Consider the following 55822-nt stretch of genomic DNA (forward strand, 5'->3'; position numbering starts at 1 on the left):
AAGCGGCAGACCTCCGTTTTATCTCCCAGTCCTGGGTCGGCTGAGATGCGTTCCCGACGCTCTCAGCCTCCGGCCGTTCCCGACGTCCGGACCCTGGCCAGTCGGAGAGAAAACGGAGGCGATTTAAGCCGGAACCGAGCCTGGCTTTAAACCCGCAGCTACTCGAAACGTTAACGTTGCTGTAAGCCCTACAGCGACGCCCTTGTTCCCGGCTCTCATCGCCCCCGGTGATGACCCAACTCAGGCGGGGTTGAGCTGCCGGGAGCAGCGAAAGAGAGCGATCGTCGGGAACGAATCGCGAACGACCCCGACTGTTTGGGTGATAGCCGGTGGGTTTACCGCTTCAGCGGCGATGAGCTCGCCGGGCGCCAGGGTTGCCAGGGAGATGGCGCTTTCTCCCTGGCACGTTCACCGTGCTCTGAACGTGCAGGGAAAACAGATCTTCTGGTGAACGGAAAAATGACGGACTGACAAAGTTCTCTCAAAAAATTCAACGAAAACGCTGTATAGCAAATTGTCATGGAGCTTTTTTGTCCATACTGTCGAACAGTTTTTACAGGGAATGCTGGTAATGGCCACCAAATCGATAAATGCAAAATCTCAGACTCTTGCGGCTCGGGTGCCTCACGAAGTGGTTGAAAGCATGGAAGAGTGGAAACAAGAAGGTGAAAGCACCGGGCAGTTTATTACCGCAGCCATCAAAACGGAGGTACAGCGCCGCCAGCAAGAGAAAAAGACTGAAGATAAGTAATAGCGACTACGCCGTATCGACATATCAAGGTGACGTGTACACTTTTTGCTTTTTTTAAACATATCATCGAAACATGTCGATAGCATCGACACGTTTCTGCAATGTGTACACATTTCCCCTTTTTTTAAACATATCGAAAGTCCCCCATTCAAATAAGCTTCTGGCTGTGACCGCTGCACCATTCCTGTCAATAAAACAACACGCGAAGGCGAACATCGTCAGAAAAGTAACACTCTTATTTGTCTGTTTATTAATGAGTTTTATACGGTTTTTCATTTCGTTCGCCAAAAGTACCAGCCGCTAAAAGCAAATCTGTGCCGCCCCTCACTTGTGGCTTTTTTCACCGCTACCCAGAATATATTTGGCCGCATACCGCGGACACTGCATTGATTCTCTGAGGGAAAAGCGATGAAAAAAATCTTCTTATGCTGTGCTGCGGGAATGTCGACCAGCATGTTAGTGGAAAGAATGAAGCAGTCCGCGCACAGCCGTGATGTGGCGGTGGAAATTACCGCCGTGCCGGTGTCTGATTTCGACCAGATAATCGATGAGGCCGACGTCATCCTGCTCGGGCCGCAGGTGAAATTCCAGCTGCAAAACCTGAGCGCGGCGGCGGCGCCACACGGCGTACCGGTAGCGGCCATCGACATGATGCATTACGGCTCAATGCAGGGTGATAAGGTGCTGGATCACGCGCTGTCGCTGCTGAAAACTGCTGACCAGGGGTCCGTATGAAATACCGTTTTCCCGACAAATTCTGGTGGGGCACGGCGACCAGCGCCACGCAGTCTGAGGGACAAGTTGAGGGCGATGGCAAGGGCGAGAATATCTGGGATTACGCCTCGCACGAGTTTAATAGCCGTTTTTACAACGGCGTTACCGCTGATGATACCTCTACGTTTTACCAGCGCTGGCGGGAAGACATTCAGCTGGCGAAAAACATTGGCCTGAATTCATTCCGCACGTCGATTTCCTGGTCCCGGCTGATCCCTGACGGCGACGGGGAAGTTAATCCTCAGGCCGTGCAGTTTTACAGCGACATTATTGATGAGCTGATTCGCCAGGGGATCGAGCCTTTTATCAATCTCTACCATTTTGATATGCCGATGGCGCTGCAGGCAAAGGGCGGATTTGAGAACCGTGAGGTGGTGGACGCTTTCGCCCGCTATGCGGGGATTTGCTACCGGCTGTTTGGCGACCGCGTGCGCTACTGGTTTACCTTCAACGAGCCGCTTATCCCCGCCGAGGCGGGTTATTTACATCCACGCCATTATCCTTACGTGACGGATTTTCGCCGTGCGGCCCAGGTGCTGCACCACATTGTTATTGCCCACTGTAAAGCGGTGGCCGCCTGGCGAGAGATGAATCTTGAGGGGCAGATTGGCATCATCATGGACGTCATCCCCGTTTATCCGCGCAGCGACAGCCCGGAAGATCTGCGGGCTGCGGAAATGGCTGACCTGTTCTACACGCGCAGCATTAACGAGCCGATGCTGCTTGGGCGCTATCCCGACGAGCTGGTGGCGCTGCTGAAAGAATACGATGTGCTGCCGAAGGTACTGCCGGGTGACTGCGAGCTGATTGCCGCGACCCGCGTTGATTTGCTGGGCATCAATTACTATCGCCCGCGTCGGGTTAAGGCGCGTGAAACGCTGCTTGAAGAGCCACACGGGTTTGTACCGGAGCGTTTTTTTGAAGAGTACGTGATGCCGGGACGGCGCATGAATACCTCGCGCGGCATTGAGATTTACCCGCCTGCGCTGTACGACATCGCCATGCTGGTGAAAGAGCGATACGGCAACCTGCCGTGGTTTGTCTCCGAGAACGGCATTGGCATCATGGACGAAGAGCAGTTCATGGTGGACGGCGAGGTGCAGGACGATTACCGCATCGAGTTTCTTCGGGAGCATTTAACCTGGCTGCATAAAGCGATGGCGGAAGGCAGCCAGTGCCTGGGCTACCAGATGTGGACCTTTATCGACTGCTGGTCGTGGCAGAACGCCTATAAAAACCGCTACGGCTTCTACCGGCTCGATTTAGCGACGCAGCAGCGTTCGCTGAAAAAGTCCGGACGCTGGTTCCGTGGCGTGATCGAGAGCAACGGGTTTGAGGAGGCTGACCATGTCGACCTTTGATAAGTTAGCCGACAAGCTGATGCCGGTGGCGAACGCTATCGGCAACCAGCGCCATATGCAGGCGATACGCAACGGGCTTATCTCTATTTTACCGCTGACCATCGTCGGCTCTTTCTTCGTGATCCTGCTGAATATCCCGATTAAGGGCTACATGGACTTTATTGCGCCCTGGCGCGATATGCTGGACGTGCCGTTCCGCTTTACCGTCGGGCTGATGTCGCTGTACGCCGCGTTTACCATCGGCTCGTTCCTGGGCAAAAGCTACAAGCTCAACGACATTACCAGCGGCCTGCTGGCGATGCTGGCGACGTTGCTGATGATTGTGCCGGTAAATATCAAGCAGGGCGTGACCGTGGCGGGTGAAGCGGTGGCGGGGCGCTATATTCCTATCACCTCGCTCAGTTCTCAGGGGCTATTTGGCGCGATTATCTCCTCGCTGATTGCCATTGAGATTTATCGCTTTATTAAAGTCCGCAACATCGAAATCAAAATGCCTGCGGGCGTGCCGCCGGTGGTCGCCAGCTCATTTTCAGCGCTGTTCCCGACGCTTGCTGTGGTGCTGATTTTCTGGATCCCACGCCACTTCCTGAACATCGATATTAACGCCATCATCAGCTACATCATTATGCCGCTGAAGGGCTTTATGACCGGCACCAACCTGTTTGGTGGGATCGTTACTCAGCTGTTTATTGATGTGTTCTGGGTACTCGGGATCCACGGCCACGCGGTGATGGGGCCGCTGATCCGCCCGCTGTGGGATCAGGCGATCGTGCAGAATATGGAGCTGTTCCAGTCCGGCGTGAGCGCCTATGAGCTGCCGAATATTTTCACAGAGCAGTTCTTCCAGTGGTACGCCCAGATGGGCGGCACCGGCTCAACGCTTGCGCTGGTGGTGCTGTTTATTCGCTCTCGCGTTATCTACCTGAAGCAGCTGGGCAAGCTGTCGCTTATTCCTGGGCTGTTCAACATCAATGAGCCAATGATTTTCGGCGCGCCGATCGTGATGAATCCGATCCTCGCGATCCCGTTTATTCTGGCGCCGATGGTGAATACCGTGGTGGTGTATCTGTTCACAATTAGCGGGCTGATCCCGCGGATGATGGTGAAGCCGCCGTTTACCCTTCCGGCCCCGCTGGGGGCGCTGATCACCACTAACTGGAACCTGATTGCCTGCGGGCTGGTGTTTATCTGCTTCTTTATCTCGCTGGCTATCTATTACCCGTTCTTTAAGGTGTACGAGAAGAAGATGCTGGAAACCGAGCTTCAGCAGAAGGAAGAAGAGGAGCAGGCTAAGGCGCTGGCTGAGGCGAAGTAACCTGGGTTATGAATTCCCAGACATACAGAGGGGCATGTTCCGTTCACTTCAAGTCCCTCTTTACATGTAGCTACTGAACCGGTGAACGTGTCAGGTGGCATTACGCCATGCCCCCTGACGACCCCCGGCGCCCGGCAAGCTCATCGCCGCTGAAGCGGTAAACCCACCGGCTATCACCCAAACATTCGGGGTCGTTCGCGATTCGTTCCCGACGATCGCTCTCTTTCGCTGTTCCCGACAGCTCAACCCCGCCTGAGTTGGGTCATAACCGGGGGCGATGAGAGCCGGGGACAAGGGCGTGGCTGTAAGTCTTGAAGCGACAGTGATGTTCAGCGTGGCTGGGAACAAAAAGCGAGGCACGGTTCCGGCTTAAATCGCCTCCGTTTTCTCTCCGACTGGCCAGGGTCCGGACGTCGGGAACGCATCTCAGCCGACCCAGGACTGGGAGATAAAACGGAGGTCTGCCGCTTTAGCGGTCGATTTATTTGGCCGGGAGTCCGGGGTCTCGGGGAAGTGACGGTGACTTCCCCGAGTCGTTCACCGGTTCGGTGATGACACATGAAACAGGGCTGAAAGTGAACGGAACCTTAGCCGAGCCTGCAGAGACCGCTGGCACGAATGCCAAGGTTAGGGACAATACTCCAGTAGCGTCAACACCTCGTAGTGCGAAGTATGCGGGAACATATCAAACAGCTGGGTACGCACCACGCGGTAACCCGGCAGCATCTTAATATCCTTCGCCATGGTCTGCACGTTGCAGCTCGAATAGACGATATACCCCGGTGCCATCTGCGTCAGATAATCACAAAGCGCTTTGCCAATGCCTCGACGCGGCGGGTTCACCAGCACCAGCTGCGGGATATCCTGCTGGGCGACGGCAAACTGCGTGGAATCCAGCGCCTGAAAATGAATATTATGCAGACCCAGCTTTTCAGCCGACTGCTTCGCGCTGGCAATCGCTTCCGGGGCGATTTCTATCCCGGTTAGCTTCATCTCCGGCGTGGCGCAATGCAGCCCAAAACCGCCGACACCGCAGAACAAATCCCACATATGGTTGACCGGCAGCTCTCGCACCCAGTCACGGGAGGTGGCATATAGTTGAGAAGCGACCTGCGGATTGGTCTGGAAGAAGCTTTGCGGGCGAATAAACAGCGGCACACCGTTGAAGACTTCCTCTAACGCTCGCTGTTCGGTCAGCGGGATTTCCTGCTCGCCTTCCATAATGGCCATATGCACCGGCTGAATATTGGCCGAAATCACCTTGAGCTGCGGAAGCTGCTGCTGGAGCCACGGCAGCGCCGCTTTCAGCTGCTCCAGCTTACTTTCGGAGCGCAGAACAAAGCGCAGCATCATGCCGCCATCGGCCTGGCTTTCAGTCAGCAGCAGATACTTCAGCTCACCACGCCTGCGCACCACGTTATAAGGCGTTAATCCCGCACGGGCAATAAACGGCTTCAGCGCCGCAAAAACAGGCGCAAACGAGGCGGGATAAAGCGGGCAGTCGGTTAAATCTTCGGGCGTGCCGTCGCGGTGCAGCATCCCCAGCAGCGGTTTTTCCACGCTGCCGCTGACCACCATTTTGGCTTTGTTACGAAACGCCTGCTCAGGGCCGCTGACCGGCTTGCACCACTCGCCCACCTCAATCCCGTCCAGCAGTTGCCGGAGATCGGTCATTTTAGCGGAAAGCTGGTCTTCAACCGGTTGTTCAATCCACTGACAGGAACGACAGCGGCCAGCATCATAGAGCGCGCATTGCATAGGAAAACCCTGAGAAAAAACGAGGGCGCAGATTGTAGCACTCTGCGCTTACTGAAGTCTGAAAAAAAGCTGGCTGCGGGCGGGAACAAACAGCAGAAGCAGCACCAGAATATCGGGCAGCTTCTGGGTGAACAGCGAACGGAAGATCTCACGTTTTGTGCCACCGGCGATACTGAATAATTCAGGATACCCCCAGCCAAGCGAGGCCAGAGACAAATAAGCAACGGAAATAATCTGGGTAAGCAGAAACACCCAGCGCCCCCAGTTGCGCCCTTTGATTATCACGAACGCGCAGCGCAGTTCGACAAAAAGCATCACCAGGCTGCCGAGAAAGACCAGCGTCAAGGGCCAGGTTTGTACGCTGCGGTGCACAAAATCCATCACCCCGCTAATCCCAAGCATATTCAGCAGCAGCAGCAAATCCAGGCATCGAGTAGTGACGATGCCGATAGCCGCCACCATGACCAGCGTGGGGACGTTTAATTTTGCATGAGATGACCGCTGTTTCCTGATAATTTCTACAACCTCGCGTTCCTTACGTCACGGTGCCGCGACAAGCGCGGCACCGGAGGCACATCATTGCAGATTTTAGGCGTTTTAACTACGTCTTGCACTCTGGATATCACGCAGGCGCTGCTTTTCTGCTCGCGCCATAAACCACCATGCAATCAAGCCGATAACCCCTACTACGCCGAGAATAATCGACGCCAGGGCGTTAATTTCCGGGTTAACGCCCATACGCACGCTGGAGAACACCAGCATCGGTAGCGTGGTCGCACCCGGCCCGGACACAAAGCTGGCAATAACCAGGTCATCCAGAGAAAGCGTGAACGCCAGCAGCCAGCCGGAGATAATCGCAGGCGAAATCATCGGCACGGTGATCACGAAGAACACTTTCAGCGGCGTCGCCCCGAGATCCATCGCCGCCTCTTCAATAGAACGATCCAGCTCACGAAGGCGAGAGCTAATCACCACCGAAACATAAGCGGTACAGAACGTCACGTGCGCCAGCCAGATGGTGAGCATGCCCCTGTCGCCCGGCCAGCCGATCGCATGCGCCAGCGCCACAAACAGCAGCAAAAGTGAAAGCCCGGTGATCACATCCGGCATAACCAGCGGCGCGGTCAGCATAAAGGCAAACCCGTTCGAGCCACGGAAACGCCCAAAACGCACCATGACCACGGCGGCAATCGTCCCGAGGATCACGGCCATGGTGGCGGCAGCGGCGGCAATCGTCAGGCTTAGCCCAACGGCGTTCATCATCGCCGAATCCCGGAACAACTCGCCGTACCAGCGTGTTGACCAGCCGGCCCATACCGTGACCAGCTTCGAGCTGTTAAACGAGTAGATGACCAACATCAGCATCGGCGCGTACAGGAAGGTAAAGCCGATGACCAGGATCAAAATACGCCATGGAGAGCGCACGACAGGTAAGTTGTTCATGCGTGGTCCTCCGCCGCTTTATTCTGGTACTTGTGGAACCACATGATCGGCACAATCAGCAGCAGGAGCATGATAATCGCCACGGCAGAGGCCACCGGCCAGTCGCGGTTATTAAAGAATTCCTGCCACAGGACGCGGCCAATCATAATGCTGTCCGGCCCGCCAAGCAGTTCCGGAATAACGAACTCCCCTACCGCCGGGATAAATACCAGCATCGAACCGGCGATAATCCCGCCTTTGGTCAGCGGCACAATCACGCTAAAGAAGGTTTTCAGCGGACGTGCGCCGAGATCCAAAGAGGCTTCAACCAGCGAGTAATCAATGCGCGTCAGCGCGGTATAAATTGGCAGCACCATAAACGGCAGATAGGCATAAACAATGCCGATGTACACCGCAAGGTTGGTGTGCAGAATGGTCAGAGGCTGGTCGATAACCCCAAGCCACATCAGCACGTTATTCAGTATGCCGTTGTTTTTCAGGATCCCCATCCACGCGTACACGCGGATCAGGAATGAGGTCCACGAAGGCAGAATAACCAGCAGCAGCAAAATATTGCGCGTTGAGGGCTTATTGTGTGCCACCGCCCAGGCGAGCGGATAGCCCAACCCCAGGCAACACAGGGTTGAAATCGCCGCCACCTGAAGGGATTGCAAATAGGCTTCAAAATAGAGCGGATCGTCCGTCAGCTGGAAGTAGTTTGCCAGGTTCAGGGTGATCGACAGTTGCCCGTCAGCCCAGCTAACCAAATCGCTGTACGGGGGGATAGCGCGGGCAATTTCCGAAAAGCTAATCTTAAAGACGATCAGAAACGGCAGCATAAACAGCAGGATCAGCCACAGATACGGCAGCGCGATGACCAGCTTGCGGCCATGAGCCATCTGTATCCGTGCCAGCCAGCGCTTTATGCCTCCGGGTTGCGGTGCGGCGGGCTCTGCCGGGCCATCAGAAAGTGTTGTCATCTTGCCCTCCTTAAACCGTCAAAACCACGCAGCTATCGGCATCCCAACACAGGCGAACTTCATCCCCCCACGTGGGTGCCCCTTTACGGTAGCGATGTTCGTTCTGCAGCTGAGCGCTGATCATCTGCCCGCTTTTCAGGCGAACGTGATAGATAGAGAGATCGCCGAGATAAGCGATGTGCACGACTTCTCCCACGGCAAAGTTATAGCCATCGGCCGGCGGCTCGTCGCAGAGCATCACCTTTTCCGGTCGCAGTGCGACGAAGACCGGTACACCGTCAACTACCGAAGCATCAGGATCCACCTTCAGTGGATGCACCAGTCCTGGACTGTCAATCACCAGCCCGTCTTCTTGACGCTCTTTAAGCAGCCCCTCAAAGACATTCACCGAGCCGATAAATTCCGCGCTGTAACGGGTGGTGGGGTGCTCATAGATCTCTTCCGGCTCGCCAATCTGCACGAACTTACCGCGGTTCATGATGGCAATGCGCCCGGCCATCGTCATCACCTCTTCCTGATCGTGGGTCACCATCACGCAGGTCACGCCCACGCGCTCCAGGATATCCACCACTTCAAGCTGCATACGGTCACGCAGCTTTTTATCCAGCGCCCCCATGGGCTCGTCGAGCAGCAGCAGTTTTGGGCGCTTCGCCAGGCTGCGGGCGAGCGCCACGCGCTGACGCTGGCCGCCGGACAGCTGGTGAGGTTTACGCTTTGCAAACTCCTGCATATGCACCAGGGTGAGCATTTCGGCTACCCGGCTGGCAATCTCGGCCTTTGGCAGCTTGTCCTGTTTCAGGCCGAACGCAATGTTCTGCTCTACGGTCATATGGGGAAATAGCGCGTAGGACTGGAACATCATATTGATCGGGCGCTGGTACGGCGGCACGTGCGACAAATCGACGCCATCCAGCATGATTTGCCCGGCGCTTGGCTGCTCAAACCCTGCCAACATTCGCAGCAGTGTGGACTTGCCGCAGCCGGAGGGGCCCAATAAAGCAAAAATTTCACCCTTATAGATGGTCAGACTGACGTCATCCACGGCGTGTTGGCCATCAAAAGATTTGGTGATGTTACGAATTTCCAGCAGCGGAGTGAGCGCTTTCGGAGTTCTGGACTGTGGGCGAGGGATTGCGTCGTTCAATTCTGTTGCTCTCCGGCAAAAGCAAAAAGAAGGTACGGCCCGGTTGCCGTACTTTTAGCCTGTCCAGAAACAAGGGCTTCCGGTAAGGCTGGGGCGATTGCACAACTCTGGTGCAACCGCCCGGTATTGAGACGTTCCAGGACTTACTTGCCTGTTTTAACCTTAGTCCACGCGCGGGTGATAACCCGGTCAATCTTCGCCGGCATGACCGTTTGTGTGAACAACTTGGCACGAATATCCGCCGGCGGGTAAATTCCCGGATTGCTGCGGACTTCTTCGCTCAGCAGCGGCGTGGCCTCTTTGTTGGCGTTCGCGTAATAAATATGGTTACTGATGTTCGCCACCACGTCCGGCTTCATCAGGTAGTTAAGGAACTGATACGCTTCGTCTTTGTTCTTCGCGTCTGCCGGCAGGGCAAACATATCGAAGTAGACCATCGCGCCTTCCTTAGGAATAGAATAAGCAATATTCACGCCATTTTTGGCTTCTTTGGCGCGGTTTGCCGCCTGCAGGATATCGCCGGACCAGCCAATAGCCACGCAGATGTCGCCGTTAGCCAGGTCATTGATGTACTGCGAGGAGTGGAAGTAGCGAATATTCGGCCGCAGCTTCATCAGCAGATCGTTAGCCGCGCCGGTATAGTCAGCCGCATTGGTGCTGTTAGGATCTTTGCCCAGGTAATGCAGTACGGTGGCGTAGATTTCACTCGGCGCATCGAGGAATGACACTCCGCAGCTTTTCAGTTTTTCGAGGTTTTCCGGCTTGAGGATCAGATCCCAGCTGTCGACCGGCGCATCTTTACCGAGCGCGGCTTTCACCTTGTCGACGTTATAGCCGATGCCGGTGGTTACCATCATGTACGGAATGCCGTATTTATTGTCGTGGTCGTTTTGCGCCACCAGCTTGAGCATTTCCGGATCGAGGTTTTTATAGTTCGACAGTTTGCTTTTATCCAGCGGCTCGAAGATACCGGCCTGCGCCTGGCGCTCCAGGAACTGCGAAGATGGCACCACAAGATCGTAACCGGTACTGCCCGCCATCAGCTTGCCTTCCAGAACCTCATTGGAATCAAACACGTCATAGACCACTTTGATGCCGGTCTCTTTTGTGAAGTTTGCCAGGGTATCCGGAGCAATATAGTCAGACCAGTTATAGACGTGCAGCGTCTTTTGTTCGGCGGCAAAGCTGGTAGCAGAAGCCACCATCAGCGCACCGGCAACCATCCCCGACAGCCATTTTTTACGTTGGTCGAACATAATTTCATTCCTTCTGAATAAAGGCCAAACCAGGCTCGGATGAGCCGAATTTACGCAATGTGGCATATCCGCATTCGCCGCATGCTGTTTTCAGCATGCAAAATTCATGCATCTCTATTCATTCTGCAGAAAAAGAATTTGGGTTACCTTCACGCAGACGTTGCTCGTTTTTACGGCCACGCAAGAATAACTGTAGCCAGGGTTTGCGACTATAGCCCGGATGAAAAAACGCCTTTTATCAACTTTTTAGACATCTTTTGTCTATACAGTCGGCGAAAACTCGCCTTATGGCAGGGATTTGTTTTGGTGTGACGGCAATATGACAGAATAAAAATATGCGGAACGCAGCGGCGATGGTGACCACTGCGTTAAAATATGAAAGGATCAGTGCAGGGAGTGAGTTTGAATAATTGTGCTGTCGCGCTCTTCTTCTTCAGTAATAAACAGTAGCTGATTGGCGCAGGCCTCGAGAATCACCATCGAAACCTGCTCTTCGCTCTGCTGAACGAAAGCGGCAAACTGCTCGCGGGTGATACCGACCGCGGCAGATAAAGACTGGCAAACCACCAGCTTCGGCAGATTATCATCCTGTATATCCAGGAACGCTTTCACGGTCAGTGAGCTGGCGTTAATCGACGACAAATCGGACGCCAGCGGCAGCAATGCCGACGGCTTAACCTCTGCCAGCGCGGAAAACAGAACGATATTGTCCACAAGATCGATTTTCGCGTCGTATACGCCATCGAAGTTCTGCATATGGGGCAAATGCAATGCCTGGCAGGTATCGCACTCGAAGAAGGTTACGCCGATTTCGTCTAACCAGCGGCGTAAAGTGTCCAGAGTCGGGACGACGAGTGAATCCATAAACGCAAAAACCTCATTACCGGTTCAAAAATTAACGTGCCATCTTACGCAAAAATGACACTTCATACTATGCATAAGCGCCGATTTGGCGATTATCCCCCGGTTTTAAGACAGTACCCAGGACGCGCCTGCTGCTCTATCCATTTGATCATCAGACCGGCGATATCGACACCGCTTGTATTTTCAATGCCTTCCAGCCCAGGCGAGGCATTCACCTCCATCACTAACGGACCTCGATCGGCGCGTAAAATATCGACCCCGGCAATGTCCAGCCCCAGCGTGCTGGCCGCCTTCAGCGCCACTTCGCGCTCGAGATCGGTAATCGCCACCTGATGCGCCACGCCGCCACGATGCAGATTAGAACGAAAATCTCCAGGCTTCGCCTGCCGTTCAATAGCCGCGACCACCTCATCACCCACCACCAGGCAGCGAATATCTCGCCCTTTGGCCTCTTTGATGTATTCCTGCACCAGGATGTGGGCATTCAGGCCGCGAAACGCGTCAATCACGCTCTCTGCCGCCTGCCGAGTTTCGGCCAGCACCACGCCAATGCCCTGCGTGCCCTCAACAAGCTTCACGACCAGCGGCGCACCGCCCACCATATCAATAAGGTCGCTGGTGTCGTCCGGGGAATGGGCAAACCCCGTCACCGGCAGGTCGATACCCTGCTTCGCCAGCAGCTGCAGCGAACGCAGTTTGTCCCGCGCACGCGTAATCGCCACCGACTCATTCAGCGGGTAGCTTCCCAGCATTTCGAACTGGCGCAGCACCGCCGTGCCGTAAAAGGTGATGGCCGAGCCGATGCGTGGGATCACCGCATCATAATGCGGCAGCTGTCGCCCCTTGTAGTGCACGGAAGGCGCGGCCGGATTGATGTTCATATAGCAAGAAAGGGGATCGATGATTTCCACCTGGTGACCGCGACGCATCGCCGCCTCACGCAGGCGTTTACATGAATAGAGCGTTCCATCCCGGGATAAAATAGCGATTTTCACCCTGCACCTCTGAGCAACCAGACCAAAATTAACCGCCCGACCATCATACCACTGCCCTCACCGTTCAACGATGGGGTAATCGGCCGGAGACAGCTTAAGTGCCTCAATGAATTGCTTTGTGGTCGAGGTGAGGTGCACCGGATCAAATACAGCATAAAGATCGGCGGGTATTGGCCGGGTTGGCGGGCGAAACACGACGCCGGGCCAGCGCATTTGCGCATAGCTGTCGGCCATAATGGTTAGGCCAAAACCAATACTCACCAGCGCCAGCACGGTTTGCGGCTCCACCGCCTCACGAACAACCCGGGGCGTAAAACCAGCTTCGCGACACACGCGCTGCAGGAAAGTCCAGTCTGAGTGAGTGGCGGTCATCGTCACGAACGGCTCGTGCCGCAGTTGGGTGATATCCACCGTCTGCTGGCGGGCTAACGGGTGCTGCTCCGGCAGCGCGACCATAAATGTCGCCTCATGCAGTTTTTCGCTTTGCAGACCGCCCGGCGGGCAAGTCTCCATCCGCCAGATACCGGCATCAATTTCGTGGCGCTCAAGCAGCGCAAGCTGATCCCCCGGGGACCTTTCGCGGAAGATCACATCAGTAGCCGGATAGTCAGCAATAAACTGCTGCAGCCCAAGGCGCAGCCCGCCCCAGATGGCGGTCCCGACAATCCCTAACTGAATTCGCCCTCCTTCACCGCGCCCAATCTGTTCAACCCTCGCCAGCGCAAGACTTGCGTTGTTAAGCAGCTGCTTTGTCTCTTCCAGCAGGACAACGCCTGCATGGGTTAACGCCACGTGCCGGGAATGGCGAATAAAAAGCACGGTGCCCAACTGAGCCTCCAGCTCTTTAATATGGAAGCTCAAAGGAGGTTGCGACATGTTCAGCCGCGCGGCTGCCCTGCCAAAATGCAGCTCTTCGGCCACGGCCTGAAAATAACGCAAGAGTTTAAGGTCAGTGCGATAGATACGCTGAGATGTATTCATGAGGCTCCCTGAGTAGCAAGCCTCATAAATTACCATCGCCTACGCTTGCTGTAAGGCCGGGAGCCTTAATATGCGAGCGATGCCGAAGAATCAAGCTCCCGGCCATGACGATAGTGGAAACTGAAGTGAAAGACCACGGCGAGCACCAGTGCATAGCCAGCAAACACCAGCCAGATGGTCGGCCAGTCTTTGACCCCATCCGTGGTGAAATAATCCACCACGTAGCCGCTGACAATCGCCCCCAGATACGCACCAATCCCGTTCACCATGGTCATAAACAGCCCTTGCGCGCTGGCGCGAATGCGTGAGTCCACCTCCTGTTCAACAAAGACGGAGCCTGAGATATTAAAGAAATCGAACGCGCAGCCATAAACCACCATCGAGAGTAACAGCAGCACAAAGCCAAAAGCAGAGGGATCGCCCCAGGCAAACAGCGCAAAACGCAGCACCCAGGCGACCATGCTCATCAGCATGACCTGCTTAATGCCAAAACGGCGCAGGAAGAAGGGGATCGTCAAAATAAAGACCACTTCCGACATCTGTGAGACGGATAGCAAAATTGAGGGGTACTGCACCACAAAGCTGTCGGCAAACGCCGGCTGGCGGGCGAAATCATGCAGGAAAGGATTACCAAAAGTATTGGTGATTTGCAGTACCGCGCCAAGCAGCATGGCAAACAGGAAAAAAATCGCCATCCGGGGCTTTTTGAACAGCACAAACGCGTCCAGCCCCAGGCGGCTTACCCAGCTGCGCGTGGCCTGGCTTTTTATCACCGGAATAGTCGGCAGCGTAAGGGCATAGAGTGCAAGCAATCCAGAAGCGGCGGCGGCAATATAAAGCTGCATGCTGCTCAGCTCTATACGCATCAGGCTGACGGTCCACATGGCCGCAATAAACCCCACGGTGCCAAACACCCGCACCGGCGGGAAATGGCTAACCGTATCCAGACCGGCTTTTTCCAGACAAGCGTAAGACACGGTATTGGACAATGCGATGGTTGGCATAAAAGCCAGCGCATTGCCCAGCATCGCCCAAAACATCAGCCCCGGCTGGTTAATGCTGGCCGCCCAGACCAGCATACCCGCCCCCACCAAATGACAGAGAGAATACACCCGATTGGCCGGGAGCCATTTATCGGCAACGATCCCGATGAGTCCCGGCATCAGCAGTGCAGCAAGCCCTTTAGTACTGTAAACCATGCCAACATCTGCGCCTTTAAAGCCGAGCGTATTGATCATGTAAGATCCCAAAGTGACCAGCCACGCCCCCCAGATAAAGTACTGCAAAAACAGCATGATTTTTAAGCGGAGTTTAATCGCCATCTGTTTTCCCTGCCGTGGTCAGTGAGGATCAGGCCAGTTTGCCGAGGAAGCCGCAAATCAGGTTAATGAAGTTCTGGCGCGACAATGCAGCCGCTTTCAACGTCTGTTCGTGGGAAAGCTGAATACTGCCCAACCCTTCAGCAAGGTTTGTAATTGCCGAGACGGCAACGACCTTCAGGCCGCAATGCCGGGCGCCGATCACCTCTGGCACAACCGACATCCCCACCACGTGGCCGCCAATGATTTGCATCATGCGAATTTCCGCTGCGGTTTCGAAGTTGGGTCCCGGATAAGAAACAAACACGCCTTCGTGCAGTGGGAAGCCCTGCTCGCGCGCAACCTGCTGCAGCACCGCGCGGTAGTCGGCATCATAGGCGTTTGCCAGCGAGAAAAAGCGTTCGCCAAACCGCTCATCATTTGGCCCAACGGTCGGGGTGCCCGGCATGGTATTGATATGATCGCTGAGAGCAACCAGGCTCCCCGGCTCCACCTCTGGGCGTAGCGAACCGGCGGCGTTGGTCGAAAACAAAATTTCGCATCCCAGCAGCTTAAAAGTACGAATTGCGCTGGTCATCACCGACATCCCGCGCCCTTCATAAAAGTGCCCTCGCCCTTTCATACAGGCCACCGGTACGCCAGCCAGCGTGCCGACGACCAGTTCACCTGCATGACCGTGGACGGTGCTGACGGGGAATCCCGGTAACTCTTCGTATGAAAAAACAATGGGGGAGTCGATTTTTTCCGCCAGCTCTCCCAGCCCGGAGCCAAGAATGAAAGCAATGCGTGGTACCAGACCGTTAATCCGGGAGCGAATAATGTCGGCCGCGTAGAAGGGAGCGTTATCAAAAACAGGCGTTGGCATAGGAGGTTCCTTGTCAGATTGTCGTTATAACTTCAGCAGTTATAACGACTGACCGACGATTGAAACCAATACCGTTTGAGGCGACGATTGATACTGAAAATGTATCAATCGTCGCTATAGCGGCCTGGCCGCCGCGCTGACTAGCGGGTCGCCCAGCCCTGTTTGTGCAGATAATCGAGGATGAAAGGACGGTTTTCTTTGATGATGGTGCGGCTGATATGGTCGCTCCAGGTGTCGCGGCGCGTGTTGCTGTCACGGCTCAGATAATACTGCGCAAGCTGCTCGTCATATTCGTCAAGCAGCGGCCTGTCCAGCGGCTGATAGCGGTTTTCATGCACCAGCATCGCCGCAGGCATGCGCGGTTTAATATCCGGCGTGTCGGCAGGCCAGCCGAGGCAAAGCCCAAATAATGGCAACACATACTTCGGAACACCGAGCAGTTCGCCCACCGCTTCAATATTGTTACGAATGCCGCCGATATAGACGCCACCCAGTCCCAAAGACTCCGCGGCGGTAAAAGCATTTTGCGCAAGAATCGCGGTATCAACCGCACCGAGCAACAGCTGTTCAGCCAGCCCAAGCTGGGCATCCGGGCAAATTTGCAGATTGCGGTTAAAGTCGGCACAGAACACCCAAAACTCGGCCGCTTCCGCGACGTGCTTCTGGCCGCCGGTCAACGGTACCAGCTGTTCACGCAGTGCCTTATCCGTAATACGGATTATCGAGCTGCATTGTAAAAAACTGGAACTGGAGGCCGCCTGTGCGCCAGCAATAATGGCTTCGCGTTGCGCGTCCGTGACAGGTTCCCCGGTAAAATGGCGAATTGAACGGTGAGAACGAAGCAGATCAATGGTCGGCGTCATCATTGTTTTCCTTTGGCTTTTTTAAATCAGAGTGTTTCGAAGCAGAATCGGGCTGCATTAGCCCAGGGCCAATAAATACCATGACTATAGCCGCCGTTGCACTGGCGATTGGTGCGGGTAACGGCAGATAGCCTACGGGCATCAAACTAACAGGCACGACCTTCTTTCAAAATGTGACGGATGTCGGCATTATAGGCTCATTCGCCGGTTAGTATCGGCCATAAAAACTGAGGAGAGAGCATGTTTGCAGTAATTTTTGGACGCCCTGGCTGCCCATATTGTGTTCGCGCTAAAGAACTGGCTGAGAAACTGACCGCCGAGCGTGATGACTTCAACTTCCGCTATGTGGACATCCACGCGGAAGGCATCACCAAAGCTGACCTGGAAAAAACCGTGGGTAAACCGGTTGAAACCGTACCGCAAATTTTCCTTGACCAGCAGCACATTGGCGGATGCACCGACTTCGAAGCTTACGCAAAAGAACATCTGAACCTGTTCCAGACCGCACAGTAAGCTCGTTCAGGCGTGAAAAAACCGACTCTCAGAGGTCGGTTTTTTTATTGCCGCGCACCCACTCGCGAAAGCTGATAAACAGCAGGTAGCAAAGCGACCCAAGCGAAGACCAGAACACGGCGCTAAGCAGCCAGGCAATTTCCTGCCAGAGGGAACGGCTTGTGGGTAAGAAAAGATGCGCAATCAGTAAGCACAGTGGTGAAGCGAGCATCGCGCCGACCAGCGGCTTCACTACTTTATCGCCTTTGCAGATAACGCTGGCGACAGCACCGGGGAAGAGAAAAAACAGCAGCCCAAGCTCATAGTGCCCGGATGCAATGAATCGCCCCATTATGTGTAAATGCAGCGAAAGAAAAACCAGAATAAATAGCACGAAGCAGCAGACAATTCCCAGCCACCGTTGCGCTCGTCTGTGCATTTTACCTCCTGACATCTGCTTTTACTCGAAAATACCCCACCTGAACGTTCAGCAGAGTCTTTACCCGATTTGATAAAACGTTGGCCATCCGTGCCGATAAAGCATTGCCACAATTAGCACAATATTCTTACTAGCCGCTGATACTTAGAAAGATTAAACTAGCGGCGGAAATTCGGTCGTCGCGTGAGATATTTATATGCGTGATAACTTGCCGGTCGTCACTGACGAAACCGTCAAGACATTAGCGCATAAATCTATCTCTTTCAACAGCTTACTGGTAAACAAGAAGTTAGCCTTCGTGAATATAAACGTCGCAGATTTGTTAAACGGGAATTACATCCTTTTGTTATTTGTTGTACTGACGCTGGGACTTTGCCTGGGTAAATTACGCCTCGGTCCGGTGCAACTGGGTAATTCCATTGGTGTTTTAGTGGTCTCTTTATTACTCGGGCAACAACATTTCTCGATCAATACCGATGCGTTAAATCTTGGCTTTATGCTGTTCATTTTTTGCGTGGGCGTCGAAGCCGGGCCAAACTTTTTTTCCATTTTCTTCCGCGACGGCAAAAATTACCTGATGCTTGCGCTGGTGATGGTCGGCAGCGCGCTGCTGATCGCGCTCGGCCTCGGCAAGCTGTTCGGCTGGGACATCGGCCTTACCGCCGGTATGCTCGCAGGCGCGATGACATCAACCCCTGTGTTGGTCGGTGCTGGCGACACGCTGCGCCATTCAAGTATGCCCGCCGCCCAACTTGCGACCTCTCTTGATAACCTTAGCCTCGGCTACGCCCTGACCTACCTTATTGGCCTGGTAAGCCTGATTGTTGGCGCACGCTATTTACCGAAGCTCCAGCATCAGGACTTGCAGACCAGCGCCCAGCAAATTGCCCGCGAACGCGGTCTTGATACCGACGCCGCACGCAAAGTCTACCTTCCAGTGATCCGCGCTTACCGCGTCGGGCCGGAGCTGGTCGCCTGGGCCGACGGCAAAAACCTGCGTGAACTGGGCATTTATCGCCAGACAGGGTGCTACATCGAACGTATTCGCCGCAACGGCATTCTGGCCAACCCGGACGGGGATGCCGTACTGCAAATGGGCGATGAAATTTCTCTGGTGGGCTACCCGGACTCGCATTCGCGCCTTGACCCAAGTTTCCGTAACGGCAAAGAGGTCTTCGACCGCGACCTGCTGGACATGCGTATCGTTACCGAAGAAATTGTGGTGAAAAACCACAACGCCGTGGGCCGCCGCCTGGCGCAGCTGAAGCTCACCGATCACGGCTGTTTCCTGAACCGCGTGATCCGCAGCCAGATTGAAATGCCTATCGACGACAATATCGTGCTGAACAAAGGCGACGTCTTACAGGTCAGCGGCGACGCAAGGCGCGTCAAAACCGTTGCCGAACGCATCGGCTTTATCTCGATCCACAGCCAGATAACTGACCTGCTGGCGTTCTGCGCCTTCTTTGTAATTGGGCTGATGGTGGGCATGGTGACCTTCCAGTTCAGCTCCTTTAGCTTTGGCATCGGTAACGCCGCTGGTCTCCTGTTTGCTGGCATCATGCTCGGATTCCTGCGCGCTAACCACCCGACCTTCGGCTACATCCCGCAGGGTGCGCTGAATATGGTGAAAGAATTTGGCCTGATGGTCTTTATGGCCGGTGTTGGCCTGAGCGCAGGCAGCGGCATCAGCAACGGCCTCGGCGCGGTGGGCGGCCAGATGCTTATTGCAGGTCTTATCGTGAGCCTGGTGCCGGTTATTATCTGCTTCCTGTTCGGCGCCTATGTTCTTCGTATGAACCGCGCGCTGCTGTTCGGGGCAATGATGGGGGCGCGTACCTGTGCGCCAGCGATGGAAATCATCAGCGACACCGCGCGCAGCAACATTCCTGCGCTGGGGTACGCCGGAACCTATGCTATCGCTAACGTGTTGTTAACCCTGGCAGGTACGCTCATTGTCGTGATATGGCCAGGTTTGTGATCGCAACCACAGACAAAGAAAAATATTTTTTTTATGTCTGAGCGAACTTTCTTTCGGGGCGTCAGTCTGAATTAGTGCCACTGCTTTTCTTTGATGTCCCCAATTTGTGGAGCCCATCAACCCCGCCGTTTTCGGTTCAAGGTTGATGGGTTTTTATTTTTCTAATCAATCATTTACACTTCAACTTTTCCATGAATAGCAACAACGCTTTAGTCATGGCGGCATACGCCTTTACTTCATGCCGTTTCTATCGCGTATAACAATTCAACCAACGCCACCGCACCAACATCATCCCAGCGTAAATAACTCGCCAAAGAACTGGTTCCTGAATCCCTGCCTAAAACTTTCTGACAGATAGCCTGATGATCCACTGATGCGGAAACCCACACGACCCCGCCCTGTTGGCAAAAATAGGTCGAGCCTTTCAATCCGTCCCGCTGAATACGTTTCTTCCAGGTATCCACCTGCTGTGTCGTGACTCTTAAGCTCATCTTTCCCCCAGGCGTTCCAATTGAGGGGGGTATTACTCAGGATGGATACACGTTGCTCTATGTCGGTATTTCGCCCGATAAAAAAAGTAAACCTAATAGCCGCGCCAACCTTAGGCAGCGCATCAAAGCCATGGCTGAAGCCAAAGTAATGGAGATCGCAGATGAAAAAGGATTTAGCAGGAGTGTAGTTGCAGAAATCATAAAGCAAGCCGGGGAAGTGGACTGAACCGCATGTGAAATCCGCCTCTTTCTAAGCCAGTTCATCACGAGAACTCTATTACATCAGCGGCGGGTCAGACTCAGTAAGAAAATTGTTCCTGCATACCTTTTGGGCCAGGGTCACAACTCACGTGCGCACCTGATAGTTGGGGAGTAATATTAGAGCAGTCTTGATTATCAGGGATAATATGATTATGAATGAGTTACAGAAACAGGGGTTAGAGCTTCGTACTAAAGCAAAAGAACTGGCTCTTGCTGCTTTGGCAAAGCACCCAGATGGACGCATAAATGGTAAGGGAATTAAGCAAGCAGAGGTATTTCGTCTCTGCGGTCTCGACTGGGGAGATTACCCTAAAGCCCTAAGTACGCAGCAACAATACTGGGCGGTAGCCCTCCTCCGCGAACTTGAGTCAGAAGGAACTGTGGAGCAATTAGAAGAGAAAGGCCCCTGGCGTTTAAAATAAGTCATGATGAGCCAAGTGGCGACAGCGGTTGGCAATGCCCCGTAATATCCACCTCTAACCACCAAACTAACTTATTGATTATCATGCAAGTCATTGTTTTCACCAACCCGTTTACATAAATGGTTTTTTATTTTTCTGCGTCTGATGGCACTTCATGGCCGCAACTTTCAGCATTTATACTTTCAGGGTCACAGAGTACCAGCCAGTGAGAACTCCTGTTGCCGGGAGACATCATCCATGTTTTATTCATTGATGCTTGCAAAGTCCTTCGTCGATGATAAGAATTGATAAATAAAGTATGTAGTGCACAAGGAGCGTGTATGAACGATCTAAATCCTGTTGCCTTTAATATGTTTAGTTCGGAGTTTTTAAATGCTCCGCTAGGCACAATTGTTGCCTCTATTACAATCCTTGTATTTTTGCTTAAGCCACTATTCAAGCTAAAAAATAAAATCTTAAAATATAAAAAAGGCCATAGCCATATTTTAAAAAATGCTGGTGTGCCTGCATTTATTCTTAATTTTTTCATGATTTCAATTCCGCTCAAAGAGCTGCCTTTTGTTGGCCGGATGGAAAAGGTAGTTGCGGCCACAATGGTGATGCTTTTTGTTGCTGGCACAGGCTACCTTGCTCCGGAACTTGTTCGCACAGCCAGAACTCCTCCAGAGTCAGCCTTACTGTATTGGAAATCCACGGGTGATATGTTCTTCATCTCAAACGACAAAGCCGCTGATGCGAGCCTGACATCGCCGCCACAATGGGAAATAACCCGACAGAACTGCGTAGCAAAAAAGTATTCTGAAGGGGCAGTGAAGTCTCTTTCCCACCAGCGGATTGATGATTTGTGCAACCTCTTTTCAACTCAGGAAGGGAATAGATACTTAATAAGTGCTGTCGCTAAGTTCAAAAAGGACAAATGGTTTATTTACAGTATGGTGCCTTTCGTTGAGTTTGTTTTATTATGGATGGCTGCAGGGATTGTCTTCAATATTTACTATTCCAAAAAGACACGAAGGTACATTCTTCTTGAGCAAAAAAAGGCCATTGAATATGCAATGGGCCATTTTCCAAAATCAGGAACGTATGCCGTGTATCTTGAAGTCGATGCCTCACCCGCGAAAAACAGAAGGACGCATTATTACTGAAGAGCCAGGCTTCACGGCCCAACAATCCTTCTCACCATCATCCGCATATCGTCGCGCCCCATCGGTTCGCGGTCGGTGACGTAGTGCAGCGTCATGCCTTCCAGAAAAGCGTCGAGCGCTCTGGCGGTTAGCGGGTCGAAAAACGGCTCCAGCGCCTGCTGGCTGCGGATCATCCAGTCTTGCATGATGTCTTTTAGCTGCGGATTGCAGCTGGCATAAGCGTAGAGCTGGTACATCACCTGCATGTTGTACGGCGTGGCCACGCAGCCGCCGCAAATCATATCGACTATCGCTTCGCAGGCCTCATCGCGACTGCTGGCCTGCTGCATACGTTCCTGATAGCTGTCCGACATCTGATGGGCAAACTGGGTAAACGCCTCGCAAAGCAGCGACTCTATGCCGGAAAAGTAGTAGGTCATTGATCCCAGCGAGACGCCGGCTTCGGCGGCAATTTTGCGGTGTGTGATATCGCTAATACCGTGCTTTACCACCATGTCCAGCGTCGCCTGCAGAATACGCGAGCGGCGTTCGGGGTCATTCCGGCGCGGGGCTTTGCTCATCATTACCTACCTGAATTTAGAGTATGACAAAGAGTCTATACCGGGATGTGTACAAATGTACACAAGCTTGCTAGTCTGCTCACCTGTTTCTCTTTCACTGGTTGTTGTTCATGTCTGTTTCGCAGAGAAAAGCCTTACAGCTCCGTACCTGGGCTCTGTTCACCTTCTTCTTCCTTCCAGGTCTGGTCATGGCCTCCTGGGCCACGCGCACCCCCGCCATCCGCGATACGCTCAGCGTATCTACCGCCGGGATGGGCATCGTATTATTTGGCTTATCCATAGGATCGATGGGCGGCATTCTCTGCTCGGGCTGGCTGGTGAAACGCTTTGGCACCCGCACGATTATTCGCAGCGGCATGACGCTGATGGTCGCCGGGATGCTGGTGATGAGCCTTGCGCTTTATCTTGCCTCGCCGGTGCTGTTTGCGGTTGGCCTCGCGCTGCTCGGCTGCGGGCTAGGGTCGTCCGAGGTGGCGATGAACGTTGAAGGTGCCATTATCGAAGGCCTGCTGAAGAAAACCGTGCTGCCGATGATGCACGGCTTCTTTAGCCTGGGGACGCTGGTGGGCGCCGGTATTGGCCTGAGCCTGACCGCGTGGAACGTGGTCTCGTGGGGGCACCTGCTGCTGATTGGCCTGGTGGTCATCGCGCCGATTGCTATCGCGCTTATCGCCGTGCCGCACGGCGTGGGCAAAAACAACCCGGAAAAAAGCGAAGCGCACGAGCCACATCGCCCGTTTTATAAAGATATTCAGCTGCTGCTGATTGGCTTTGTCGTGCTGGCCATGGCGTTTGCCGAAGGCTCAGCCAACGACTGGCTGCCGCTGCTAATGGTCGACGGGCACGGCTTTAGCCCGACCTCCGGCTCGCTTATTTACGTTGGATTTACCCTTGGCATGACGGTCGGGCGCTTTACCGGCGGCTGGTTTATCGACCGCTACAGCCGCGTTATCGTGGTCCGCGCCTGTGCGATCATGGGCATCATTGGCATCGGGATGATTGTGTTTGTCGACAGCGCATTTCTGGCTGGCGTGTCGGTTATTCTGTGGGGGCTGGGCACGTCCCTGGGCTTCCCGCTGACCATTTCGGCGGCGGGCGATACCGGCCCCGATCCGGCCAGCCGCGTCAGCGTCGTTGCCGCTTCTGGCTACGTTGCATTTTTAGTGGGGCCGCCGCTGTTAGGCTTCCTCGGCGAGCATTACGGCCTGCGCCACGCCATGCTGGTGGTGCTGACATTAATGATTCTTGCAGCGCTGGTTGCCCGCGCAGTCGCTAAACCCGGGCAGCCCCCTCGGCAGGCTTTAGAGACTGAATAATGGAGAGTTCAATGAGCATCAAACTGATTGCAGTAGACATGGACGGCACTTTTCTTGATGACGCTAAAACCTACAACCGCGAACGCTTTGCTGCGCAATATCAGCAAATGAAGGCGCAAGGTATTCGCTTTGTGGTGGCCAGCGGGAACCAGTACTTCCAGCTGATCTCCTTCTTCCCGGAGATTGCCCACGAGATCTCTTTCGTCGCTGATAACGGCGGCTGGGTGGTCAGCGAAGGCGAAGATATGTTTAACGGTGAGCTGACAAAGCAGGAATTCAACACGGTTATCGATCATCTGCTGACGCTGCCGCACGTGGAAATCATCGCCTGCGGCAAACGTAACGGCTATACCCTTAATCGCTACGACGACAACTTTAAGGCGCTGGCGGCGAAGTTCTACCACCGTCTTGAGCACGTGGAAAACTTCTCCGGCCTCGACGACGTATTCTTCAAGTTCGCCCTGAACCTGCCGGATAGCCAGCTGGATGAAACCATGGACGCCCTCGGTGCGGAGCTGGAAGGCATTATGGTGCCGGTCACCAGCGGACACGGCTCTATCGACCTGATTATTCCTGGCATTCATAAAGCCAACGGCCTGCGGATCCTTCAGGAGAAATGGGGCATTAAGGACAGTGAAGTCGTGACCTTTGGTGACGGCGGCAACGACATTGAGATGCTGACCCAAGCCGGGTTCGGTTTTGCCATGGCTAACGCGCCGGACAAAATTAAGCGTATTACCCCCCATCGGGCCGGGCACTGCAACCGGCAGGGCGTTCTGGACGTGATCGACAAGATCCTGAAAAAAGAAGCGCCGTTTAACTAACGACCTTTGAGAACAACAATGTTAACGATAAGAAAAGCAACCCCGGCGGATTTTGATGCGCTGGCGGAAATCTGGGAGGCGTCAGTCCGCGCCACGCATGACTTTTTGCCTGAGCAAAATATCAGAGCGCTGAAGCCCCAGGTTCGTGAACGCTACATGCCGCAGATCCCGATGCTGCTGGCGGCCGGTGAAGCTGGCAAGCCACTCGGTTTTATCGGCTGCAACGAAAACCGCATTGAAATGCTGTTTGTTGCGCCCGAGAGCCGTGGCACAGGCGTGGGCAAGCAGCTTTTGCAGTTGGCCATTGAGCAGTTGCAGGTTGATGAAGTGGACGTGAATGAACAGAACCCACAGGGCGTTGGGTTTTATCTGCACATGGGGTTTGAGCAAACCGGGCGTTCAGAACTCGACGGCGAAGGGAATCCTTTCCCTTTGCTGCATTTGAAGCTGAAACGGTAGTTTTATCGCATCGCTTGTTTTCCCCCTCTCCCTACGGAAGAGGGGGAAAACTGGCCACTGTCTAAAACTGATTTTTCAGCTGTTCACGGCGGTACTCGCCCTGCCGCTCCAGCATCCAGCCTGGATATTCGCGCGGCAATTCGCTCACCGCATTCAGTTTGGTCAGCTCATCTTCGCTAAAGCGAATGCCCGTTGCGGCGATATTGTCATCAAGCTGCTCAATGCGTTTCGCGCCGATAATCACCGTCGTCACCGCCTGCTGATGCAGCAGCCATGCCAGCGCAACCTGAGCCACGGAAACACCTTTTGCATCGGCAATTTCACGCATCACGTCCACGCAGTCGAACGCGCGATCCTTGTTGACCGGCGGGAAGTCGAACTCCAGACGACGGCTGCCGGTCTCGGCTTTCCCATCGCGCTCGTACTTACCGCTAAGTAGCCCGCCCGCGAGCGGGCTCCACACCATCAGCCCGAGGCCCTCGCTCTGCATCATCGGCACCAGCTCACGTTCAAGGTCACGCCCGGCAATGGTGTAATAGGCCTGCAGCGAGGCAAAGCGAGCCAGCCCCAACCTTTCGGAGATCCCCAACGCCTTCATGATTTGCCAGGCAGCCCAGTTGGACACGCCGATGTAGCGCACAAGCCCCTGCTGCACCAGCGAGTCCAGCGCACGAAGCGTTTCCTCTACCGGCGTAGCGGGATCAAAGCCGTGAAGCTGGTAAAGATCGATATAGTCGAGCTGCAGCCGCTGCAGACTCTCTTTGACGCTGTTCAGCAGATGAAAACGCGAGGAGCCGCGGGAGTTTGGCCCGGCGGTGCCGGTTTCGCCAAAGGCTTTGGTGGCCACTACCACATTTTCACGCGGCACGTTAAGGTTTTTCAGCGCCTGCCCGGCGATCGCCTCCGAGCGGCCACCGGCGTAGACGTTTGCAGTATCGATAAAGTTAATTCCGGCATCCAGTGCGCTGCCGACGAGTTTATCGGCATCATTTTGCGCGAGCTGGCCAATTTTGCCCCATATGCCGCTGCCGTCTTCGCCGCCAAAGGTCATGGTGCCAAGGCAAAGTTCTGAAACAAACAGGCCGGTGTTACCTAATTTTCTATAGCGCATATCGGTACCTCATGTTCAGGGTTTCAGGAAGGAAAGTGCGGTCAGCCAGTTATACGCGCAGTACTGCGCGATGAAATGGTGGATTTCTGCTCATTCCTTGCCCGTTTCTGCCTGAGTCATCCGCCTGGTGCCTCTCCAAACACCGAATAGTCGGGAAGATTAACCTGCTGATACGGCTCCCAGCCGCCGCCAAGGGCCTTGTAGAGCGCCACCAGGTCGATGCTGCTTTGAACCCGAGCCTCCGCGCGCTGCTGTTCGGCCTGTGCCAGTTGCCGCTGGGCATCAAGCACGTTCAGGAAAGTTGCGATGCCTTTACGATAACTGTCACTCGCCAGTTCAAGCGCCGTTTGCAGCGATTCACTGGTGCGCGCCAATTCGGCTTCTCGTTGCTGGTCGGTTCGGTAGCTCACCAGGGCATTCTCCACGTCCTGCAGAGCAGTCAGGACGGTCTGGCGATACTGCAACACCGCGCTTCCCTGCTGCGCTCTGGCAATTTTTACGCTGGAAACCAGCCGCCCGCCCTGGAAAATGGGGATCGAGATTTGTGGCCCAATGCTGTAGAAATGGCTACTCCAGTCAAGCAGGTGATTGGTCTCATCGTTACGCAGGCCAAACTGCCCGGTAAGTGAAAGACTCGGGAACAGCTGGGCTACGGATACACCGATATTTGCCGTGGCCGCATGCAGGTTGGCTTCCGCCTCCCGCACGTCCGGCCGACGGCGAGCCAGGGTAGAAGGGATGCCCACGGCAACCACATCGGGCAGCGGCGGCAGCGGCTGCTTATTCGCCAGTTCGCTATCCAGCGCGCCCGGCAGCTTGCCGAGTAATACCGCCAGGCCGTTCATTGCCTGCCGCTCCTGCGCCTGATACTGCGGGAGCTTCGCCTGCAACGTGCTCAACTGGGCACGGGCATTCTCAACATCCATCTGCTGCGATAACCCACTACGCTGGCGGCTTTGCGTCAGCTCAAGACTTTGCCTGGCGGTATCAATTTGGGTTTGCATTGTTTGCACAACGCTTTGTGCGCCGCGAAGCTGGAGCCATACTCTCGCCACTTCGGCCTCCAGAGAAACAAGGGCGTCGTTGCGCTGCTCAATCGCTGCTTGCTGCCGGGCCTGAGCCGTTTCAACCTGGCGCCGTGCTTTCCCCCACAGATCCAGCTCCCAGGAAGCGTCAAAGCTCCCCTGATAAAGATTAATCGGTTTGGTTAGCGCCCCCAGCGCGCCGCTCAACTGCGGGTCAACAGTGTCCAGCTTGTCATAAACGTCGTGAGACTTTAGCTCTCCTTCCAGCCCGAGCTGCTGGCGAGTGGCGCTCAGGCTCCCGTTTACGCTCGGATAAAACGCCCCACCCGCCTGGGTAATTTGTTCCCTGGCGCCGGCAATACGCAGCACGGCCTGCTGTAGCGTGAGGTTGTCGGCAATGGCTCGTTCAATCAGGCTATCAAGCTGTGGAGAATTAAAATTACGCCACCAGCGAGGGTTAATAGCACCGGTTTGTATCCTGGACACCTCATCCGCCGAAGCCCGCCGCGTTTCATTAAAACCTGCCGGTGTTTGCGGCTTCGCAGCCTGGTAATCCGGCCCCACGGCGCAGCCCGCCACCAGCAGCGCTAACGCACTTAGCATCACTCTTTTTAGCATATCAATGCGCTCCCGCCTGACCTTCGCTCTTCACTGGCGAAAGCAATAAACAAAATGGAATCAATAGCAGCGCCACCAGGCTAAGCAAGGTAAAGACATCGATATAAGCAAGAAAACGCGACTGCTCGATCATCGTCTTATAAAGCTGCCCGGTTGCAATATTTATCGGGTCACCGACCTGATGGGTAAAGTTGCGAACCGCTTCGGCTCCCTGACGAATAGCCAGCTGGAATGACTCATTAAACGGCGTCATATGGCTGCTGAGATTGGCGCTGTGCGTTTGCGCGCGCTCGGTGATCGCTGCAGTAGAGAGGGAAATGCCTATTGAGCCGGCCACGTTGCGGAACATGGTAAACAATGCGGCCGCATCAGCGTTCAGCCTGCGGGGAATGGTGACAAACGCGATGGTCGTCAGCGGTACAAACAGGAACCCGAGCCCGAAAGATTGCGCGCTGCGGAACAGTACCAGCGTTTCGAAGTCGACGTTCGGCGTAAGCGTGCGGGACCAAAAGAACGAGGCCGCAAGGCAGCTAAAGCCAAAGGCGATGATCCAGCGCGTTTGCACCACCGGCATCAGCTTAATCACCAACGGTATGGTCAGAACAATAAGTACGGCTCCCGGCGATAAAACCAGCCCGGACCAGGTGGCGGTATAGCCTAAATCCTGCTGCGCAAGCTGTGGAATGACCACCGAACTGCCGTAAAGGATCATCGCCATACCGGCCATCAACAGGCTGGAAACGGCAAAGTTCCGGTCTTTCATACAGTGCAGATCCACCACCGGCTTTTTGGCATAAATCAGCCAGAAAATTGCGCCGATGATACCGACAAGCGTCAGCACGGCGAAGGTGCGAATAAAGCCAGAGGAGAACCAGTCGTCATCTTCCCCCCGATCCAACATCACCTGTAAGCAGCCAAGGCCGAGCGCGATAAGCCCGATCCCGGTCCAGTCAACGCTCAGCTTTTCTTTCGCCTTACTTTCCCACGGCGGGTCTTCCAGCAGTTGGTAAATCGCCAGCACCGTGACAATACCTACCGGAATATTAATAAAGAACACCCACCGCCAGGAGTAGTTGTCGGTGATCCAGCCTCCCAGAGTGGGGCCGAGGACCGGCGCAACGATAATCGCAATCGACGACAGACCGAACGCTTTACCGCGATCTTCCGGTTTAAAGTAGTCGAGCAGTACCGATTGCTGCGTAGGCTGAAGTCCGCCACCGAAAAATCCCTGCAATACGCGGAACAGAATGATTTCCCATAGCTCGGTTGCGATACCGCAAAGAAATGAGCATATGGTGAACATCACAATGCAGATCAGGAAAAACTGCTTGCGCCCAAACAGGCGGCTGAGAAAAGCGGAGATGGGCAGCACAATACCGTTTGCCACCAGATACGAGGTCAAAACCCAGGTTGATTCGTCATAGCTTGAGGAGAGCGAACCGGCAACATGGGGCAGCGCAACGTTCACAATGGTGGTGTCGAGGATCTCCATAAACACCGCCAGCGTCACGACGATAGCGACCGCCCAAGGATTGCTGGCTGGCTTCCAGTTTTCATGATGCTGTTCGGCCACATCGCTCATTCTACGGTCACCTTCGGCTCAACCGACAGACCAAGCGGCAGCGGATGTTCGGCATCCAGCCCTTTATCAACCACGATCTTTACCGGAACACGCTGCACGATTTTAACGAAGTTGCCGGTAGCGTTTTCCGCCGGAAACGCGGAGAACCGCGAGCCGCTGCCCTGCTGAATACTGTCGATATGGCCTTCCAGCTTCAGGTTCGGGTAGGCATCAACGCTGATTTGCACCTTATTCCCCGGCTTCATGCGTTCAAGCTGGGATTCTTTAAAGTTTGCCGTCACCCACACGTCCGTCGAAACCAGAGAAAACAGCGCCGTCCCCGCCTGCACCAGCGAACCAAGCTGGACGTTGCGCAGCGTAACGAAGCCATCGAACGGAGCGCGGACTTCGGTATAAGAGAGATTCAATTCAGCGGTTTCAAGCTGGGCTTTGGCCTGCTCAACCTGCCGGACTCGGGCTTCGACGTTGGTTTCCTGAGCACGAATTTGCAGTTTCACCTGATTAGCCACTTCCAGCTGGGCCCGGGCATTAGCCGCCCCGGCCTCCGCCGAGCGCAGTTGCGCATTCGCGGAGTCAATATTCTGCTGAGAGGTTGCACGGGGGTCGACGCCGCGCTGGCGTTTATACTCTGCGCGGGCGTTAGCCAGGTCAGCTTCTGCTTTAGCAACCTGCGCAGCGGCCTGGTCACGCTGGGCGGGATACTGCACTTTCGCCAGGTCCAACTGGGCCTGAGCCTGGTGCAGCTGGGATTGCGCAAGCCCGACCTGCGCCTGCGCCTGGTCGAACTGAGCTTTGGCATCCCGGGGATCGATAACCACCAACAAATCCCCTTGCTTAACCCGCTGGTTATCATTGACGCGTAATTCGGTGACATATCCCGCCGCTTTGGGTGCGATAGTGACGGCATTACCGTCGGTAAAGGCATCGTCTGTGGTCTCTTCATTGCGGGTTAGAAGCCACCACACGACCGCGACAATCACCATGATAACCACCACAACGCCCAGAATAATCAGCGGTTTTTTGCCGGGACGTTTGCTCGCCGTCTCGTTATTTTCCTGCTGTGCTTCGGCCTTTTCCGAACGCTCATTGTTGTCTGCCATAGGCCCCGATACGCGTCATGCGCGCCAATTCAGTTTTACCGTTAAGTAAACTTAGGAGCTAGCTTTACATTTCGCCTGGAAAAATTGACAAAAGGGAGTTATCCGAAGGAAAAGACGCGTAAAAAACCGTAGCCAATGAGCGCCGCCCAGAGCAGCATCGGCAGAGAATAGAGGTGGAAACGCCACCAGATGCGGCGATCGTTTGCCATGCGAAGGGCAATTAGGTTAGCCAGCGAGCCGGGCAACAGGCCAAAGCCGCCGATATTGACCGCAAAGCACAGCAGCAGCGAGGCAGGAACATAGTTCAGCAGTAAAATGGTGGCCGGAACGTTGCTGATAAACTGTGAGAGCAAGACGCCAAGGCTAAATAGCCCGCCTGAAGAAAGCTGAGCCACGCCCTGAAGCGAATGCTGAAGCGCTGGAAGCTGAGTGATGAGATGCACGTCAATAAACATCACCATAAACACCAGCAGCAGGCTCCAGTCGATGCTGAGCAATACTCTTCGCGCCAGCATCAGGAACCCAAGCGCAATCAGCCCCAGCCCCCAAAGCTCAAGCTTTAGCTCAAGCGCAAGAATAAACACGATGTAGAACGCCAGGCAGCACCATACAAGCTTCGGCTGCCAGCGGCTTTCATTAGCTTCGCCACCGTAGTGTAGCGGTTTGGGCTTAAAGCAAAACCACGCCAGTACCAGCAGGCTGGCGGTCATCGCCAGCGCCAGCGGCGTCATCTGCCAGGTAAATGCTCCAAACGAGAGGCCCGAGTGGCCCCACAGCAGGATGTTTTGCGGGTTGCCGATAGGCGTTAACAAAGAGCCAGCGTTGACCGCCAGCGCCTCAAAGATAATCAGTCGGCTTGCCGGAACAGAGCAGAGTTTTTTCAGCGTAATGGTCAGCGGAACGATGATAAACAGCGCGACATCATTGGTCAGGAAGGTAGACAGCAACGCCGCCGCGGCCACCATGAACAGCGCCAGCTGGCGCTCGTTGGCAAAACGCGCCACCATCTTTCGTCCCAGCACGTCGAAATACCCGCTCAGCTCAACGCCCTTGGTCAACATCATCAGCCCGGTCAGCGTAATGATGGTATGCCAGTCAATCGCGGCAGGCCACAAAGCCGGGCGGAACGGTACCGCCAGGCTCAGGGCAACGCCGATAAGCAGCAATAAATGCAGGAAACGATCGCGCAGGAACGGCTGCACAAGACGCAGCAGCATGTTTAGCCGATACCCCGCTCTGCGCTGAATTTACGAAAAGCGTCCAGCGTTTCTTCGCTGACGTGGTGCTCTACGCCTTCGGCATCAATGCGCGCGGTCTCCGGGCTGATGCCCAGCGCGAGAAAGAAGTTTTCAACGATTTGATGGCGCTCGCGGCTTTGCTGCGCCAGCTTTTCACCTTCCGGCGTTAAAAAGACCCCCCGCCACGGAATTTGCTCAATCAGGCCAACGGACGCCAGACGCTTCAGCATCTTCGCCACCGTGGGCTGGGAAACGCCCAGGCGAGCAGCCATATCAACCTGGCGAACCTCGCCAACCTCATTAATCAGATCGGAAATCAGCTCAACATAATCATCAATTAACTCACGACGGTGTGCTTCACGTACCTGCCTGAAGCCTTCAACATGCTCTTCAATATTCGGTAATGGCGTCACTTTTTCGCTGTTCTTTTGCCCTGCCCGACGGCTCATAGTGCTTCCTCTTCCAGTGGCGCGGCGTCGTCATCTGACGACGGAAGGCTTCATTGTAAACCACCATCGCTCATCCACAAAAAATTAACGAAATAGCCATGGCTATAAAATATAGCCTGTGCTATACCTGTATGTAATGCAGTCAGATCTGTTTATGGAAAAACGATCGTATGGCTAACAGGAGGACGCTATGAACGAATTTAAGAGGTGCATCAACGTGTTTACACATTCCCCCTTCCAGGTACGCTTAATGCTGCTGAACATGATTTGTGATTGGGTTTCAGGCAAACCCCAGCAGAAAGAAGAAAAAACCCAATAACGCCAGGCATCCGCCGCCTGGCGACTCCGGTTAGCGTAATTGGCTAGCGGTCATTCTTTTGTCACATTCTCCCTGTAAAATCCCCGTTAATGGCTACTTTAGCCGAGCGTTAACCCCATCATTTGTCGGATTTGCAATCCGTCTCGCAAAACAGCTGTCTGTTATCAGTTGATCTTCTTATCTTACGGCTCTATCTTCTTGCAGCCCTGTACATGAAGCGGCTCGTAGATGCGGTGCTATTCCCCTTCGTTTCCGTCTGTCAGGCAGGCTCTACCCTTATCGCCAGGGTCACCGCATGGCGTTTTGCAAGACCATAATAAAGATGAATGTAACGGTTAAAGATACCCTGACTGCTCGCGGAATCGCTCTGAATCCGTGGACGGGTTTTTATTTTCTTCAGTCACTGCTGATTAACTTTGCTCTCGGCTATGAATTCAGCCTGCTCTACGCGGTCGCCTTTAGCTGCGTGCTTTTATTACTGTGGCGTACGGCGCCTCGTATACAGAAAACGTTGCTGGTGCTTTGCAGCGTCGTCGCCGCGATGTACTTCCCTTTTAGCCAGGCTTACGGTTCACCAAACTTCAATACGTTACTTGCGCTGCACTCAACCAACTTTGAAGAATCCACGGAGATAATGACTATCTTCCCGTGGTACAGCTACGTGGTTTCCCTCTTTATTCTCGCGCTAGGCATGATGGCGCTGCGCCGCAGGCGCGAAGAAAAACGCCCGTGGCGTCATTTCGATAGCTTATGCCTGGCCGTCAGCGTGGTCTGTTATTTCGTCACGCCGGTCACCAACCTCGTCTACGGCGGCGTGTTTAAATTTAAAGACACGGGCTACCCGGTGGTACGCTTTGTCAAAGATGTCGTGGTCAATAATCAGGAAGTCATTGAAGAGCAGACCCGCATGAAGGAGCTTTCTCAGCAGAAAGACTCCTGGAACGTGGTTTCTGTTCAGCCCAAATACCATACGTATGTGGTCGTGATTGGCGAAAGCGCCCGTCGTGACGCGCTGGGTGCATTTGGCGGCCACTGGGATAACACGCCGTTTGCAAGCCAGGTGAAAGGTAATCTGTTTATGGATTACATCTCAGCCAGTGGCTCAACGCAAAAATCTCTGGGTCTGACGCTTAATCGCGTAGTGGACGGGAAACCCCAGTACCAGGATAACTTTGTGACGCTGGCAAACCGCGCTGGCTTCCAGACCTGGTGGTTCTCAAACCAGGGTCAAATCGGCGAGTACGACACCGCCATTGCCAGTATCGCAAAACGCGCCGACGAGGTGCAATTCCTGAAAAGCGGTGATTTTGAAGCGGATAAAAACACCCGTGATGAAGCCCTGTTAAAAATGACGGCTCAGGTTTTTGCTACGCAGCGCAAGACGCCTCAGCTGATAGTCCTGCATCTGATGGGATCCCATCCTCAGGCCTGCGATCGTACTCAGGGAAAATACAAAGACTTTGTGCAGTCGAAAGAAACCTCCTGCTACCTCTACAGCATGACGCAAACCGACGATCTGCTTAAACAGCTTTATCTGCAGCTGCAAAATACCGGCAACACGTTCTCGCTGGTCTATTTCTCCGACCACGGGCTGGCATTTAAGGAACGCGGCACTGACGTCCAGTACCTGGCGCATGACGATAAGTTCCAGCAGAACTTTCAGGTACCGTTTATGGTGCTGTCGAGCGACGACACCAGGCACAGACTTATCAAAGCTCGCCGTAGCGCCAATGATTTTCTGAACTTCTTCTCTGCATGGACGGGGATTCAGGCGAAAGAATTGATGCCGAAATACAAATTCATTTCCGAGCAAAATGCCGGACCGGCTTACATCACTAACTTCAATCTGAAGAAAGTGGACTATACTCACCTGCAGACGGATATTTTTGAGACCAGGACACGGTAAGTTGTCGTGAATGACAGATAAAAAAAATCCGCCATATGGGCGGATTTTTTATTTATATCCCAGAAGGGATATTAGAAGCGGTAGCCTACGCCAGCGATCCAGGTGCCAACGTCAACGCTACGAATACGGCTCTGCTCGTAGGAGAAGTCCAGAGCAACGTTTTCGATTGGGTTGAACTGCAGGCCTGCACCGTAGGAGAAACCGTAATCGCTTACAGATTCGTGGGCAGGGAACTCGGTCGCCTGGAATTTACCGTAGCCAACACCGACAACGCCGTAGATGCTTGCCCAGTCGTTGATGCGGTAAGCAGGACCTGCGGTGATACCGTAGTACTGACCTTTGTTGTACACGCCGTCCTGAGTGTCGCTTTTCTGGGTGTAGGTGAAGGAACCGATGTAGCCCAGCGGGGTATCATTTTCATAACGGTATTTCAGGTTGAAACCGCCAGCTTTGTTAGCAACGCCCTGCATATCGCTCTGAGCATAACCACCGGTAACGGTGCTGGTTGCTGCAGATGCGGTACCTACGGAAACGGCCAGAACACAAGCCAGAGCTGAAAGACATGCAATTTTTTTCATAACCACCTCAAATGTGCTTCAAGTAAGTCCTAAGTTTTAAATATAACAAAACCATGACAGAAACTCTTCGCCAATTGTGTTGTCTAAGGGGCCCTTTGATGTAACATAACATTTCCACTACATGTTAAGTCTCTAAGATTTATAGAAATAACACCTTAAGACGGCAAATATTAACCCCTTTAACAAAACCGTCATTCGGATAATTCCGAATTTATTTTTGACGTAAATTGACAAAAACCACCCCGATCGTACTCCACGTCATGAGAATTTTTCTTAATAAAAGTTCAACCAGCCATAACTTAATCCTTTAGACTGGCCGGACTTTTATTTTCTTGACCAAACACAGACAAATATTGACAGGGTGCAGGATGCCGCAAACTTCCCGTAACATGCCACGCTGGTTGCCCATCGTGGTATTGCTTATTGCCATGACCTCTATTCAGAGCGGCGCTTCGCTGGCGAAATCATTATTCCCTCTTGTGGGCCCCCAGGGCGTTACCGCGCTGCGCCTGCTGTTGGGTACGATAATCCTCGCGGTGATTTTTAAACCCTGGCGCCTGCGCTTTAAGCCAGAGCAGCGCCTGCCCCTGCTGTTTTACGGGCTGGCACTGGGAAGCATGAATTACCTGTTTTATGTCTCGCTGCGAACCGTACCGTTGGGGATTGCCGTGGCACTGGAGTTTACCGGGCCGCTGGCCGTGGCGCTTTTTGCCTCACGCCGTGCGGTCGATTTCATCTGGGTGGTACTGGCCGTTGCCGGGCTGTGGTTCCTGTTGCCGCTTGGGCAGGACATCTCCCACGTTGATCTGGCCGGTGCCGCCTGTGCACTCGGTGCGGGAGCCTGCTGGGCCGTCTATATTATTGCCGGGCAAAAAGCGGGAGCAGAACACGGCCCGGCGACGGTGGCCTTTGGTTCACTGATTGCCGCGGTTATCTTCGTTCCGCTGGGTGCGTGGGAAGCAACCAGCTCGCTGTTGAAATGGTCTCTGCTGCCCATTGGCCTGGCGATCGCCGTGCTATCGACGGCATTGCCCTACTCGCTGGAAATGATTGCGCTCACGCGGTTACCGACCCGCACCTTTGGGACGCTAATGAGCCTTGAGCCTGGCCTTGCCGCACTGTCGGGAATGCTGTTCCTCGGTGAGCATCTGACGCTGGTGCAATGGCTCGCGCTGCTTTCTATCATCGCGGCTTCAGTAGGCTCTACGCTAACCATGAAGCGTGAGCCGCAAATTAAAAATGTCGACATAAATTAATCTACCCCCAACATTTAATGCGGTGATAATTCCCGCATTAAATGATTTACCCGTAATCAAGTACTTATATTTTTGCCAGCCCTTAATCCTCAATAAGAATTATTTTCTTTTCGCCGTCATATTTATTCATGCTTTTTGACACAAATTTTAAAGTAGGGATAACTCGCTGTTCCACAATGGGTTTGCTTTTGCCATTTCCCTGTTGCTATTGGTTTGATAGGTATTACCCTCACCTGCAAACTGAAAAAGCGGTGCTATACTTATTGCCGGTAATTCATTGGGACACCAACATCAAGAGGATGAAAGATTATGAGTACCGCTAAACTGGTAAAAACTAAATCTACAAACCTGCTATATACCCGTAATGATGTGAAAGACAGCGAGAAAAAGGCCACCATTGAGCTGCTGAATCGCCAGGTCGTCCAGTTCATCGACTTGTCGCTGATTACCAAACAGGCTCACTGGAACATGCGCGGTGCTAACTTTATTGCCGTACACGAAATGCTCGACGGCTTCCGCACGGCGTTGACCGAGCATCTTGACACCATGGCCGAGCGTGCCGTACAGCTGGGCGGCGTTGCGTTGGGTACCACTCAGGTTATCAACAGCAAAACACCGCTGAAAAGCTACCCACTCGACATTCACACCGTTCAGGAACACCTGAAAGAGCTGGCCGATCGCTATGGCATTGTGGCGAACGACGTGCGTAAAGCCGTCAGCGAAGCGAAAGACGAAGACACCGCAGACATTTTGACCGCCGCATCCCGCGATCTGGACAAGTTCCTGTGGTTCATTGAGTCTAATATCGAGTAATACATATAAATTTCCTATGAATCCTTCCCCGCCCGGGGAAGGATATTGCACCAAAACAGCGCAGACCATTGCTCAATTCCTCGCCCAAAGTTAATCAAATGTAATAATCACCTCACACAATCGTTAATGAGTGATTGTTTTGCCCGCTGATTTCGCGGTAAAACTAACCCCCACCCTGCTGGCTAAATTTTCGCACCAAAATGGAGCACCATAACGGTGCGTTATGACCAGCTTGCAACGCTCAATGTGCAATGTTAAAAAATCACATCCTTGCAAAACAGTAAGTTGCAAGTTTGGCATGATTCTTTCATGAGTCGCCACTTACGCAGGGGATCGCCCCGTGGATTAACAAAGGAAATGCTATGAAGTCGATTTTGAAAGTTTCACTGGCTGCACTCACCCTGGCTTTTGCAGTATCTTCCCATGCCGCTGATAAAAAACTGGTCGTTGCGACCGACACCGCGTTCGTTCCTTTCGAATTTAAACAAGGCGATAAATATGTCGGCTTTGACGTGGATCTGTGGGCTGCTATCGCAAAAGAATTGAAGCTGGACTACACCCTGAAGCCAATGGACTTCAGCGGCATCATCCCTGCCCTGCAAACCAAAAACGTTGACCTGGCGCTGGCCGGGATCACCATCACCCCTGAGCGCGAAAAAGCGATCGACTTCTCAGACGGCTACTACAAAAGCGGCCTGCTGGTGATGGTCAAAGCCAACAACAACGACATCAAAAGCGTGAAAGATCTGGACGGTAAAGTCGTCGCGGTTAAAGGCGGCACCGGTTCCGTTGATTACGCAAAAGCCAACATCAAAACTAAAGACCTGCGTCAGTTCCCGAACATCGATAACGCATATATGGAACTGGGCACCAACCGCGCTGACGCGGTCCTGCACGACACACCAAACATTCTGTACTTCATTAAAACCGCCGGTAACGGTCAGTTCAAAGCGGTAGGGGAATCTCTGGAAGCACAGCAGTACGGTATCGCCCTGCCTAAAGGCAGCGACGAACTGCGCACCAAAATCAACGGCGCGCTGAAAACCCTGAAAGAGAACGGCACGTACAACGAAATCTACAAAAAATGGTTCGGCACTGAACCAAAATAATAATTCTAAGCGCTAAGTAAGACCTGAGGGGCGCCTTTCGCCCCTCTTATTATTAAACGCCTCCAGAGCCATCAGGCAGCAGCCTGAAAGCCACAGGAGGTGAACCACGGTAGACAACAGGAACACATCATGCAGTTTGACTGGAGCGCCATTTGGCCTGCAATTCCCATCTTGTTTGAAGGCGCTAAGATGACCCTATGGATTTCTATCCTGGGTCTTTGCGGCGGTTTAGTAATTGGTTTAGTCGCGGGATTTGCTCGCACCTACGGCGGTTGGATTGCCAACCACGTTGCCCTTGTTTTCATCGAAGTGATTCGCGGCACGCCTATCGTTGTACAGGTGATGTTTATTTACTTCGCCCTGCCAATGGCCTTTACCGATCTGCGTATCGATCCGTTTAGCGCCGCGGTCGTCACCATCATGATCAACTCCGGTGCTTACATCGCGGAAATCACCCGTGGTGCGGTACTGTCTATTCATAAAGGCTTCCAGGAAGCAGGCCTGGCGCTGGGGCTGTCAAAGCGTGAAACCATTCGCCACGTGATCATGCCGCTGGCGCTGCGCCGTATGCTGCCGCCGCTGGGTAACCAGTGGATAATCAGCATCAAAGACACCTCGCTGTTCATCGTTATCGGTGTGGCAGAGCTGACTCGTCAGGGTCAGGAAATTATCGCCGGTAACTTCCGCGCGCTGGAGATTTGGAGCGCCGTTGCGGTCTTCTATCTGATTATTACCCTGGTGCTGAGCTTCGTGCTGCGTCGCCTTGAAAGAAGGATGAAAATCCTGTGATTGAATTTAAAAACGTCTCCAAGCACTTCGGTCAAACCCAGGTGCTGCACAATATTGACCTGAACATCAAACAGGGCGAAGTGGTGGTGATTATCGGGCCAAGCGGCTCCGGCAAATCCACGCTGCTGCGCTGCATCAACAAGCTGGAAGAGATAACCAGCGGCGACCTGATCGTCGACGGCCTGAAGGTCAACGATCCGAAGGTCGACGATCGCCTGATCCGCCAGGAAGCCGGCATGGTGTTCCAGCAGTTCTACCTGTTCCCGCACCTGACGGCGCTGGAAAACGTCGCCTTCGGCCCGATTCGCGTGCGCGGCATGAAAAAAGACGCCGCCGAGAAACTGGCGAAAGAGCTGCTGGCGAAAGTTGGCCTGGCAGAACGCGCTCATCACTACCCGTCAGAGCTTTCCGGCGGCCAGCAGCAGCGTGTTGCTATCGCCCGTGCGCTGGCGGTGAAACCGAAGATGATGCTGTTTGATGAGCCAACGTCGGCTCTCGACCCGGAACTGCGTCATGAAGTGCTGAAAGTTATGCAGGACCTGGCCGAAGAAGGCATGACCATGGTTATCGTTACCCACGAAGTCGGCTTTGCCGCCAAAGTGGCTTCTCGCCTGATCTTTATCGATAAAGGTCGCGTGGCGGAAGACGGTAATCCACAGGAGCTTATCGACAACCCGCCGAGCCCGCGTCTGCGCGAGTTCCTGCAGCACGTCGCATAACGTTTCACTCAGGGCGGCGGGCAACAAACCGGCCGCCCTGCTTTTTCTGGAATTATCCCGCTTTTTACCTCGCCAAAATCTCAGCCACTATACTTACTCCTTTGTCCGATTTTCTCAGTCCGGAGGAGCGCTGTGCGATGGATCCTGATATTACTGTTTAGCCTGATGAGCCTGCCCGGCCATGCGGTCACCTTACCCGCCGCCGCCGTTGCCGCCTCAACGTCCCAGAGTAGTACCGCAACACCGGCCGAGCCCAGCGTAGAAGAAAAGAAAAAAGCTTATTCGGCGCTCGCCGACGTCCTGGACAACCCCAAGTCCCGCAGCGAACTTATCGAACAGCTTCGCAAAGTCGCCGCTGACGACGCCTCGCAAACCGTGCCTGCAATCGCACCACCCGATACGCTCACCGAAGATAAAACCGTGCTCGAAAACGTCACCGACGTCAGCCGCCGCTACGGGGGAGAACTCACGCAGCGCTTTGAGCAGCTCCAGCAAAGCATCGCCAGCGCACCGAGGAAAGTCTTTAACCAGCAGACTTTCTTCAATGCGCTGAGCCACTTCGCGATGCTTGCCAGCGCGGTCTTCGTGTTTTATTTCCTGATTCGCGCCTGCGTCAGGCCGCTGTGGGCCAAAATGGGCGACTGGGGACGAAAAAAAAACCGCGACCATACCAACTGGCTTCACCTGCCGATAACCATCCTCGGGGCTTTCGCGGTGGATATCCTGTTGCTGGCGCTGACGCTGTTCGTCGGTCAGCTTCTCAGCGACAAGATGAACGCCGGTAACGCCACCATCGCGCGCCAGCAGGGGCTGTTTCTCAACGCCTTTGGGCTTATCGAATTCTTCAAGGCCGTTCTGCGCCTTATTTTCAGCCCGCGTTTCCCGGCGCTGCGCCCCTTCCCCATCGGCGACCAGGGCGCCCGCTACTGGAGCCTGCGCCTTTCGTGGCTGAGTACGATTATCGGCTACGGATTATTGGTGGTGGTGCCGATTCTCGCCAATCAGGTCAACGCCCAGATCAGCGCCACGGTCAACGTGGTGGTAATGCTGCTGATCACCGTCTGGGCGCAGTACCTGATTTTTCACAATAAACGCGCCATCCAGCAAAGCCTGATTCACCTGGCAGACCGCTCAATGAGCTTCTTTAGCCTGTTTATTCGTGCTTTTGCGCTCATCTGGCACTGGCTCGCCAGCCTCTACTTTGTGGTGCTGTTTTTCCTTTCGCTTTTCGATCCGGGCAACAGCCTGAAATTTATGATGGGCGCCTCGCTGCACAGCCTGACGATCGTCGGCGTGGCGGCGTTTATCTCCGGCATGCTTTCACGCTGGATAGCAAAAACCATCACCCTTTCTCCCCAGGTGCAGCGTAATTATCCGGAGCTGCAAAAGCGCCTTAACGGCTGGATATCCGTCTCGCTAAAGCTGGCGCGCATTCTTACCGTTTGCGTGGCAGTCATGCTGCTGCTGGATGCCTGGGGACTTTTCGATGTCTGGCAATGGCTCACCCAGGGAGCCGGGGAGAAAACTGTCGATATCCTGATTCGCATCGTGCTTATCCTTTTCTTCTCTGCGGTCGGCTGGACGCTGCTGGCAAGCCTGATCGAAAACCGCCTCGCGTCGGATATTCACGGCCGCCCGATGCCCAGCGCACGCGCCCGCACGTTGCTGACGCTGTTCCGTAACGCGCTGGCCGTGGTGATAAGCACCATCACCATCATGATCCTGCTTTCTGAGATTGGCGTGAACATCGCGCCGCTGCTGGCCGGGGCGGGCGCACTGGGGCTGGCGATAAGCTTTGGCTCGCAAACATTGGTGAAAGATATTATTACCGGGATATTCATTCAGTTTGAAAATGGGATGAATACCGGTGACTACGTCACCATCGGCGCGATTACCGGCACCGTTGAGAAAATGTCTATTCGTTCGGTGGGCGTCCGCCAGGATACCGGGGCTTACCACATTATTCCGTGGTCCTCGATAACGACCTTCGCCAACTTTGTGCGCGGGATCGGCTCCTTCGTCGCAAACTATGACGTCGACAGGCAGGAGGACGTGGATAAAGCTAACCGGGTGCTGAAAGAAGCGGTGGAAGCGCTGATGGGTCAGGAAGATATTCGAATGCTGGTGATTGGCGAGCCGACGTTCTCGGGCATCGTGGGGCTGACGAATCAGGCCTTTACGGTGAGAGTCACCTTTACCACCCTGCCGCTAAAACAGTGGACGGTGCGCTACGCGCTCGACGGCATGGTCAAAAAACACTTTGATGAAGCGGGCATCAGGCCACCGGTGCAAACCGTGCAGGTGATGCAGCCGGGGGCCGATGCGGCGCAGGCTTTACAGGCCTCAGAGGCGGCGGCTGGCGCTTTACCGCCCGCCAGCCCGACCGTCTAATTACTTCCCGCGGTTTTTTGCCCAGCGTGCGCGCTGGGCATCATCCATAAAGCTCCAGGCGATGAAACGGCTCTGCTTTTGCCCCTGGGCCATCTCTTTTTTCACCACCTTCACCACGCCGGTTTCCTGCATCACGCGGTACAGCGCCGGCAGATTTTCACCTTTTGACACCAGCGAGGTGAACCACAGGACCTGGCGACCAAACGCCTTACTTTCTTTGATCATCTGGCTAACGAAGGCCACTTCGCCGCCTTCGCACCACAGCTCCTGCTCGCGGCCACCAAAATTCAGCGCGGCCCCTGCGTCCTGGCCAAGATTGCGGCGTTTACGCTCGCTGCCGCTGCGTGCCACCTCGACTGAATCGTGGAACGGCGGATTACATAGCGTGGCGTCGTAGGTTTCATTTTTGTGGATAATCCCGTCCAGAATGCAGTCGGCATTTTTCTGGCGGCGAAGACGAATCATGCGGCTAAGCCCCGGATTGCCATCAACAATTTGCTGGGCGCTGCGGAACGCATCATCATCCAGCTCGGAGCCGGTAAAGCGCCAGCCGTATTCGTGCTGGCCGATAAGTGGATAAATACAGTTGGCGCCCACGCCGATATCCAGCACGGAAGCCTGGTCAGGCACAACGCCGCCGTTGCCTTCCGCCAGCAAGTCGGCCAAATGGTGAATATAGTCCGCACGCCCCGGCACCGGTGGGCAAAGAAAACCGTCCGGAATATCCCACTGCTTCACCTTATAGAAATGGGCCAGCAGCGCCTGGTTCAGCGCCTTAACCGCCAGCGGATCGGCAAAGTCGACGGTGGTATCACCGTGCGGTCCCTGGCGTAAAAACGCAGCCAGCGCCGGGCTGCTTTCGGTTAACGCGGCAAAGTCATAGCGACTGCGGTGACGGTTGCGCGGGTGCAAACCGGGTTTAATCGCGGCTGGGGTTTTCATCGGGGCTTCTCCTTGTGTGGGCGCGTAAGATACTCTGCTCTCTGCGCCGGGTAAATACATCCCCGGCGATTTGGCCTTTCCAACACGAATTCAGGTGCGCAATGAGTAAAAAACGTTATTACTACGAGCCCTCAGAGGGCCACGGTTTACCGCACGATCCGCTGAACGCTATTATCGGGCCGCGCCCGATTGGCTGGATTTCCTCCTGCAACCTGCAGGGGCAGCGCAATCTCGCGCCATATAGTTTCTTTAACTGCTTTAACTATCGCCCACCGATTATTGGCTTCGCCAGCAGCGGCTGGAAAGACAGCATACAAAATATCCTCGACACCAAAGAATTCGTCTGGAATTTGACCACCCGCGCCCTTGCCGAACAGATGAACGAAACCTCCGTTACGGTTCCCCGGGGTGAAGATGAGTTTCAGCGCGCGGGCTTAACGCCAATTGCAGGGACAAAGGTGAAAGCAAGTCTGGTCGCGGAAAGCCCGGTCAACTTCGAGTGCCGGCTGTCGCAGTGCATTCGCCTGAAATCTGCCGACGGCGATGAGTTAAACAGCTGGCTGGTATTGGGTGAAGTCATCGCCGTGCATATTGATGAAGCGCTGCTTATCGACGGCGTTTATCAGACCGCGCTGGCAAAACCGGTGCTGCGAGCCGGAGGCCCCACCGCCTATTACACGGTTGATGAATCGCTGCGTTTTGACCTGGTGCGCCCCGACGCCCGCTAAAATGAGAAAAATCAGCGACATAAATGTCGCTTTTTTGTCAGCATAGGGTCAAGTTTTATCGTTCAAAAAACAAGCGCAACTCCATCAATTTTTTGCGTCATGGCCTGCCCACAGGGGAACTAGACTGTAACTGTCAGACAACAAAAAGGTGTTACGCTCTTAACGCTCAAGAGGATGTAAAGATGAAAAAACTGCTGTATTTCTCTGCGGTTATCTCTCTTGCTGCACTGCCTTTTGCCTCCATGGCAGCCCAGGAAATGAGTGACGCAAACCTTGGCCAGCTGCGCCCGGTCGGTACCGTAACCGCCAAAGCAAGCAACCTTGACGATCTGCAGGCCAAACTGGCCGAAAAAGCCAAAGAACAGGGTGCAACCGGCTATGTTATTAACTCAGCAGGCGGCGATAACCACCTGTACGGCACCGCGACCATCTATAAATAGCCCTCAGCTCACCAGCATCATGCCCTGCTCCGCAGGGCATTTTTATTGCACCCACTCCCCTGCTTAACCAACAATAACTTAAGCAATCATATGATACTTATATGGCTCATATGTGAATTAACTCACTTTATTGCTGCCGAACAATCACTAAGGTAGAGAAACATAATAATTGTCTCTTGTGATTGCTTACGGAGCGGTAAAATGAAAAACCTGATGGCCGCATTAGAAGCCCGGCTGATGCCTCTGGCCGCCAAAATGGCGCAGCAGCGCCACCTCGGTGCTATCCGCGACGCCTATATCTCGTTCATGCCGTTTATTATCGTGGGTTCGATCCTGCTGGTTATCTCGTCATTCCCGAGCACCCACTACCAGCAGTTTATGGCCTCAATTTTTGGCGAGGGCTGGTCAGCCACCGTTGAGATCCCTTTTAACGCTATCTTCTCAACGATGGCGGTATTTATCAGCTTTCTGGTGGCCTATCGGCTGGCAGAACGCTATGACATCGACAGAATGTCCTCCGGCATTTTGTCTCTCTCCTGCTTTCTTATTCTTACGCCCTTCGCTAAGCACCCGGATATCGGCAATCTGATACCGATGGAGTGGCTGGGGTCGAAAGGACTGTTCGTCGCCATGCTGGGCGCGCTTGCCAGCACGGAGCTGTTTGCCTGGATGCTTCGTCAGAATTGGGTGATAAAAATGCCTGACGGCGTGCCGCCCGCGGTACAAAAATCCTTCGCCGCGCTGATTCCGTCGCTGCTGATTCTGATCGTTGCACTGGCGGTTCGCGTGCTATTTGCCAAAACTGACTATCACACTATTCATCAGTTCGTTTATGACGTGCTGGCGACCCCAATCCGCCACTTCGGCACCTCGTACATTGGCGCTCTGTTTACCTGTTTCAGCATTACCGGCCTGTGGTCGGTGGGCATTAACTCAGGTTCGATGGTCAACGGCATCCTGCGTCCCTTCTGGATGGAAAACCAGATGGATAACCTTGCGGCCACGCAGGCCGGCATGCCGCCACCACATGTGGTGACTGAACAATTTTACGACATGATCTGGATGGGCGGCGCAGGGGCAACATTGTCTCTGGTGATTGCTATGCTGCTGTTCGCCCGCAGCCAGCACATCAAAAACGTCTCGCGGCTGGCCGTCGGATCATCCATTTTCAACATTAACGAGCCGGTGCTGTTTGGCCTGCCGGTGATCATGAACCCCATCATGCTGATCCCCTTTAACCTCGTGCCGCTCGTGCTGGTCACGGTGCAGTACATCGCCATGTCCCTTGGCATGGTGGCCACCACCACCGGGGTGTATATCCCCTGGACGCTGCCGCCGGTACTCAGCGGCTTCATTGTTACCGGGCACCTGAGCGGCGCGGTTATCCAACTGATTAACCTGTGCATCGGGGCGCTGATTTATCTGCCGTTCCTGAAAGTTGTCGATCGGCAGTACCGGGCCAATGAATCACCGGCACAGGTGATTGCACGTAAACCCGCCACGGAGTAGTTAAACATGACGTTATCAGCAAACTGGGGAACGATCGCCACCTGGCGTATGGCATGGGAAGGAATTAATGAAGCCGCAGAGCGGCTGCAGCAGGGCATTTCGGCAAGTGATGCCGTGGTCCACGCGGTGAAATGCGTGGAAGATTACCCCTTCTATAAATCGGTCGGCTTCGGCGGCCTGCCAAATGAAAGAGGCGAAGTCGAGCTTGACGCCGCTTTTATGGACGGTACCAGCCTTGCCCTCGGGGCGGTCGCCGGGGTGAGAAATATTGCCAACCCGATTCTGGTCGCCAAAGCCCTCAGCGAAGAGCGCTTCAACAGTTTTATGGTGGGCCAGGGAGCCGAAGCGTGGGCAAAAGACCGGGGCTTTGAAAGCAAAACCATGCTAACCGAACGCGCGCATAATCATTATCTCAAGCGCAAGTGTGAAACCCTGGACCGTGGGTTAAGCCCCTACACCGGGCACGACACCGTGGGCGTTATCGCGCTCGACGGCCAGCAAAGAATGTCGGTGGCCACCTCTACCAGCGGTTTGTTCATGAAGCGCCCCGGTCGGGTTGGCGACTCGCCGGTATCCGGCTCCGGCTTCTATGCCGACAGCGAAGTGGGGGCCGCTACCGCTACTGGTCTTGGTGAAGATCTGATGAAAGGCTGTATCAGCTACGAGATAGTCAGCCGTATGGCACGCGGTATGTCGCCGCAGCGAGCGGCTGAATCAGCGGTTTACGACCTGGAAGCAAAACTGCTGGCACGCTATGGCCGCGCAGGCGACCTCTCCGTGGTCTGCATGAACAACCGGGGCGAATACGGCGCAGCCACAACCATCGACAACTTCTCTTTCTCCGTCGCCACGCCAGCACAGCCTGCGGAAGTGTTCCTGACCACCAGGGACGGCAACCGCACGGTTATTCGCCCCGCAGATCGTGAATGGCTGGACGCGTACCAACAGCGCATCACCGCCGAGGTTATCCAATGAAATGCCTGCTTGTTTCACCCGACGCTGCCTTTAACAGCGCTCATCTCATCTTGTGGAATACTTCCCTGAGCCGCTGGCCGAACGCGCTCCAGCCCCTGCTGGAAGAGATGTCTACCTATGATGAGCCGCAAACAACCGCCTTTGGCTTACAGGGTATATGCGAGCGCCTGACGCTGCTGCCGTCTGCCTATGTCACCCAGCCAGCCGTGCTTCGCCAGCTGCTTTCTGCCGTTGAGACACTGCTGCCTGCTCCGATTTTACAGCCTGTCGCCCTGGATCTCGCAGGCTTTAATCTGGCGGATGAAACCACGTTTGTCCGCCTGCGCACACTGTTAATTGCCCTACTCAACCGTTTCTATCAGCTGCCACAGCTGGGTTATCGCCAGGACCAACAGCAAAGTAACGGTGAACTGTGGCTGATTACCGAACCCAACAACGCGCTGGCACGCCGCCTGGCTTTACAGGCCGATGCCATTGCACACGGGATGCTGCTCTCCCGTCAGCTTGCAGATTTGCCTGCGCTGGACTGCCGGCCGCAGGATGTGGCGCTGCGAGCGGAAACCTGGGCCAGCCAGCACCAGCAAACAACCTGCGAGATCCTCGACGAGCAGGCCATTTTTGAAAACGGTCTTGGCTGCCTGTACGCCACGGGTAAAGGCAGCGTTAACCCTCCCCGGCTGGTCACGCTGAGCTGGCAGGGAGCTGCCGAACAAGATCCGGTTTATGCCCTGATCGGTAAAGGGATAACTTTCGACACCGGCGGGATGTGGCTGAAGGAAGGCGAAGGCATGCGCACAATGAAGTACGACATGTGCGGCGCGGCAGTTGTATTCGGCATGATGGAAACCATTAAACGCCTGAACCTGCCCCTCAACGTTGTTGCGGTCATGGCGCTGGCGGAAAACATGCCGGGCAGTAGCGCAATGATGCCGGGTGACGTCGTGCGTTCCCATGCGGGCGTGAGCGTGGAAATCATTAACACCGATGCCGAAGGGCGTCTGGTACTTGCAGACGCCCTTAGCTATGCCGCAGAGCGCTTTGACCCCGCCGAAATGATTGACGTGGCCACGCTGACCGGCGCAGTGGTCAAAGCCCTGGGCTACGACATATCCGGGCTGATGAGCAACAATGAAGCATTAAGCCAGCGCCTGCAGCAGGCGGGCAGCCTGACGCAGGATCGCGTCTGGCCTTTACCGCTGGACGAAAGCTTTGACGGCCAGGTGAAGAGCGCGATTGCCGACTATACCAACACGCCGCCCAACAACGCGGCTATCGCGGTATCTGCCGCGCAGTTCCTCAGCAAGTTCTGCCACCTGCGTCCGTGGGCGCATCTCGACGTCAGCGGCACAGCGCTATCACGGGGTAAATTCACCCAGGCCAGCGGCCGACCGGCGCATTTACTGACGCAGTATTTTCTGTCTTTGTGTGAGGAAAAATAGCGTTTCATCAATCTGAAATGCCCGAACGGGTGCTTAACGCCTGGGATGATTGAGCTTCAGCCACGCTTCCGGCGTCAGGTTTTTCAACCGGCTGCGGATAATCCTCTTATTCAGCAGATCTTCGAACTCGAGCAGCACGGCGCCTAACCCTAGGCGCTTATCGAAGCGCTCGCCGTTTAACAGCGTATCCAGCTCGCGGTGATAATTGCCCTGCCCGGCTTTTTCGAGCCAGCTTTCCTGCGGCGCAGCATACAAAGGAACGCCAAGTACCGCTGCAAGATTCTGCGTGAGCGTGCAGGGTTTCGCGGTTAAGGAAAGCACGGTAAGCGGAAGCCCTTCACGCAAGAACCCCACCAGCGGATCAGCAATCCCCTCACCGCCGCGTTCCCGCAGCGCAACGGCCATATAGCCGGAAACACGGTCGCTGAACACCAGCAGTTCTCCCTGCTTATGGCTAATGATCTCCGGCAGCGGGAAGGTATCCAGCATAAAATGGCCCGGCGTCTTGTTGAGATCCGGCTTGCTCATGCGGGACTGCTGCCAGTTTTGCAGCGTACGGCTGACGCTCGCGCGGGAGATCCCCTGCTGGACTAGCAGGCGGGCGGCTTCAAGGAGCTCGTCCAGCGAAAGCGCCAGACGAAGACGAAGGAAGACCAGCATCGACTCTTGCTCGTGGCTCAACGCACGATGAATTGTATTTGGCCGATGGGATTTATCGTAGCAGTCGTCGCGTTTGCGCCAGCGGCGAACGGTATCCACGGAAATGTTCAGCTCTTCCGCCAGCTCGCCGTCCGTTTTTTCGGACTCCTGAATGTACTTGCGCGTACGCGGCGTTGTTGTGGCGTTGGAGTGCAGCTTTATCTCCATCGAACCTCACCCATCGGGTTGAAAAGGAAAGACAACATTATAAAAGCTCCCCCGCCAGGTTGCAGCGCTAAAAGCGCTACATCGCACCGAAAAACCTGCGCAAGCGATTGCACCTCAGGTACGACCAGCGCTGGCAAAAAGAGTAGCAAAATGTGCGCAAACTAAGTGTTTCCAGGGTTAACGTCACACCATGAAACTATTTACCCCGCAATCACTATTTATTTCAATATGTTATATCTAATTCAATTTTTTTGATTAAGGTCGTCAATTCTCTTCGATTTATTATTCCACTCAAAAGTGTGACCATAATCACATCGACGGAACAACGTCACCTTAACAGAACAACCTGCGAGAATTTAGCCATGAAAACCATCAAATATGCTGTAGCTGCAATTGCTCTTTCTACTCTGTCTTTCGGTGCTTTCGCTGCACAATCCGTCACCGAAGCACAGGCACAAAATCTGAACAAAGTAGGCGTAGTCTCCGTGACCGGCGCAACGACCCTTGACGGCCTGGAAGCTAAACTGGCTGCTAAAGCTGAAGCGGCTGGCGCCACCTCTTACGCCATCACTTCTGCCAATACCGATGGCCGTATGAGTGGCACCGCGGTTATCTACAAATAATACCGCGCTAAAGCATTAACCCTCATTGAGGCCGGTACCCTCATCGGCCTTGAAGCACTACCCTTGTTTAACCCTGATGTTACCCTTGTTTGCCCGCGATGCCTGTCGCGGGCTTTTTTTGTTCGTCGTTCAGAAAACTTCAGCAACGCGCGCGAGGCCAGCCTCCAGCGTCGGCACTTCACCCGTTGCGAGCAGACAGCAGGCCATCTGGATCTTCAGCGATTGCGGCACCGGCTCCACGCCCGCAAAGCAGCGCTCGATCCAGCGGGCGGTAATATCCGGCTCTTTACCAGACGGCAGCACCAGATCCTCGCCGCCGCTTTCGGTTTGCCGCTCGTTCACGATGCGGGTTCCCTTTCCGTCAATTAGCGTTATCTGCGGGCAGCGCTGCGGGTTGGCGTACACCTCACCCTCCGTGCCGTGCATTAACAGCCCTCGCCCGCCGATATCAGCAAAAAACTTCGCCACTTTTGGCACATATTCCGGGTGAGAAACGCTGGCAAGACGCAGCGCGGTATCTTCGGCAAACGGCGTAGCCAGCTTCGCCAGGGTGTGCGCGCTGTTGCGAACGCCCATACGCCAACGCATCGCCAGCTGATTTTCCATCGGCGGACAAAGTGCGCTAATAGGCATATACACCGGGTGATGAGCCTCAAGCTTTGCCTGTGCCTGCCCGGCGTGGCGGGTCGGCTCAATACCCAGCAAAGTGAAGATGGTCTCCGTTAACACTCGCCCAGGATCTTCGCTTACGCCATGCACCACGACCGGATAACCCAGCTTATTGAGCAGAAGCGCCAGCAGCGGCGTGAGGTTTGCCTGCTTGCGGGCGCCGTTATAGGAAGGGATCACAATCGGCATCGGTTTGCCGGACGGCGGCGTTAGAGCAATAACATGCTGCTTCATCGCCTCATAAAAACCGAGCATCTCCGCTTCGCCTTCGCCCTTAATACGCAGGGCAATCAGCACGCCGCCCAGTTCCAGGTCGGGCACTTCGCCCCTCAGCATATGGCTATACAATCCGCGCGCGGTGTCAAAATCGAGATCCCTGGCGTGGTTTTTCCCACGGCCAATTTCTTTAATGATTTTGCGATAGTCCATTCAGACTCTCCTTGCTATTTCTTGCTCACACGTTTGCGCCGTACAGTGTGTTTCGGCGTCGTTATTATCACTTTCGCTTCCGGCGCGTCGGGCTGTTCAATCGGGAACACCGGCAGCGCGGCCAGCAGGCGCTCGCCGTAGCGTTTACTCAGCAGGCGGCGGTCGTAAATGACTATCTCACCATAGCAGGCGTGACTGCGAATTAAACGCCCAACTTGTTGAATCAGGTTAAAAGAGGCGCTGGGCAAACTCTGCACCTCGAAAGGATAGCGGTTAAGGCTCTTCAGCCACTCCCCTTCGGTAACCACAACCGGGCTGTCTACCGGCGGGAAGGCAATTTTATGAATATGGACCTGGGTCAGCAGCTCGCCTTTCAGATCCAGCCCTTCGGCAAAGGATTGCAGGCCGATAAGCACGCTGGTTTCCCCCGCCTCAACGCGCTTGCGGTGCAGCTCAACCAGCCGGTAGCGGGGCTGATCGCCCTGCACCAGCAGCATCAGGCGCAGGTCGGTGACGTGGGTTAAAAACTGCTGCATCGCCCGGCCGCTGGCAAACAGCACCAGCATTGCTTTGTGCTCGCCTTGTGCCAGCTGTACCCGAAAGAAGGCCGCCATCTCGGCAATATGCTGCGCCTCGTGCTCCATCAGCGGCTCAAAACGCAGCTTCGGAATCACGATTTTACCCTGCTCGATATGGTTAAACGGCGAGTCGAGGTGGATGAAGCGGTCACCCGCTTTCTCCCGCAGGCCGCTCATTTCCTGCAGGCGGTCAAAGCGGTTAAGCGAGCGCAGCGTCGCGGAGGTGACGATAACGTGCGGCACTTTGCGCCAAAGCATTTTCTCAAGCTGATCGCTAACGCGAATACCCACGCAGTGGAAGTACAGATGCGGCTGGCCTTCGCGGATGTCACGCGTGACCCACTTCGATACCGGCGCGCCGGAGGCCTGCTCCATCGCCGCCAGCTTCCACAGCTTGCTCTGTGCTTCAAAAAAGCCTAGCGCCCTGTTCATCTGCAGCAGCGCCCGGTGCAGGCGCACGATGTCATGGCTGGCGGTTTTTTCACTCAGATCGTTCAGCAGCACTTCAGAGAGGCTACGCAGGGCCTCCATCAGCTTGACCAGCCGCTGGCAAATGACCATCACCTCTTCGGGCAGCACGCCCATCTCAAAGCGGTGCTCCCCTTCCCGCTCGCCCGGCAGCCACAGACTGACAATGGCGTTAAACGATTGCAGCAGCTCGTAAACTTCATCGCAGTGATTGGTCAGACGCTCGGGAACGGTAAGCGGCGGCGGGCTTTTTGGCCGGAACTGCGCCATGCAGGTTTCCACCAGCTTGCAGAACAGGTCTAGCTGCAGGCGGCTGTGGCCCGGCGTTACCTCCGCGCTCATCTCCAGCGCGTCGCGGGCAACATCCGCCAGATGATGCCCTTCATCCAGCACCAGCAGCAGGTTTTTAGCTTCCGGCAGCACCGCATCGCTTTCCAACGCCGCCATCACCAGCGCATGGTTGGCAACTATCACTTCCGCTTCGTCGATTTCGCGGCGTGCCACAAAGAACGGGCACTCTTTGTACCAATGGCAGTTCCGCCCCAGACAGCTGGCCTTATCGGTGCTTAGCCGCCGCCAGAGGTCATCGTCGATGGCCTCGTCGATATGATCGCGCAGCCCATCCCATTTATAGCCGTCGAGGCTGGCTTTAAGTTTGGCGCAGCGCTGCTGCTCGGCTTTGCTGGTAGGCGCCATCTCATCATCGAGAAATGCCAGCAGATCGCCCTGCGTAAAGTTGTCGGTCGCCAGCGCAGCCAGGTTGCGGGGGCAGACATAGCGCCCACGCCCAAAGGCGGCGGTAAACTTTAGATCGGGGATAATTTTACGCAGCAGCGGCAGGTCTTTACTGTAAATCTGGTCCTGCAACGCAACGTTGGCGGTGCTGACCACCAGCGTTTTTTGCTCTCCCCGGGCGATAGCAATGCCGGGAATCAGGTAAGAGAGTGTTTTGCCGACGCCGGTCGGCGCTTCGATAGCCAGATGCCGCCCTTCCTCGCCGGCGAGGGTCTTCGCCACCTCGGCTATCATCTGCCGCTGAGGCGCTCGCGGAATAAAATCCGGGATCTGCTGCTGTAACGCCTTATACCAGGCACCGATTTGCGCTTTTTGCGCCGACGACAAAGCCATAACATCACTTCTTTCTCTAGATAATTCGAGTTGCAGACAAAAAGGCCAACGCCTTTTTGAACAGCGTATAACGCTGGCCCCAATGGGGCGAGGTAAACCGAGTAAAGGCCGCTAGCTCGGGGATCCCCAGGAGATGACTAAAGTAAGTGACTGGGGGTGAGCGAGTGATGCCAACGCGCCTGTGGCTCGAAGTATGTCGAGACACTGTATAAACAGCCACTATTGTTTCACTTTTACGCCCCTGACCATAGCGTTTTTTCCTCTTCTGGGTGACGCATTCCGGAAAACGTTTTAACCGCCCGCGAGCGGTTAAAACGTGATAATCGCTTTTAAACCAACCAGGCGGCCAGCTTTTCGGCCTGCAGCGCAAAGCGGTTAAACAGCCGCTTTAACACTTCCGGCTCGAGCTGGTGGAACGGCAGGCTACTCCACTGCACAACCTGCTGCTGCTCAGGCAGCAGCCCGGTGAGCACCGGCGGGTAATCCATCCCCAACAGGTTTGCCTGCAGCAGCATCGAAAGCGTTTCGGTGTCGCTAAGCCGGGTCGGCTGAACGGGCAGCACGCAGCTCAGCAAAAGATGCCCAACCGGAGACTCGCTAATTTCCAGCGTCACGCCTTCACGCAGGTCCACGGAATAGCCTTCGGCGCTCTCCAGCTCGGCTCTTTGCCCCAGATCATCGGTCAGCAGCGGCTGTAAAATTTGCGCTAGTTTTGAAGGTGCTGGCATCGTTAGTTACCTAAAATTCGCCGGAAAGCGGCCGTCACGGAGTTAGAACGGGTGCGCGTTCGGGCAGGCGCTGGCGCGGTGCCGTAAACGTCGGGTGGAATAACCGGCGGCTCGCGGTAAACCGGCCGGCTATTCATGCCGTGCATGGGGGGATGTGTATGCATCGGCGGAGGTCCGTAGCTGTACGCCGGTGTGGCCGCGGGCGGCGGGCCGTAGTTAAAGGCGGGCCCGGAAGCCGGAAGCGGGATAGTGCTGTACATATTTCCCGGCGGCGGTGGCGGTGGCGCATAACCAGGTATCGGCGCTGGACGAACGTCGACGGAGTTTGCCCGACGACGAGGCGCTGCGGGCGGTACCGCATTTGATGCCGTTCGTGAACGACGGCCGCGAGAGGAAGACTCTGCGACAAAGGATTCCGTGCGCTGCCGAGGACGATCGTGACTGCTGAACGTCGGCGCTGGCGCCCCACGCTGGTGTGCTTCTGCCGCTGCCTGAGGCCCGCTCATGCGGGAACGCAGCTGCCCAACGGACAGCGACTGGTCAAAATGCTGTACTACGCCGCGGCTGTCTACCCCGTCGTACTGAACGCCCAGGTTATTAGAGGCGTGGCGCTGAACATACCCAGGCCCGGCAACCACCGAGTCGCGAAGCTGCTCCGGGCTTAATTTGGCCAGTTTTGGTGCCGCCTTGCGGAATGCTTTATCCACCTCGGCCTGCGTCGCTTTCTCACCGCGTAGCAGCTTCTCACGCACGTCATCGTCCCTGTAGCCAGGCTGGAAGGTTTGCAGCACGTGAAACGTATCGCCGAATTTCGCGTCCTTCAGCCGCATCGCGCGGCCAAACTCCGACCAGGGATCGGAGACGATGGATTTGCTGTCGGCGCGAGGGTCGCCGATTATGACGAAAGCATGGTCTACGTCGCGGTTGTGCACCACGGAAACCGGCTGTTTGACGCGGGAGTTTGCCAGCAGCAGCGCATTGACCGCCGCCATTTCGCCGCAGTTACCCGCCCGAAACTTCGAGGCTTCCCAGGCACGGACGGTGTAATCCCCGCTGCCCGTTGCCTTCTGCGACAAAAGCGTTCGCTTATAGGACTCCCCTATCGTGGCGCGAACATGGTTCTTTTGGTTGCCCGACCCCATATCCAGGATGCGCCAGGTGTCGTCTATCGCCTTATTGGCATAATAGAGCGCGTCCGCCTGGCGAGCCGAGACGTTGACGGCACGATCGTAGTGTTGATTGTTATTGGGCTCCAGCGCAATGCGCATGGAAACCCGTCGATTCGAGTTACCGCTTAGCAGGCCAGGATCGACCCGCAAGCTGGTATCAACGCTGTTTAACGGCATGATTTATCCCCACTTTAGTTGTTGACTCAACAGGTTAAGTGGAGAGCGCGGCGCTCAGGTTCCTGCCCCCTGAGATTTTACTGTTCGTGGCGTAAGTGACGCGCTGACGAAGCCGGTTCCCGGTGAAACGTGTAACAAGCTGCAACCTTTATCGCCTCCGGCAAAGCTAGATTCGCCGCGGCGAGGCTGCTATGTTCATTTATCACGCGTCTTGGCAATTCGTGCGCGATAATTATTTTTATAAAAATGAACAATTTAATAACTATAAATTATGGATGACAGACGGTATGGCAATCAGACTCCTCCTCGCGGACGATCACATTTTGATGCGCGAGGGACTGAAACAAATTTTTTCACTGGATAAGAAAATTAAAGTGGTGGCGGAAGCGGGCTGTGGCAAAACGGTACTATCGCTACTCACAGAAATTGATGTTGACGTGTTGCTGCTCGATCTCTCCATGCCCGGCGACTCGGGGCCGGAGCTGGTGCAGCAGATAAGCAGGCTGTGGCCTATGCTGCCGATACTGGTATTAAGTATGCATAATGAGCCACAAATCGCCCAGATGGTCCTCGCCAGCGGCGCCCACGGGTTCATTACTAAAGACCAGGCCCCCCAAACGCTGCTGCACGCCATCCATCGCGTGGCAGGCCGCCAGCGCTATATTGATCCTTCGCTTGCGGAAGCGATTGTCTTTTCGACCCAGGAAAACGACCAGCTGCGCCGCTATGCCACACTATCCCAGCGGGAAAAACAGATCCTGCGCCTGCTGAGCAGCGGCGAGAACATCAACGGTATTGCTGAAGCGCTGAACATCAGTAATAAAACGGTCAGCACCCATAAGACCCGCATGATGGAAAAAATGCAGTTCGACAACAACGCCGACATCATTAAGTTTGCTATTCGCTATCATA

Annotated in this window: 59 protein-coding genes (2 of these 59 running past the window's edge); 28 read left to right on the plus strand and 31 right to left on the minus strand. The window is 54.7% G+C overall.

From position 1 onward, the window contains the following. Positions 1-202 precede the first annotated feature (202 nt). The 5 genes from VGM55_RS09725 (at position 203) to VGM55_RS09745 (ending at position 4201) form a co-directional block, all read left to right on the plus strand. A complete protein-coding gene (locus VGM55_RS09725) occupies positions 203-451 on the plus strand; it encodes a hypothetical protein (protein ID WP_331635343.1) in 249 nt (82 codons plus the stop codon). A 120-nt stretch (positions 452-571) separates the two neighbouring features. After that, a complete protein-coding gene (locus tag VGM55_RS09730; RefSeq protein WP_154188510.1) occupies positions 572-751 on the plus strand; it encodes a YlcI/YnfO family protein in 180 nt (59 codons plus the stop codon). Positions 752-1159: 408 nt separating this feature from the next. Then, on the plus strand, positions 1160-1486 hold the full coding sequence (locus tag VGM55_RS09735) for a PTS sugar transporter subunit IIB (RefSeq protein WP_061275914.1): 327 nt from the start codon (positions 1160-1162) through the stop codon (positions 1484-1486). Further along, on the plus strand, positions 1483-2886 hold the full coding sequence (locus VGM55_RS09740) for a glycoside hydrolase family 1 protein (protein ID WP_331635344.1): 1404 nt from the start codon (positions 1483-1485) through the stop codon (positions 2884-2886). Before VGM55_RS09735 ends, VGM55_RS09740 begins: the two co-directional genes overlap by 4 nt. After that, positions 2873-4201, plus strand: a complete 1329-nt coding sequence (locus tag VGM55_RS09745; RefSeq protein WP_331635345.1) for a PTS sugar transporter subunit IIC — start codon at positions 2873-2875, stop codon at positions 4199-4201. The genes VGM55_RS09740 and VGM55_RS09745 overlap by 14 nt, the downstream gene beginning before the upstream one ends. A 90-nt stretch (positions 4202-4291) precedes the next feature. Here VGM55_RS09745 and VGM55_RS09750 read toward each other — a convergent pair whose 3' ends face one another. The 14 genes from VGM55_RS09750 to VGM55_RS09815 form a co-directional block, all read right to left on the minus strand. Beyond that, a complete protein-coding gene (locus VGM55_RS09750) occupies positions 4292-4495 on the minus strand; it encodes a hypothetical protein (protein ID WP_331635346.1) in 204 nt (67 codons plus the stop codon). A 333-nt stretch (positions 4496-4828) separates the two neighbouring features. Continuing rightward, the gene (rlmC, locus tag VGM55_RS09755; RefSeq protein WP_331635347.1) at positions 4829-5959 is read right to left on the minus strand and encodes a 23S rRNA (uracil(747)-C(5))-methyltransferase RlmC; all 1131 of its coding nucleotides are present in this window, start codon (positions 5957-5959) and stop codon (positions 4829-4831) included. A 48-nt stretch (positions 5960-6007) separates the two neighbouring features. Continuing rightward, complete coding sequence (locus VGM55_RS09760; protein ID WP_331635379.1) at positions 6008-6475, minus strand: YbjO family protein; 468 nt, start codon at positions 6473-6475, stop codon at positions 6008-6010. Between the two features lie 81 nt (positions 6476-6556). After that, complete coding sequence (potI, locus tag VGM55_RS09765; RefSeq protein WP_154185038.1) at positions 6557-7402, minus strand: putrescine ABC transporter permease PotI; 846 nt, start codon at positions 7400-7402, stop codon at positions 6557-6559. Then, positions 7399-8361, minus strand: a complete 963-nt coding sequence (potH, locus tag VGM55_RS09770) for a putrescine ABC transporter permease PotH (RefSeq protein ID WP_331635348.1) — start codon at positions 8359-8361, stop codon at positions 7399-7401. The genes potI and potH overlap by 4 nt, the downstream gene beginning before the upstream one ends. A 10-nt stretch (positions 8362-8371) precedes the next feature. Continuing rightward, complete coding sequence (gene potG / locus VGM55_RS09775; protein ID WP_331635349.1) at positions 8372-9505, minus strand: putrescine ABC transporter ATP-binding subunit PotG; 1134 nt, start codon at positions 9503-9505, stop codon at positions 8372-8374. A 143-nt stretch (positions 9506-9648) separates the two neighbouring features. Continuing rightward, positions 9649-10761 (minus strand): spermidine/putrescine ABC transporter substrate-binding protein PotF, encoded by a 1113-nt coding sequence (gene potF, locus VGM55_RS09780; protein ID WP_154185041.1) that lies wholly within the window; start codon positions 10759-10761, stop codon positions 9649-9651. 384 nt (positions 10762-11145) lie between these two features. Next, entirely contained in the window at positions 11146-11625 is a 480-nt protein-coding gene (locus tag VGM55_RS09785; protein ID WP_154185042.1) for a YbjN domain-containing protein, read from the minus strand. A gap of 92 nt (positions 11626-11717) precedes the next feature. Then, positions 11718-12620: a 30S ribosomal protein S6--L-glutamate ligase gene (gene rimK / locus VGM55_RS09790; RefSeq protein WP_331635350.1), complete on the minus strand. Its 903-nt coding sequence runs from the start codon at positions 12618-12620 to the stop codon at positions 11718-11720. Between the two features lie 57 nt (positions 12621-12677). Then, entirely contained in the window at positions 12678-13601 is a 924-nt protein-coding gene (locus tag VGM55_RS09795) for a LysR family transcriptional regulator (protein WP_331635351.1), read from the minus strand. Between the two features lie 65 nt (positions 13602-13666). Further along, positions 13667-14923, minus strand: coding sequence for a nucleoside permease (locus VGM55_RS09800; RefSeq protein WP_331635352.1), 1257 nt, complete (start codon positions 14921-14923; stop codon positions 13667-13669). Between the two features lie 28 nt (positions 14924-14951). Then, entirely contained in the window at positions 14952-15785 is an 834-nt protein-coding gene (gene xapA / locus VGM55_RS09805) for a xanthosine phosphorylase (protein ID WP_038474196.1), read from the minus strand. A gap of 140 nt (positions 15786-15925) precedes the next feature. Then, positions 15926-16648, minus strand: coding sequence for an oxygen-insensitive NADPH nitroreductase (gene nfsA / locus VGM55_RS09810; RefSeq protein ID WP_154185429.1), 723 nt, complete (start codon positions 16646-16648; stop codon positions 15926-15928). Next, positions 16632-16790: a DUF1418 family protein gene (locus VGM55_RS09815; RefSeq protein ID WP_154185430.1), complete on the minus strand. Its 159-nt coding sequence runs from the start codon at positions 16788-16790 to the stop codon at positions 16632-16634. The genes nfsA and VGM55_RS09815 overlap by 17 nt, the downstream gene beginning before the upstream one ends. Before the next feature lie 98 nt (positions 16791-16888). On the opposite strand from VGM55_RS09815, the gene VGM55_RS09820 reads away from it, so the two are divergent. Next, complete coding sequence (locus VGM55_RS09820; protein ID WP_038474203.1) at positions 16889-17161, plus strand: GrxA family glutaredoxin; 273 nt, start codon at positions 16889-16891, stop codon at positions 17159-17161. Positions 17162-17189: 28 nt separating this feature from the next. On the opposite strand, the gene VGM55_RS09825 is transcribed toward VGM55_RS09820, so the two are convergent. Continuing rightward, entirely contained in the window at positions 17190-17579 is a 390-nt protein-coding gene (locus VGM55_RS09825) for an inner membrane protein YbjM (protein WP_154185047.1), read from the minus strand. Positions 17580-17877: 298 nt separating this feature from the next. Between VGM55_RS09825 and VGM55_RS09830 the strand changes: the two genes are divergently transcribed. Beyond that, on the plus strand, positions 17878-19560 hold the full coding sequence (locus tag VGM55_RS09830; RefSeq protein ID WP_331635380.1) for an aspartate:alanine antiporter: 1683 nt from the start codon (positions 17878-17880) through the stop codon (positions 19558-19560). A 236-nt stretch (positions 19561-19796) separates the two neighbouring features. On the opposite strand, the gene VGM55_RS09835 is transcribed toward VGM55_RS09830, so the two are convergent. Continuing rightward, positions 19797-20051, minus strand: coding sequence for a hypothetical protein (locus VGM55_RS09835; RefSeq protein WP_331635353.1), 255 nt, complete (start codon positions 20049-20051; stop codon positions 19797-19799). 52 nt (positions 20052-20103) lie between these two features. Between VGM55_RS09835 and VGM55_RS09840 the strand changes: the two genes are divergently transcribed. The 3 genes from VGM55_RS09840 to VGM55_RS09850 all read left to right on the plus strand — a co-directional run bounded on the left by VGM55_RS09840 (position 20104) and on the right by VGM55_RS09850 (position 21879). Next, positions 20104-20277 carry a hypothetical protein gene (locus tag VGM55_RS09840; RefSeq protein WP_331635354.1) on the plus strand — a complete coding sequence of 58 codons (174 nt, stop codon included), beginning with the start codon at positions 20104-20106 and terminating at the stop codon, positions 20275-20277. A 187-nt stretch (positions 20278-20464) separates the two neighbouring features. Beyond that, positions 20465-20734 carry a hypothetical protein gene (locus tag VGM55_RS09845; RefSeq protein WP_331635355.1) on the plus strand — a complete coding sequence of 90 codons (270 nt, stop codon included), beginning with the start codon at positions 20465-20467 and terminating at the stop codon, positions 20732-20734. A 320-nt stretch (positions 20735-21054) separates the two neighbouring features. Beyond that, a complete protein-coding gene (locus tag VGM55_RS09850) occupies positions 21055-21879 on the plus strand; it encodes a DUF6216 family protein (protein WP_331635356.1) in 825 nt (274 codons plus the stop codon). Positions 21880-21890: 11 nt separating this feature from the next. On the opposite strand, the gene VGM55_RS09855 is transcribed toward VGM55_RS09850, so the two are convergent. Next, a complete protein-coding gene (locus VGM55_RS09855; protein WP_331635381.1) occupies positions 21891-22439 on the minus strand; it encodes a TetR/AcrR family transcriptional regulator in 549 nt (182 codons plus the stop codon). A 110-nt stretch (positions 22440-22549) separates the two neighbouring features. Here VGM55_RS09855 and VGM55_RS09860 point away from each other — a divergent pair, with 110 nt between their 5' ends. Genes VGM55_RS09860 through VGM55_RS09870 form a run of 3 tightly spaced genes read left to right on the plus strand, consistent with a single transcriptional unit; the run spans position 22550 to position 25038 of the window. After that, the gene (locus tag VGM55_RS09860) at positions 22550-23755 is read left to right on the plus strand and encodes an MFS transporter (protein ID WP_331635357.1); all 1206 of its coding nucleotides are present in this window, start codon (positions 22550-22552) and stop codon (positions 23753-23755) included. A gap of 11 nt (positions 23756-23766) precedes the next feature. Beyond that, positions 23767-24579, plus strand: a complete 813-nt coding sequence (locus VGM55_RS09865) for a Cof-type HAD-IIB family hydrolase (protein ID WP_154185049.1) — start codon at positions 23767-23769, stop codon at positions 24577-24579. Between the two features lie 18 nt (positions 24580-24597). After that, positions 24598-25038 carry an acetyltransferase gene (locus tag VGM55_RS09870; protein WP_331635358.1) on the plus strand — a complete coding sequence of 147 codons (441 nt, stop codon included), beginning with the start codon at positions 24598-24600 and terminating at the stop codon, positions 25036-25038. A 61-nt stretch (positions 25039-25099) separates the two neighbouring features. Here VGM55_RS09870 and VGM55_RS09875 read toward each other — a convergent pair whose 3' ends face one another. From VGM55_RS09875 to mntR, 6 genes are all read right to left on the minus strand, one after another. Beyond that, the gene (locus VGM55_RS09875) at positions 25100-26149 is read right to left on the minus strand and encodes an aldo/keto reductase (protein WP_331635359.1); all 1050 of its coding nucleotides are present in this window, start codon (positions 26147-26149) and stop codon (positions 25100-25102) included. Positions 26150-26265: 116 nt separating this feature from the next. After that, complete coding sequence (locus tag VGM55_RS09880) at positions 26266-27792, minus strand: efflux transporter outer membrane subunit (protein WP_331635360.1); 1527 nt, start codon at positions 27790-27792, stop codon at positions 26266-26268. A 1-nt stretch (position 27793) separates the two neighbouring features. Then, on the minus strand, positions 27794-29374 hold the full coding sequence (locus tag VGM55_RS09885; protein ID WP_414648236.1) for a DHA2 family efflux MFS transporter permease subunit: 1581 nt from the start codon (positions 29372-29374) through the stop codon (positions 27794-27796). Further along, entirely contained in the window at positions 29371-30474 is a 1104-nt protein-coding gene (locus VGM55_RS09890) for an HlyD family secretion protein (RefSeq protein ID WP_331635361.1), read from the minus strand. Before VGM55_RS09890 ends, VGM55_RS09885 begins: the two co-directional genes overlap by 4 nt. Before the next feature lie 98 nt (positions 30475-30572). After that, entirely contained in the window at positions 30573-31691 is a 1119-nt protein-coding gene (locus VGM55_RS09895) for an SLC13 family permease (protein ID WP_331635362.1), read from the minus strand. A gap of 2 nt (positions 31692-31693) precedes the next feature. Beyond that, positions 31694-32161 (minus strand): manganese-binding transcriptional regulator MntR, encoded by a 468-nt coding sequence (mntR, locus tag VGM55_RS09900; protein WP_154185056.1) that lies wholly within the window; start codon positions 32159-32161, stop codon positions 31694-31696. A 190-nt stretch (positions 32162-32351) separates the two neighbouring features. Here mntR and mntS point away from each other — a divergent pair, with 190 nt between their 5' ends. After that, entirely contained in the window at positions 32352-32480 is a 129-nt protein-coding gene (mntS, locus tag VGM55_RS09905) for a manganase accumulation protein MntS (protein ID WP_154185057.1), read from the plus strand. 322 nt (positions 32481-32802) lie between these two features. After that, entirely contained in the window at positions 32803-34386 is a 1584-nt protein-coding gene (locus VGM55_RS09910) for a phosphoethanolamine transferase (protein WP_331635363.1), read from the plus strand. A gap of 71 nt (positions 34387-34457) precedes the next feature. On the opposite strand, the gene ompX is transcribed toward VGM55_RS09910, so the two are convergent. Further along, positions 34458-34964: an outer membrane protein OmpX gene (gene ompX, locus VGM55_RS09915; protein ID WP_154185059.1), complete on the minus strand. Its 507-nt coding sequence runs from the start codon at positions 34962-34964 to the stop codon at positions 34458-34460. Between the two features lie 368 nt (positions 34965-35332). Between ompX and rhtA the strand changes: the two genes are divergently transcribed. The 6 genes from rhtA (at position 35333) to ybiO (ending at position 42041) form a co-directional block, all read left to right on the plus strand. Beyond that, positions 35333-36220 (plus strand): threonine/homoserine exporter RhtA, encoded by an 888-nt coding sequence (gene rhtA, locus VGM55_RS09920; RefSeq protein ID WP_331635364.1) that lies wholly within the window; start codon positions 35333-35335, stop codon positions 36218-36220. Positions 36221-36529: 309 nt separating this feature from the next. After that, positions 36530-37033: a DNA starvation/stationary phase protection protein Dps gene (gene dps, locus VGM55_RS09925; RefSeq protein ID WP_154185061.1), complete on the plus strand. Its 504-nt coding sequence runs from the start codon at positions 36530-36532 to the stop codon at positions 37031-37033. 362 nt (positions 37034-37395) lie between these two features. Next, positions 37396-38142 carry a glutamine ABC transporter substrate-binding protein GlnH gene (gene glnH, locus VGM55_RS09930; RefSeq protein ID WP_038474244.1) on the plus strand — a complete coding sequence of 249 codons (747 nt, stop codon included), beginning with the start codon at positions 37396-37398 and terminating at the stop codon, positions 38140-38142. A gap of 129 nt (positions 38143-38271) precedes the next feature. Then, positions 38272-38931 (plus strand): glutamine ABC transporter permease GlnP, encoded by a 660-nt coding sequence (gene glnP / locus VGM55_RS09935; RefSeq protein ID WP_008461026.1) that lies wholly within the window; start codon positions 38272-38274, stop codon positions 38929-38931. Further along, complete coding sequence (glnQ, locus tag VGM55_RS09940) at positions 38928-39650, plus strand: glutamine ABC transporter ATP-binding protein GlnQ (RefSeq protein ID WP_008461025.1); 723 nt, start codon at positions 38928-38930, stop codon at positions 39648-39650. Before glnP ends, glnQ begins: the two co-directional genes overlap by 4 nt. Positions 39651-39782: 132 nt before the next feature. Next, entirely contained in the window at positions 39783-42041 is a 2259-nt protein-coding gene (gene ybiO / locus VGM55_RS09945; protein ID WP_331635365.1) for a mechanosensitive channel protein, read from the plus strand. Here ybiO and rlmF read toward each other — a convergent pair whose 3' ends face one another. Then, the gene (gene rlmF, locus VGM55_RS09950; RefSeq protein ID WP_331635366.1) at positions 42042-42983 is read right to left on the minus strand and encodes a 23S rRNA (adenine(1618)-N(6))-methyltransferase RlmF; all 942 of its coding nucleotides are present in this window, start codon (positions 42981-42983) and stop codon (positions 42042-42044) included. It lies immediately after the preceding gene. A gap of 101 nt (positions 42984-43084) precedes the next feature. Between rlmF and VGM55_RS09955 the strand changes: the two genes are divergently transcribed. From VGM55_RS09955 to VGM55_RS09975, 5 genes are all read left to right on the plus strand, one after another. Beyond that, on the plus strand, positions 43085-43711 hold the full coding sequence (locus VGM55_RS09955) for a flavin reductase family protein (RefSeq protein ID WP_331635367.1): 627 nt from the start codon (positions 43085-43087) through the stop codon (positions 43709-43711). A 182-nt stretch (positions 43712-43893) separates the two neighbouring features. Then, a complete protein-coding gene (gene mcbA / locus VGM55_RS09960) occupies positions 43894-44151 on the plus strand; it encodes a DUF1471 family periplasmic protein McbA (protein ID WP_154185064.1) in 258 nt (85 codons plus the stop codon). A gap of 201 nt (positions 44152-44352) precedes the next feature. Then, positions 44353-45660: a PTS cellobiose transporter subunit IIC gene (celB, locus tag VGM55_RS09965; protein WP_331635368.1), complete on the plus strand. Its 1308-nt coding sequence runs from the start codon at positions 44353-44355 to the stop codon at positions 45658-45660. A gap of 6 nt (positions 45661-45666) precedes the next feature. Continuing rightward, positions 45667-46635: a N(4)-(beta-N-acetylglucosaminyl)-L-asparaginase gene (locus VGM55_RS09970; protein ID WP_331635369.1), complete on the plus strand. Its 969-nt coding sequence runs from the start codon at positions 45667-45669 to the stop codon at positions 46633-46635. After that, positions 46632-48074: a leucyl aminopeptidase gene (locus VGM55_RS09975; protein ID WP_154185067.1), complete on the plus strand. Its 1443-nt coding sequence runs from the start codon at positions 46632-46634 to the stop codon at positions 48072-48074. Before VGM55_RS09970 ends, VGM55_RS09975 begins: the two co-directional genes overlap by 4 nt. Positions 48075-48107: 33 nt before the next feature. On the opposite strand, the gene VGM55_RS09980 is transcribed toward VGM55_RS09975, so the two are convergent. Then, positions 48108-48941 (minus strand): helix-turn-helix domain-containing protein, encoded by an 834-nt coding sequence (locus VGM55_RS09980; protein ID WP_154185068.1) that lies wholly within the window; start codon positions 48939-48941, stop codon positions 48108-48110. 362 nt (positions 48942-49303) lie between these two features. On the opposite strand from VGM55_RS09980, the gene ybiJ reads away from it, so the two are divergent. After that, positions 49304-49564, plus strand: coding sequence for a DUF1471 family protein YbiJ (gene ybiJ / locus VGM55_RS09985; protein WP_154185069.1), 261 nt, complete (start codon positions 49304-49306; stop codon positions 49562-49564). Between the two features lie 129 nt (positions 49565-49693). On the opposite strand, the gene ybiB is transcribed toward ybiJ, so the two are convergent. From ybiB to VGM55_RS10005, 4 genes are all read right to left on the minus strand, one after another. Then, entirely contained in the window at positions 49694-50662 is a 969-nt protein-coding gene (gene ybiB / locus VGM55_RS09990; protein WP_154185070.1) for a DNA-binding protein YbiB, read from the minus strand. A 14-nt stretch (positions 50663-50676) separates the two neighbouring features. Beyond that, positions 50677-52836, minus strand: coding sequence for an ATP-dependent DNA helicase DinG (gene dinG, locus VGM55_RS09995; RefSeq protein WP_331635370.1), 2160 nt, complete (start codon positions 52834-52836; stop codon positions 50677-50679). Positions 52837-53165: 329 nt separating this feature from the next. Continuing rightward, entirely contained in the window at positions 53166-53564 is a 399-nt protein-coding gene (locus VGM55_RS10000) for a CesT family type III secretion system chaperone (RefSeq protein ID WP_154185072.1), read from the minus strand. Positions 53565-53566: 2 nt separating this feature from the next. Continuing rightward, on the minus strand, positions 53567-54910 hold the full coding sequence (locus tag VGM55_RS10005; protein ID WP_331635371.1) for a hypothetical protein: 1344 nt from the start codon (positions 54908-54910) through the stop codon (positions 53567-53569). A gap of 287 nt (positions 54911-55197) precedes the next feature. Between VGM55_RS10005 and VGM55_RS10010 the strand changes: the two genes are divergently transcribed. After that, positions 55198-55822 carry the 5' portion of a response regulator transcription factor gene (locus VGM55_RS10010; RefSeq protein ID WP_331635372.1) on the plus strand. The gene runs 8 nt beyond the window's last position, so 625 of the gene's 633 nt are visible here — the first part of the coding sequence; its start codon is at positions 55198-55200; its stop codon lies beyond the right edge, outside the window. Beyond that, a protein-coding gene (locus tag VGM55_RS10015) for a histidine kinase (RefSeq protein WP_331635373.1) crosses the window boundary here: on the minus strand, positions 55808-55822 show its final stretch. 1476 nt of this gene lie beyond the right edge of the window; 15 of the gene's 1491 nt are visible here — the last part of the coding sequence; its start codon lies beyond the right edge, outside the window; the stop codon is at positions 55808-55810. The two genes, VGM55_RS10010 and VGM55_RS10015, sit on opposite strands and share 23 nt — an antisense overlap.

It is taken from the genome of Cedecea sp., from assembly GCF_036500665.1.
Lineage (GTDB): Bacteria > Pseudomonadota > Gammaproteobacteria > Enterobacterales > Enterobacteriaceae > Cedecea.

What these genes read in the sequence shown, in the direction of transcription:
- VGM55_RS09730 (WP_154188510.1), top strand. Translation starts at nt 572, where the DNA reads ATGGCCACCAAATCGATAAATGCAAAATCTCAGACTCTTGCGGCTCGG.
- VGM55_RS09735 (WP_061275914.1), top strand. Translation starts at nt 1,160, where the DNA reads ATGAAAAAAATCTTCTTATGCTGTGCTGCGGGAATGTCGACCAGCATG.
- VGM55_RS09740 (WP_331635344.1), top strand. Translation starts at nt 1,483, where the DNA reads ATGAAATACCGTTTTCCCGACAAATTCTGGTGGGGCACGGCGACCAGC.
- VGM55_RS09745 (WP_331635345.1), top strand. Translation starts at nt 2,873, where the DNA reads ATGTCGACCTTTGATAAGTTAGCCGACAAGCTGATGCCGGTGGCGAAC.
- rlmC (WP_331635347.1), bottom strand. Translation starts at nt 5,959, where the DNA reads ATGCAATGCGCGCTCTATGATGCTGGCCGCTGTCGTTCCTGTCAGTGG.
- potI (WP_154185038.1), bottom strand. Translation starts at nt 7,402, where the DNA reads ATGAACAACTTACCTGTCGTGCGCTCTCCATGGCGTATTTTGATCCTG.
- potH (WP_331635348.1), bottom strand. Translation starts at nt 8,361, where the DNA reads ATGACAACACTTTCTGATGGCCCGGCAGAGCCCGCCGCACCGCAACCC.
- potF (WP_154185041.1), bottom strand. Translation starts at nt 10,761, where the DNA reads ATGTTCGACCAACGTAAAAAATGGCTGTCGGGGATGGTTGCCGGTGCG.
- VGM55_RS09785 (WP_154185042.1), bottom strand. Translation starts at nt 11,625, where the DNA reads ATGGATTCACTCGTCGTCCCGACTCTGGACACTTTACGCCGCTGGTTA.
- VGM55_RS09795 (WP_331635351.1), bottom strand. Translation starts at nt 13,601, where the DNA reads ATGAATACATCTCAGCGTATCTATCGCACTGACCTTAAACTCTTGCGT.
- VGM55_RS09800 (WP_331635352.1), bottom strand. Translation starts at nt 14,923, where the DNA reads ATGGCGATTAAACTCCGCTTAAAAATCATGCTGTTTTTGCAGTACTTT.
- xapA (WP_038474196.1), bottom strand. Translation starts at nt 15,785, where the DNA reads ATGCCAACGCCTGTTTTTGATAACGCTCCCTTCTACGCGGCCGACATT.
- nfsA (WP_154185429.1), bottom strand. Translation starts at nt 16,648, where the DNA reads ATGACGCCGACCATTGATCTGCTTCGTTCTCACCGTTCAATTCGCCAT.
- VGM55_RS09815 (WP_154185430.1), bottom strand. Translation starts at nt 16,790, where the DNA reads ATGCCCGTAGGCTATCTGCCGTTACCCGCACCAATCGCCAGTGCAACG.
- VGM55_RS09820 (WP_038474203.1), top strand. Translation starts at nt 16,889, where the DNA reads ATGTTTGCAGTAATTTTTGGACGCCCTGGCTGCCCATATTGTGTTCGC.
- VGM55_RS09825 (WP_154185047.1), bottom strand. Translation starts at nt 17,579, where the DNA reads ATGCACAGACGAGCGCAACGGTGGCTGGGAATTGTCTGCTGCTTCGTG.
- VGM55_RS09835 (WP_331635353.1), bottom strand. Translation starts at nt 20,051, where the DNA reads ATGAGCTTAAGAGTCACGACACAGCAGGTGGATACCTGGAAGAAACGT.
- VGM55_RS09845 (WP_331635355.1), top strand. Translation starts at nt 20,465, where the DNA reads ATGAATGAGTTACAGAAACAGGGGTTAGAGCTTCGTACTAAAGCAAAA.
- VGM55_RS09850 (WP_331635356.1), top strand. Translation starts at nt 21,055, where the DNA reads ATGAACGATCTAAATCCTGTTGCCTTTAATATGTTTAGTTCGGAGTTT.
- VGM55_RS09855 (WP_331635381.1), bottom strand. Translation starts at nt 22,439, where the DNA reads ATGAGCAAAGCCCCGCGCCGGAATGACCCCGAACGCCGCTCGCGTATT.
- VGM55_RS09860 (WP_331635357.1), top strand. Translation starts at nt 22,550, where the DNA reads ATGTCTGTTTCGCAGAGAAAAGCCTTACAGCTCCGTACCTGGGCTCTG.
- VGM55_RS09865 (WP_154185049.1), top strand. Translation starts at nt 23,767, where the DNA reads ATGAGCATCAAACTGATTGCAGTAGACATGGACGGCACTTTTCTTGAT.
- VGM55_RS09870 (WP_331635358.1), top strand. Translation starts at nt 24,598, where the DNA reads ATGTTAACGATAAGAAAAGCAACCCCGGCGGATTTTGATGCGCTGGCG.
- VGM55_RS09875 (WP_331635359.1), bottom strand. Translation starts at nt 26,149, where the DNA reads ATGCGCTATAGAAAATTAGGTAACACCGGCCTGTTTGTTTCAGAACTT.
- VGM55_RS09880 (WP_331635360.1), bottom strand. Translation starts at nt 27,792, where the DNA reads ATGCTAAAAAGAGTGATGCTAAGTGCGTTAGCGCTGCTGGTGGCGGGC.
- VGM55_RS09885 (WP_414648236.1), bottom strand. Translation starts at nt 29,374, where the DNA reads ATGAGCGATGTGGCCGAACAGCATCATGAAAACTGGAAGCCAGCCAGC.
- VGM55_RS09890 (WP_331635361.1), bottom strand. Translation starts at nt 30,474, where the DNA reads ATGGCAGACAACAATGAGCGTTCGGAAAAGGCCGAAGCACAGCAGGAA.
- VGM55_RS09895 (WP_331635362.1), bottom strand. Translation starts at nt 31,691, where the DNA reads ATGCTGCTGCGTCTTGTGCAGCCGTTCCTGCGCGATCGTTTCCTGCAT.
- mntR (WP_154185056.1), bottom strand. Translation starts at nt 32,161, where the DNA reads ATGAGCCGTCGGGCAGGGCAAAAGAACAGCGAAAAAGTGACGCCATTA.
- mntS (WP_154185057.1), top strand. Translation starts at nt 32,352, where the DNA reads ATGAACGAATTTAAGAGGTGCATCAACGTGTTTACACATTCCCCCTTC.
- VGM55_RS09910 (WP_331635363.1), top strand. Translation starts at nt 32,803, where the DNA reads ATGAATGTAACGGTTAAAGATACCCTGACTGCTCGCGGAATCGCTCTG.
- ompX (WP_154185059.1), bottom strand. Translation starts at nt 34,964, where the DNA reads ATGAAAAAAATTGCATGTCTTTCAGCTCTGGCTTGTGTTCTGGCCGTT.
- rhtA (WP_331635364.1), top strand. Translation starts at nt 35,333, where the DNA reads ATGCCGCAAACTTCCCGTAACATGCCACGCTGGTTGCCCATCGTGGTA.
- dps (WP_154185061.1), top strand. Translation starts at nt 36,530, where the DNA reads ATGAGTACCGCTAAACTGGTAAAAACTAAATCTACAAACCTGCTATAT.
- glnH (WP_038474244.1), top strand. Translation starts at nt 37,396, where the DNA reads ATGAAGTCGATTTTGAAAGTTTCACTGGCTGCACTCACCCTGGCTTTT.
- glnP (WP_008461026.1), top strand. Translation starts at nt 38,272, where the DNA reads ATGCAGTTTGACTGGAGCGCCATTTGGCCTGCAATTCCCATCTTGTTT.
- rlmF (WP_331635366.1), bottom strand. Translation starts at nt 42,983, where the DNA reads ATGAAAACCCCAGCCGCGATTAAACCCGGTTTGCACCCGCGCAACCGT.
- VGM55_RS09955 (WP_331635367.1), top strand. Translation starts at nt 43,085, where the DNA reads ATGAGTAAAAAACGTTATTACTACGAGCCCTCAGAGGGCCACGGTTTA.
- mcbA (WP_154185064.1), top strand. Translation starts at nt 43,894, where the DNA reads ATGAAAAAACTGCTGTATTTCTCTGCGGTTATCTCTCTTGCTGCACTG.
- celB (WP_331635368.1), top strand. Translation starts at nt 44,353, where the DNA reads ATGAAAAACCTGATGGCCGCATTAGAAGCCCGGCTGATGCCTCTGGCC.
- VGM55_RS09970 (WP_331635369.1), top strand. Translation starts at nt 45,667, where the DNA reads ATGACGTTATCAGCAAACTGGGGAACGATCGCCACCTGGCGTATGGCA.
- VGM55_RS09975 (WP_154185067.1), top strand. Translation starts at nt 46,632, where the DNA reads ATGAAATGCCTGCTTGTTTCACCCGACGCTGCCTTTAACAGCGCTCAT.
- VGM55_RS09980 (WP_154185068.1), bottom strand. Translation starts at nt 48,941, where the DNA reads ATGGAGATAAAGCTGCACTCCAACGCCACAACAACGCCGCGTACGCGC.
- ybiJ (WP_154185069.1), top strand. Translation starts at nt 49,304, where the DNA reads ATGAAAACCATCAAATATGCTGTAGCTGCAATTGCTCTTTCTACTCTG.
- ybiB (WP_154185070.1), bottom strand. Translation starts at nt 50,662, where the DNA reads ATGGACTATCGCAAAATCATTAAAGAAATTGGCCGTGGGAAAAACCAC.
- dinG (WP_331635370.1), bottom strand. Translation starts at nt 52,836, where the DNA reads ATGGCTTTGTCGTCGGCGCAAAAAGCGCAAATCGGTGCCTGGTATAAG.
- VGM55_RS10000 (WP_154185072.1), bottom strand. Translation starts at nt 53,564, where the DNA reads ATGCCAGCACCTTCAAAACTAGCGCAAATTTTACAGCCGCTGCTGACC.
- VGM55_RS10005 (WP_331635371.1), bottom strand. Translation starts at nt 54,910, where the DNA reads ATGCCGTTAAACAGCGTTGATACCAGCTTGCGGGTCGATCCTGGCCTG.